At 72.9% G+C, this 57,346-nt stretch carries 46 protein-coding genes, 1 pseudogene and 1 riboswitch (2 of these 48 cut by a window edge); of the genes and pseudogenes, 25 read left to right on the top strand and 22 right to left on the bottom strand.

Annotation, left to right across the window (positions count from 1 at the left end):
- Both ACWGKT_RS01735 and ACWGKT_RS01730 read left to right on the top strand, forming a co-directional pair.
- Positions 1-644 carry the 3' portion of a class I SAM-dependent DNA methyltransferase gene (locus ACWGKT_RS01735; RefSeq protein ID WP_356140908.1) on the top strand. The gene continues 70 nt to the left of window position 1, outside the view, so 644 of the gene's 714 nt are visible here — the last part of the coding sequence; its start codon lies off the left edge, out of view; the stop codon is at positions 642-644.
- Positions 645-772: 128 nt separating this feature from the next.
- Positions 773-2,395: a SpoIIE family protein phosphatase gene (locus tag ACWGKT_RS01730; RefSeq protein ID WP_453272094.1), complete on the top strand. Its 1,623-nt coding sequence runs from the start codon at positions 773-775 to the stop codon at positions 2,393-2,395.
- A gap of 22 nt (positions 2,396-2,417) precedes the next feature.
- Here the strand turns inward: ACWGKT_RS01730 and ACWGKT_RS01725 are convergent, their stop codons facing one another.
- The 3 genes from ACWGKT_RS01725 to ACWGKT_RS01715 form a co-directional block, all read right to left on the bottom strand.
- Positions 2,418-2,603 (bottom strand): hypothetical protein, encoded by a 186-nt coding sequence (locus ACWGKT_RS01725; protein WP_356140906.1) that lies wholly within the window; start codon positions 2,601-2,603, stop codon positions 2,418-2,420.
- A 107-nt stretch (positions 2,604-2,710) separates the two neighbouring features.
- A complete protein-coding gene (locus tag ACWGKT_RS01720; protein ID WP_453272020.1) occupies positions 2,711-3,406 on the bottom strand; it encodes a L,D-transpeptidase family protein in 696 nt (231 codons plus the stop codon).
- A gap of 98 nt (positions 3,407-3,504) precedes the next feature.
- Complete coding sequence (locus ACWGKT_RS01715; protein WP_453272019.1) at positions 3,505-4,887, bottom strand: aminotransferase-like domain-containing protein; 1,383 nt, start codon at positions 4,885-4,887, stop codon at positions 3,505-3,507.
- Positions 4,888-4,949: 62 nt separating this feature from the next.
- Here ACWGKT_RS01715 and ACWGKT_RS01710 point away from each other — a divergent pair, with 62 nt between their 5' ends.
- Entirely contained in the window at positions 4,950-6,344 is a 1,395-nt protein-coding gene (locus tag ACWGKT_RS01710; RefSeq protein WP_453272018.1) for a pyridoxal phosphate-dependent decarboxylase family protein, read from the top strand.
- 28 nt (positions 6,345-6,372) lie between these two features.
- Positions 6,373-6,900 (top strand): hypothetical protein, encoded by a 528-nt coding sequence (locus ACWGKT_RS01705; RefSeq protein ID WP_356140901.1) that lies wholly within the window; start codon positions 6,373-6,375, stop codon positions 6,898-6,900.
- Between the two features lies 1 nt (position 6,901).
- On the opposite strand, the gene ACWGKT_RS01700 is transcribed toward ACWGKT_RS01705, so the two are convergent.
- The 3 genes from ACWGKT_RS01700 to ACWGKT_RS01690 all read right to left on the bottom strand — a co-directional run bounded on the left by ACWGKT_RS01700 (position 6,902) and on the right by ACWGKT_RS01690 (position 9,690).
- Positions 6,902-7,816, bottom strand: coding sequence for an SDR family oxidoreductase (locus tag ACWGKT_RS01700; RefSeq protein ID WP_453272017.1), 915 nt, complete (start codon positions 7,814-7,816; stop codon positions 6,902-6,904).
- A 156-nt stretch (positions 7,817-7,972) separates the two neighbouring features.
- Positions 7,973-8,602 carry an MBL fold metallo-hydrolase gene (locus ACWGKT_RS01695; protein WP_356140897.1) on the bottom strand — a complete coding sequence of 210 codons (630 nt, stop codon included), beginning with the start codon at positions 8,600-8,602 and terminating at the stop codon, positions 7,973-7,975.
- Positions 8,602-9,690 (bottom strand): S-(hydroxymethyl)mycothiol dehydrogenase, encoded by a 1,089-nt coding sequence (locus ACWGKT_RS01690; RefSeq protein WP_235453045.1) that lies wholly within the window; start codon positions 9,688-9,690, stop codon positions 8,602-8,604. Before ACWGKT_RS01690 ends, ACWGKT_RS01695 begins: the two co-directional genes overlap by 1 nt.
- Positions 9,691-9,895: 205 nt before the next feature.
- Between ACWGKT_RS01690 and ACWGKT_RS01685 the strand changes: the two genes are divergently transcribed.
- Together ACWGKT_RS01685 and ACWGKT_RS01680 are read left to right on the top strand one after the other, a co-directional pair.
- A complete protein-coding gene (locus ACWGKT_RS01685) occupies positions 9,896-11,611 on the top strand; it encodes an MBL fold metallo-hydrolase (RefSeq protein ID WP_453272016.1) in 1,716 nt (571 codons plus the stop codon).
- Complete coding sequence (locus ACWGKT_RS01680; protein WP_453272015.1) at positions 11,608-12,357, top strand: sulfite exporter TauE/SafE family protein; 750 nt, start codon at positions 11,608-11,610, stop codon at positions 12,355-12,357. The genes ACWGKT_RS01685 and ACWGKT_RS01680 overlap by 4 nt, the downstream gene beginning before the upstream one ends.
- 6 nt (positions 12,358-12,363) lie before the next feature.
- Here ACWGKT_RS01680 and ACWGKT_RS01675 read toward each other — a convergent pair whose 3' ends face one another.
- Entirely contained in the window at positions 12,364-12,651 is a 288-nt protein-coding gene (locus tag ACWGKT_RS01675; protein WP_356140891.1) for a metal-sensitive transcriptional regulator, read from the bottom strand.
- 94 nt (positions 12,652-12,745) lie between these two features.
- Here ACWGKT_RS01675 and ACWGKT_RS01670 point away from each other — a divergent pair, with 94 nt between their 5' ends.
- Entirely contained in the window at positions 12,746-13,327 is a 582-nt protein-coding gene (locus ACWGKT_RS01670) for a rhodanese-like domain-containing protein (RefSeq protein ID WP_453272014.1), read from the top strand.
- Positions 13,328-13,432: 105 nt separating this feature from the next.
- Positions 13,433-15,208 (top strand): ABC transporter ATP-binding protein, encoded by a 1,776-nt coding sequence (locus ACWGKT_RS01665; RefSeq protein WP_453272013.1) that lies wholly within the window; start codon positions 13,433-13,435, stop codon positions 15,206-15,208.
- Between the two features lie 107 nt (positions 15,209-15,315).
- On the opposite strand, the gene ACWGKT_RS01660 is transcribed toward ACWGKT_RS01665, so the two are convergent.
- Positions 15,316-15,618, bottom strand: coding sequence for a hypothetical protein (locus tag ACWGKT_RS01660; RefSeq protein WP_453272012.1), 303 nt, complete (start codon positions 15,616-15,618; stop codon positions 15,316-15,318).
- 172 nt (positions 15,619-15,790) lie between these two features.
- Between ACWGKT_RS01660 and ACWGKT_RS01655 the strand changes: the two genes are divergently transcribed.
- Positions 15,791-16,156, top strand: coding sequence for a nuclear transport factor 2 family protein (locus ACWGKT_RS01655; protein WP_235453052.1), 366 nt, complete (start codon positions 15,791-15,793; stop codon positions 16,154-16,156).
- Positions 16,157-16,180: 24 nt separating this feature from the next.
- Here ACWGKT_RS01655 and ACWGKT_RS01650 read toward each other — a convergent pair whose 3' ends face one another.
- Entirely contained in the window at positions 16,181-16,729 is a 549-nt protein-coding gene (locus tag ACWGKT_RS01650) for a MarR family winged helix-turn-helix transcriptional regulator (protein ID WP_453272011.1), read from the bottom strand.
- A 60-nt stretch (positions 16,730-16,789) separates the two neighbouring features.
- Between ACWGKT_RS01650 and ACWGKT_RS01645 the strand changes: the two genes are divergently transcribed.
- A complete protein-coding gene (locus tag ACWGKT_RS01645; RefSeq protein ID WP_453272010.1) occupies positions 16,790-17,647 on the top strand; it encodes a hypothetical protein in 858 nt (285 codons plus the stop codon).
- A 27-nt stretch (positions 17,648-17,674) separates the two neighbouring features.
- Positions 17,675-17,757: riboswitch (ZMP/ZTP riboswitch) on the top strand.
- Positions 17,758-17,824: 67 nt separating this feature from the next.
- Here the strand turns inward: ACWGKT_RS01645 and ACWGKT_RS01640 are convergent.
- Positions 17,825-18,847, bottom strand: a complete 1,023-nt coding sequence (locus ACWGKT_RS01640; RefSeq protein ID WP_453272009.1) for a CU044_5270 family protein — start codon at positions 18,845-18,847, stop codon at positions 17,825-17,827.
- A gap of 397 nt (positions 18,848-19,244) precedes the next feature.
- Positions 19,245-19,757 (bottom strand): annotated as a pseudogene (locus tag ACWGKT_RS01635) (RNA polymerase sigma factor); the annotation flags it as partial.
- 106 nt (positions 19,758-19,863) lie between these two features.
- Between ACWGKT_RS01635 and ctaD the strand changes: the two are divergent.
- Both ctaD and ACWGKT_RS01625 read left to right on the top strand, forming a co-directional pair.
- On the top strand, positions 19,864-21,507 hold the full coding sequence (gene ctaD, locus ACWGKT_RS01630; RefSeq protein WP_453272008.1) for an aa3-type cytochrome oxidase subunit I: 1,644 nt from the start codon (positions 19,864-19,866) through the stop codon (positions 21,505-21,507).
- 5 nt (positions 21,508-21,512) lie between these two features.
- Complete coding sequence (locus ACWGKT_RS01625; RefSeq protein ID WP_453272007.1) at positions 21,513-22,055, top strand: hypothetical protein; 543 nt, start codon at positions 21,513-21,515, stop codon at positions 22,053-22,055.
- Between the two features lie 30 nt (positions 22,056-22,085).
- Here ACWGKT_RS01625 and ACWGKT_RS01620 read toward each other — a convergent pair whose 3' ends face one another.
- Entirely contained in the window at positions 22,086-22,745 is a 660-nt protein-coding gene (locus ACWGKT_RS01620) for a TetR/AcrR family transcriptional regulator (protein WP_356147838.1), read from the bottom strand.
- A gap of 162 nt (positions 22,746-22,907) precedes the next feature.
- Here ACWGKT_RS01620 and ACWGKT_RS01615 point away from each other — a divergent pair, with 162 nt between their 5' ends.
- Complete coding sequence (locus ACWGKT_RS01615; RefSeq protein ID WP_453272006.1) at positions 22,908-24,158, top strand: YncE family protein; 1,251 nt, start codon at positions 22,908-22,910, stop codon at positions 24,156-24,158.
- A gap of 59 nt (positions 24,159-24,217) precedes the next feature.
- Here the strand turns inward: ACWGKT_RS01615 and ACWGKT_RS01610 are convergent, their stop codons facing one another.
- On the bottom strand, positions 24,218-26,089 hold the full coding sequence (locus ACWGKT_RS01610) for a cellulase family glycosylhydrolase (protein ID WP_453272005.1): 1,872 nt from the start codon (positions 26,087-26,089) through the stop codon (positions 24,218-24,220).
- Positions 26,090-26,178: 89 nt separating this feature from the next.
- Entirely contained in the window at positions 26,179-28,149 is a 1,971-nt protein-coding gene (locus ACWGKT_RS01605) for a translation factor GTPase family protein (protein WP_356147845.1), read from the bottom strand.
- A gap of 272 nt (positions 28,150-28,421) precedes the next feature.
- Here ACWGKT_RS01605 and ACWGKT_RS01600 point away from each other — a divergent pair, with 272 nt between their 5' ends.
- From ACWGKT_RS01600 to ACWGKT_RS01570, 7 genes are read left to right on the top strand one after another with little or no spacing between them, the layout of a single operon-like run.
- On the top strand, positions 28,422-28,916 hold the full coding sequence (locus tag ACWGKT_RS01600; protein WP_453272004.1) for a (2Fe-2S)-binding protein: 495 nt from the start codon (positions 28,422-28,424) through the stop codon (positions 28,914-28,916).
- On the top strand, positions 28,913-31,294 hold the full coding sequence (locus tag ACWGKT_RS01595) for a xanthine dehydrogenase family protein molybdopterin-binding subunit (RefSeq protein WP_453272003.1): 2,382 nt from the start codon (positions 28,913-28,915) through the stop codon (positions 31,292-31,294). Before ACWGKT_RS01600 ends, ACWGKT_RS01595 begins: the two co-directional genes overlap by 4 nt.
- Positions 31,291-32,145, top strand: a complete 855-nt coding sequence (locus ACWGKT_RS01590) for an FAD binding domain-containing protein (protein ID WP_453272002.1) — start codon at positions 31,291-31,293, stop codon at positions 32,143-32,145. Before ACWGKT_RS01595 ends, ACWGKT_RS01590 begins: the two co-directional genes overlap by 4 nt.
- Positions 32,146-32,160: 15 nt before the next feature.
- Positions 32,161-33,045, top strand: a complete 885-nt coding sequence (locus tag ACWGKT_RS01585) for an AAA family ATPase (protein ID WP_453272001.1) — start codon at positions 32,161-32,163, stop codon at positions 33,043-33,045.
- 5 nt (positions 33,046-33,050) lie between these two features.
- A complete protein-coding gene (locus ACWGKT_RS01580; RefSeq protein WP_453272093.1) occupies positions 33,051-34,331 on the top strand; it encodes a vWA domain-containing protein in 1,281 nt (426 codons plus the stop codon).
- Positions 34,324-35,430, top strand: coding sequence for an XdhC family protein (locus tag ACWGKT_RS01575; protein WP_235453067.1), 1,107 nt, complete (start codon positions 34,324-34,326; stop codon positions 35,428-35,430). Before ACWGKT_RS01580 ends, ACWGKT_RS01575 begins: the two co-directional genes overlap by 8 nt.
- 16 nt (positions 35,431-35,446) lie before the next feature.
- Positions 35,447-36,097: an SRPBCC family protein gene (locus tag ACWGKT_RS01570; RefSeq protein WP_356147862.1), complete on the top strand. Its 651-nt coding sequence runs from the start codon at positions 35,447-35,449 to the stop codon at positions 36,095-36,097.
- A gap of 53 nt (positions 36,098-36,150) precedes the next feature.
- Here ACWGKT_RS01570 and ACWGKT_RS01565 read toward each other — a convergent pair whose 3' ends face one another.
- From ACWGKT_RS01565 to ACWGKT_RS01545, 5 genes are all read right to left on the bottom strand, one after another.
- Positions 36,151-36,738, bottom strand: coding sequence for a GNAT family N-acetyltransferase (locus ACWGKT_RS01565; protein ID WP_453272000.1), 588 nt, complete (start codon positions 36,736-36,738; stop codon positions 36,151-36,153).
- A gap of 24 nt (positions 36,739-36,762) precedes the next feature.
- The gene (locus ACWGKT_RS01560; RefSeq protein WP_453271999.1) at positions 36,763-37,263 is read right to left on the bottom strand and encodes a metallophosphoesterase family protein; all 501 of its coding nucleotides are present in this window, start codon (positions 37,261-37,263) and stop codon (positions 36,763-36,765) included.
- A 107-nt stretch (positions 37,264-37,370) separates the two neighbouring features.
- The gene (locus ACWGKT_RS01555; protein ID WP_453271998.1) at positions 37,371-45,152 is read right to left on the bottom strand and encodes a MupA/Atu3671 family FMN-dependent luciferase-like monooxygenase; all 7,782 of its coding nucleotides are present in this window, start codon (positions 45,150-45,152) and stop codon (positions 37,371-37,373) included.
- On the bottom strand, positions 45,149-48,424 hold the full coding sequence (locus ACWGKT_RS01550) for a type I polyketide synthase (RefSeq protein WP_453271997.1): 3,276 nt from the start codon (positions 48,422-48,424) through the stop codon (positions 45,149-45,151). The genes ACWGKT_RS01555 and ACWGKT_RS01550 overlap by 4 nt, the downstream gene beginning before the upstream one ends.
- On the bottom strand, positions 48,421-49,710 hold the full coding sequence (locus tag ACWGKT_RS01545; RefSeq protein WP_453271996.1) for an MFS transporter: 1,290 nt from the start codon (positions 49,708-49,710) through the stop codon (positions 48,421-48,423). Before ACWGKT_RS01545 ends, ACWGKT_RS01550 begins: the two co-directional genes overlap by 4 nt.
- Positions 49,711-49,988: 278 nt before the next feature.
- On the opposite strand from ACWGKT_RS01545, the gene ACWGKT_RS01540 reads away from it, so the two are divergent.
- From ACWGKT_RS01540 to rfbC, 5 genes are all read left to right on the top strand, one after another.
- Positions 49,989-50,435 carry a MarR family winged helix-turn-helix transcriptional regulator gene (locus ACWGKT_RS01540; protein ID WP_356147877.1) on the top strand — a complete coding sequence of 149 codons (447 nt, stop codon included), beginning with the start codon at positions 49,989-49,991 and terminating at the stop codon, positions 50,433-50,435.
- Positions 50,432-51,853, top strand: coding sequence for an MFS transporter (locus tag ACWGKT_RS01535; RefSeq protein ID WP_453271995.1), 1,422 nt, complete (start codon positions 50,432-50,434; stop codon positions 51,851-51,853). The genes ACWGKT_RS01540 and ACWGKT_RS01535 overlap by 4 nt, the downstream gene beginning before the upstream one ends.
- 60 nt (positions 51,854-51,913) lie before the next feature.
- The gene (locus ACWGKT_RS01530; protein WP_235453076.1) at positions 51,914-52,498 is read left to right on the top strand and encodes a hydrolase; all 585 of its coding nucleotides are present in this window, start codon (positions 51,914-51,916) and stop codon (positions 52,496-52,498) included.
- Positions 52,499-52,642: 144 nt separating this feature from the next.
- Positions 52,643-54,601, top strand: coding sequence for a glycosyltransferase family 2 protein (locus ACWGKT_RS01525; RefSeq protein WP_453271994.1), 1,959 nt, complete (start codon positions 52,643-52,645; stop codon positions 54,599-54,601).
- A 4-nt stretch (positions 54,602-54,605) separates the two neighbouring features.
- Positions 54,606-55,205: a dTDP-4-dehydrorhamnose 3,5-epimerase gene (gene rfbC / locus ACWGKT_RS01520; RefSeq protein ID WP_453271993.1), complete on the top strand. Its 600-nt coding sequence runs from the start codon at positions 54,606-54,608 to the stop codon at positions 55,203-55,205.
- Positions 55,206-55,247: 42 nt separating this feature from the next.
- Here rfbC and ACWGKT_RS01515 read toward each other — a convergent pair whose 3' ends face one another.
- The 3 genes in view from ACWGKT_RS01515 to rfbB are tightly spaced (each overlapping or abutting the next) and all read right to left on the bottom strand, a layout consistent with a single transcriptional unit that may run on beyond the window.
- The gene (locus ACWGKT_RS01515; RefSeq protein ID WP_356147886.1) at positions 55,248-56,051 is read right to left on the bottom strand and encodes a class I SAM-dependent methyltransferase; all 804 of its coding nucleotides are present in this window, start codon (positions 56,049-56,051) and stop codon (positions 55,248-55,250) included.
- Entirely contained in the window at positions 56,048-56,968 is a 921-nt protein-coding gene (gene rfbD / locus ACWGKT_RS01510) for a dTDP-4-dehydrorhamnose reductase (protein ID WP_453271992.1), read from the bottom strand. The genes ACWGKT_RS01515 and rfbD overlap by 4 nt, the downstream gene beginning before the upstream one ends.
- Positions 56,965-57,346, bottom strand: the 3' portion of a protein-coding gene (gene rfbB, locus ACWGKT_RS01505; RefSeq protein WP_453271991.1) for a dTDP-glucose 4,6-dehydratase. Its footprint extends 599 nt past the window's final position; 382 of the gene's 981 nt are visible here — the last part of the coding sequence; its start codon lies off the right edge, out of view; the stop codon is at positions 56,965-56,967. Before rfbB ends, rfbD begins: the two co-directional genes overlap by 4 nt.

Here is a 57,346-nt window from a genome sequence, read left to right as displayed (position 1 = left end):
TCGACCGCACCGGTCAGGCCGAGGCGTTCGACGTCATCGGCGACCGGTACGACGAGGCCTTCCCGCACAAGGACGGGCAGATCGCCGCCACCGAGTGGCTCGTGAAGTCGCTGCCGGCCGGATCCCGCGTGCTCGACCTGGGCTGCGGCACCGGGCTGCCGACCTCGCGCCAGCTGGCGCAGGCGGGCTTCCAGGTCGTCGGCGTCGATCTGTCGGGCGGGATGCTGGCGCTGGCCCGGGAGAACGTCCCCGGGGCCGAGTTCCACCAGATGGACATCGCCGACCTGCGTCCGGGCGGCCCCCGCGACCTCGGCCGCTTCGACGCGGTCACGGCGTTCTTCTCCCTGCTCATGCTGCCGCGCGCGGAGATCCCCCTGGCCCTGGACACCATCGCGCACCTGCTGACGCCCGGTGGCCTCTTCGCGCTGTCGATGGTGGAGGCCGACGTGGACGACTTCGGGATCCCGTTCATCGGCAGCACCATCCGGGTCTCCGGCTATCTGCGCGAGGACCTGTGCGCGGTGGTCGAGGCGGGCGGCTTCGAGATCGTCGACGAGTCCTCGTACACCTACGCGCCGGCGAGCCTGGACGTGCAGCCGGAGGAGCAGATCTTCCTGCGCTGCAGACGGAGGCGCGACACGTGACACGGCACCTCGGAGCCCCTGACGGACCCGTCGGGCATCCGTGGAGCGACGGGCCGCGGGACGCCCCCGGGCCGCAGACCGACCGGCTCCGCTACCTCGACGCGGCCACACGGCGCATCGGCCGCGGCATGGGCCTCGACGAGACACTGCGGGAGCTGCGCCGGGCGGCCGTGCCGGACTTCGCCGACCGGATCGTCGTCCACCTCTGCGACCCCCTGCCGGTGGGCGACGAGCTCCCGCCCGGCCCGGTCGTCCTGCGCCCGCACGACACGGACCCGCCCCCACCCGGGCGCCCGGCCGACGGCGCTCCCGGACCACCGGCCGCCTCGGGCGCGCGGCCGGCCCTCGCCGGGCCGCTCGCCGAGTTGCTGCGGGACGGGCGGCCGGTGTTCGGCGGCGCACCCGGGGCCGGGGCCGCGGTGGCCCAGCTGCTGGGGGCGGCGGGTGCCGTCGGCACGGTGCCGCCCGGACAACGGCTGATCGTCGTCCCGCTGGTCGGCCGCCGCCAGGTCATGGGCAGTGCCGTCCTGATCCGCGGCCCCGACCGGCCGCCGTTCACCGGCGACGACCTGCTCGTCGCCTCCCAGCTCGCCACGCACACCGCCCTGGGCATGGACAAGGCGCTGCTGTACGGACGCGAGGCCTCCGTCGCGGACGCCCTGCAGCGCACGATGCTCCCGGCGGCGCTGCCCGAGCCGACCGGGGTGCGGCTGGCCAACCGCTATCTGGCCGCCTCGCGGACCGCCCGGGTCGGCGGTGACTGGTACGACGCGATCCAGCTGGCCGGCAACCGTGTGGCGCTGGTCATCGGCGACGTGATGGGCCACTCCGTGACCTCGGCCGCGATCATGGGCCAGCTGCGCACCATCGTGGAGACCCTCGCCGCGCTCGACCTGCCCCCGGACGAGGTCCTGCACCACCTCGACGAGCAGGCGGAACGGCTCGGCGGCCGGCACCTGGCGACCTGTCTGTACGCCCTGTACGACCCGGTCCTGCACCGGCTCCTGGTGGCCAACGCCGGCCACCCGCCCCCGCTGCTCCTGCACCCGGACGGCGACGCGGAGATCCTGCGGATCCCGCCCGGGGTCCCGATCGGCGTCGGCGGCGGCGATTTCGAGTCCACCGAGCTGCCCGCGCCCGCCGGAGCGACCCTGCTGCTGTACACCGACGGTCTCGTCGAGTCCCGGGGTGCGGACGTGCTGACGGGGGTGGAGGATCTGCGAGCCCGGCTGCACACCGCGATGAGCGGCTCCGGCCCACCCCCGCTGGAGGCGCTGTGCGACACGGCGCTCGGCGACCGCGGATCGGGACACCGGGAGGACGACATCGCGCTGCTCGCGGCCCGGCTCGTGGGCATCGAGCCGGAGACGGTCGCCTACTGGTACCTGGCCCCGCATCCGCAGACCGCCGGGCAGGCCCGTCGGCTGACCCGCAGGACCCTGCGGCGCTGGGCGCTGGACGAGCTGCTGGAGACGACGGAGCTGCTGGTGGGCGAGGTGGTGGCGAACGCCGTACGGTTCGCGACCCGGCCGATCACGCTGCGGCTCGTGCGCACGGACGTGCTGCGCTGCGAGGTGGGCGACGACTCGCCGATGGTGCCGAGGATGCGGCACGCGCGGCCGAGCGACGAGGGCGGCCGGGGACTGTTCCTGGTCGACACGCTCACGCTCCGCTGGGGAGCGACGCGGCTGAGCACCGGCAAGGTGGTCTGGTTCGAGCAGCCGCTGCCCGGGACGCTCGCGGAGCGTTGAGCGCCCGGGGAGAAGGCGGCGCTCAGGCCGCCTTCGAGGACTGCGGGGCCGCTGCGGCCCACTCCAGGACGAGCCGCTGGTACTCCTCGCGCTGCTCGACGCTCAGTGTCCCGCCCGACCGGAGCCACAGGGCCCGGATCTCGTCGTTGACCTCCGCGGCCGATCGCTCGGGTACGGCTTCAACAGTGGTGGACATGCTGTGAAGCATATGCCGATCGTCGTGAAGACGACGTGAGTAAGTAGGAGCGATACGGACATCTCGGACCGTGTTGCTCATCACGTCAATAGGGCGCGGAGGGCAGGGGAGTTCGCGGCTCAGGTACCCGGCTTGCGGCCGTACACGAAGACGTCGTCGCCGGTCTTCAGGAGCGACCAGTACTTCTTGGCGTCCTTGGTCGTCATGTTGACGCAGCCGTGCGAGCCCGGCGGGTTCCACATGCTGAGGTTGACCGAGTGGAAGGCCTGGCCGCCGTCGAAGAACTGGCTGTAGGGCATGGGCACGTGATACACGTTCGACACGTGGTCGATGTCGCGCCAGTAGATCTTCTTCAGGCCGGTGCGGGTCTCGAACCCGTTGCGGCCCGTGCGGACCGGCACCGGCCCGTAGACGAGCCTGTCGCCGTCCTGGATCCAGCTCAGCTGGAGGGTGAGGTTCACACAGGCGATCCGGCCCTTGTTCACCGGGCACTTGCCGGCCTTGTTCGGGTTGTTCCCGACGGCCTTCTGCTTGTTCATGAGATCCATCACGCCCCAGGTGACGGGTCCCGCGTAGCCGATGGCCGGCGTGATGCCGTGCTTGTTCTGGAAGGCCTGGATGGCCCTGCAGTCGGCGCTGGACTGCCTGCCGTCGACCGGGCGGCCGAGGAACTTCTCGACCTGCTTCTGGTACGGCCCGGCCTGTGTGGTGCAACTCGCGGCCTGGGCCGGGGTGGCGGTGAGCGCGAGCCCGAGCGGTGCCACCAGGCCCGTGATGCCGAGCGCGATCGCGCCTCGTCTGCGTATGTCCCCCATCGCGGGTGTCTCCCTCTCGCGGTTCTGACGGTCTGCGACAACTAGACAGGTCCGTGAGGGAGTCGGTTGTAGGTGCGGTCGAGGCTGTGACGAAACGGTTAACTTCCGGACTCGCGCAGGATATCCACCGCCCTGGTGAGCACCTCCGGTGTCGCGGTGAACGGCAGGCGCAGGTGGTGGGTCAGGGTCGTGCGGTCGGCGGCGAAGAGCGGGCCCGGGGTCACCGCGAGGCCGCGTCGGGCGGCCTCGGCCGCGAGCCCGGTGGCCGTCGTGCGGTCGCCGAGGCGCACCCAGAGCGACAGGCCCCCGTCCGGGACGGTGTACGTCCACCCGGTCCCGGCGAGCAGCGCGGCCAGGTGGTCGCGCTGGACGCGCAGCCGCTCCCGGCGGTCGGCGAGCAGCGCCTCAAGGGCGTCGCCGTACAGCTCGGCCGCGATCAGCTGCTCCAACGGCGGCGGGGAGAGCTGCCCTTGCAGGGGGTTGCGCCGCAACTGTCGTACGAGATCCTCGCTCGCCCGGATCCAGCCGACCCTCAGCCCGCTCCACAGGGTCTTGCTCGCCGAGCCGATCCGGATCACCCGCGGGCCGGACAGCGGGGGTTCGGCGCCGGGGTGGGGCCTGAGGTCGAGGTCGCGCATCGTCTCGTCGACGAGGAGCGTCACCCCGTGCCGGTCGGCGAGTTCGGCGGTCCGCCGACGCGCGGCCGCGTCCATGTGCGCGCCCGTCGGGTTGTGGAAGTCCGGGATGAGATAGGCGAGTTGGGGACGTCGGCGGCGTACGGCCGCCTCGAAGCGCTCGATGTCCCAGCCGGTGCGCGTGGTGACGGGTACGGACAGCAGCCGGGCCCGGCGGGCGTGCAGGAGGGCGAGGGCGCCGGGGTAGGTCGGGCTCTCCACCGCGACCGGTGCCCGGCGGTCGGTGTGCAGGTGGTCCAGGAGCAGGGTGAGCGCGGCCTGTGCGCCGGAGGTGACGAGGATCTGCTCGGGGCGGGTCGCGAGGCCCTCCCGGGTGCAGCGGTCGGCGAGGAGTTCGCGCAGGCGGGGCAGTCCCGCCGTGGCGACACCGGAGTCGACGAGCAGGGGCGCGCTGCGTTCGGCGGCGCGGGCCAGGGCGGCGAGGTAGGCCTCGTGCGGCGCGGCCGTGACGGCGAGGGTCAGGTCGAGGTCGGCGTCGCCCGCCCCGCCGCGGTCCAGGGACCAGGGGGTGGTGCGTTCGGTGAGGCGGGCGGGCAGGCGCACGACGCTGCCGCTGCCGTGCCGGGTGTGCAGCCAGCCGTCGTCGCGCAGCAGGGCCAGCGCGGTCACCACGGTCCCGCGGCTGATCCGCAGGGCGCGGGCGAGTTCCCGTTCGGACGGCAGCCCGGTGCCGGCCGGGAGCCGGCCGTCGACCACCGCCTCCCGGACGGCCGCGGCCAGGGACCGGGCCAGCGGGCCCTCCTGGGTGCGCCAGTCGCCGAGCGCGGCGACGAATCCGGTTTCCATTGGTCCAGTTTCCCTCAAGTGGACCAGGCGTTCCACGGTCCCGCCGCCGTACGCTGCGGCTCATGCACCGCACACTCGCCGACGATCTCGCCCGGCTTCCCGAACTCCTGCAGTCCGCCCGTGACTTCGCCGCCGGTGAGCTGACCGGCCTGGCCGCCCGCCCGGTCGCCCGGCCCGGCGGGGATCCCGGCCGCGCTCCCCTCCCGGTGGAGGGCGCGGGCGCCGACGCTGCCCTCACGCGGTTCGCGCAGCGGTGGGCGCCGGGGTTCTCCGGCTCGGCCGGTCCGCGCTACCTCGGCTTCGTCACCGGCGGAGCCACACCGGCGTCGATCACCGGGGACTGGCTGACGTCCGCGTACGACCAGAACCTGTCCGGCGCCGCGGGCTCCTCGGCGGCGGCGCTGGAACGGGAGACGCTGGCCTGGCTGCGCGAGCTGTTCGGGCTGGGCGCCGAGCACAGCGGGGCGTTCGTCACCGGGGCGACCGTCTCCAACACCGTGGGGCTCGCCATCGCTCGTGAGTGGCTGGGCGAGCGGCTGGGCGTGGACGTCTCGCGGGCGGGCGCCGCCGCGCTCGGGCCCGTCGACGTGCTGTCCGGCAGCCCGCACTCCAGCGTGCCCAAGGCCCTGTCCGTGCTCGGCATCGGCCGGGACCGGCTGCGCCGGGTGCCGCTGCTGCCGGGCAACCGCGAGGCCGTCGACGTGGCCGCGCTGGACGCTGCGCTGGCCGGGCTGGACGGCCGGCCAGCGATCGTCGTGGCGAACGCGGGCACGGTGAACACCGTCGACTTCGACGATCTGCGGGCGATCGCGGCGCTGAAGGAGCGGTACGACTTCTGGCTGCACGTGGACGCCGCGTTCGGCGCCTTCGCCGCCCTCTCCCCCGCGCACGCGCACCTGGTGGCGGGGCTCGATCTGGCCGACTCGATCTGCGTCGACCTGCACAAGTGGCTCAACGTGCCCTACGACGCGGCCGTCCAGTTCACCCGGCGCCAAGACCTGCAGGTCGCGGTGTTCCACAACGCGTCGCCGTACCTCGGCCTGCCCGGCGGGGAACCCGACTTCCTGCACCTGACCCCGGAGAACTCCCGTCGGCTGCGCGCCCTGCCGGCCTGGTTCTCCCTCGTCGCGTACGGCCGGGACGGGCATCGCGAGATCGTCGAGCGCGATGTCGCCCTGGCCCGGGGCCTCGGCGAGGGCATCGCCGCCCTGCCGGCCCTGCGGCTGCTGGCCCCGGTCCGCCTCAACGTCGTCTGTTTCACGCTCGCCGAGGAGCCCACGCGGGAACGGGTGGACGCCGTGGCCGGGGCCGTCGCCGCCTCCGGCGAGGCCTTCCTGACGCCGACGGTGTACGACGGCGTGCCCGCGCTGCGGGCGGCCTTCAGCAACTGGCGTACCACCGAGGCCGACACGCGGCGGGTCCTCTACGCGCTCGCGGCGGCGTCGGCGGCTTTGTGACCGTCAACAGGGCCGATAGCGTGCGGTCATGTCCGCGTTCATACAGCAACTGCCCGCCCTCATCGGTGTCGTGATCGGCGCGCTCGGGTCGTATCTGGCGGTCCTGCGCAGTGATCAGGCCAGGGACCGGCGGGAGCGGATGGCGCGCTGGGAGGAGCGGCGGCTCACGGTGTACGCGGACTACGCGCGGACGCTGAAGAAGTCGGTCACGCTGGCCTACCGGGTCGCCGCGCACCTCGGCAACGATCCGCACCCGCACCCGCTCACGCCCGAGCAGGCGGAGCCGCTGCTGGCCGAGGCCACCGTCGCCCGGGATCCCTCCGGGGAGGCGCTGCTGCTGCTCGGCAGCCCGCGGGTGGTGGAGAAGGCGCGGGTGTGGGTCGTGACGCTGATGGACATGGAACGGTTCCTGCGCGACGGGCGGCGGGATCCGCAGGCCTGGCAGGCCCTGCTGGAGCGCCAGCGCGCCGGACGCGAGGGCTATTACGCGGCCGTACGCGAGGACCTGGCGCTGCCTCCCGGGCACTCGGCGCGCTGGCCGCTGCCGTCGGCGTGAGTCAGCGGTAGCCGGTGACGTCCGCCGGTTTGCCCGCGTCCTGCACCTCGACCAGGTAGCGCCAGGCGTCCGGGCGGCTGCCGTCCAGGTCCGTGAAGCCGTACACCTGGGCCAGTTGGCCGCTGGACAGGGAACGGCCGTTGAAGCGGGCCACGTCCGGGTCGGCGGCCAGGGCGGCGACGGCGCGGCCGACGTAGTGCGGGGTCTCGGAGATGGCGAAGTGCGGTTCGCGGGCGAGCGCGTCGTGCCAGTTGTCCTCGCGCACCCCGTAGGCGTCGAGCATGAGCTCCGAGCGCAGCCAGCCGGGGGTGAGAGCTACGGCGGTGGCGCCGCGCGGGCCGAGTTCGTGGCCGAGGGCGAAGGCCATGCGCAGGACGGAGGCCTTGGCGAGGTCGTAGAAGAGGTTCACCCGGTAGGTGTCGCGGTTGTAGTCGGCGGTTCCGTCGGTGACCTCGACGACCAGGCCGCCGGGGTGTCGCAGGAGCAGCGGCAGGGCGTGGTGGCTGGTGATCGCGTGGGTCTCGACCGCGAGCCGGAGCAGCCGGAGCCCGTTGTCCAGGTCGTGCTCCCAGACGGGGGTGTCCCACTGGAAGAGCTTCTCGCCGCCCCAGATGTCGTTGACCAGGACGTCCAGGCGGCCCTGTTCGTCCGCGATACGGTCCACGAGGGCCCGTACCTCGGACGCCCGGAGGTGGTCCACGGGTACGGCGACGCCCTGGCCGCCGGCCGCGGTGACGAGGTCGGCGGTGTCCTCGACGGTCTCTGGGCGGTCGTATTCCGAGCGGCGGGCGCGGGTGCTGCGCCCGGTGACGTAGACGGTGGCGCCGGCCGCGCCGAGCTCCACCGCGATCCCGCGTCCCGCTCCGCGCGTCGCCCCGGCGACCAGCGCGATCCTGCCCTCCAGCGGCCCTGACATGTCCGACCTCCCGTACTGCTGCGACTGCTGTCGCCGTCCACAGTGACGGGAAAGCCGGACATCTTCTGTCACCTTTACCGGCGGGGTCCGACGCCCGGGTCTCCGCCGACCCTTCCGGCTCTCCCGCCCCCTTCCGGCTCTTCCGGCTGTTCCGGCTCAGTGGCCGCGAGTGATCCACTCCTGAAGGTGGGGTGCCTCGTCGCCGATCGTGGTCGGGTCGCCGTGGCCGGTGAGCACCTTCGTCTCGGGCGGGAGGGTGAGCAGGCGGTCGCGGATGGAGTCGATGATCGTCGGGAAGTGGGAGTAGGAGCGGCCGGTGGCACCGGGGCCGCCCTTGAAGAGGGTGTCGCCGGTGAAGACGGCGCCGAGGCCCGGGTCGTGCAGGCAGACCGCGCCGGGCGAGTGACCGGGCGTGTGCAGCACGGTCAGGTCGAGGCCGGGCGCCTCGATGACCTGGCCGTCGGCCAGATGGGCGTCGGGCTCCCGGTCCGGGTGGGTCATCTTCCACAACGGCAGGTCGGCGGGGTGCAGCCAGATCGTGGCGCCGGTGAGGTCCGCGAGGGCGGGCGCGGCGTCGATGTGGTCGTTGTGGGCGTGGGTGCACACGATCGCGGTGAGCCGGCGGTCGTCGACGGCCTCGACGATGGCCTGCGCGTCGTGCGCGGCGTCGATGACGATGACCTCGCGCTCGTCGCCGACGATCCACACGTTGTTGTCGACCTCCCAGCTGCCGCCGTCGAGCGTGAACCGCCCGGAGGTGACGAGGCGTTCGATGCGCGTGGTCATCAGAGCACCACCACCGAACGCAGGACGTCGCCCTGGTGCATCCGCTCGAACGCCTTCTCCACCTCGTCGAGCGCGATGGTCTCGGTCACGAACGCCCCCAGGTCCAGGCGTCCTTGCAGGTGCAGGTCGATCAGCATGGGGAAGTCGCGGGACGGCAGGCAGTCGCCGTACCAGGAGGACTTCAGGGCACCGCCGCGGCCGAAGACGTCGAGGAGCGGGAGTTCGAGCTTCATCTCGGGGGTGGGCACGCCGACCAGGACGACCGTGCCGGCGAGGTCGCGGGCGTAGAAGGCCTGCCGGTAGGTCTCCGGGCGGCCGACGGCCTCGATGACGACGTCGGCGCCGAAGCCGCCGGTCAGCTCGCGGACGGCCTCGATCGGGTCCGTCTCCTTGGAGTTGACGGTGTGGGTGGCGCCCAGGGTGCGCGCCGTCTCCAGCTTCCGCTCGTCGATGTCGACGGCGATGATCTTCGCCGCGCCGGCGAGGTTCGCCCCGGCGACGGCCGCGCCGCCGACGCCGCCGCAGCCGATGACGGCGACCGTGTCGCCGCGCCCGACGCCGCCCGTGTTGATCGCGGCGCCGATACCGGCCATCACACCGCAGCCGAGCAGGCCGGCCACGGCGGGCGAGACGGCCGGATCGACCTTGGTGCACTGTCCGGCGGCGACCAGGGTCTTGTCGGCGAAGGCGCCGATGCCCAGGGCCGGGGCGAGTTCCTGCCCGGTCGAGGCCAGGGTCATCCGCTGCTTGGCGTTGTGGGTGTCGAAGCAGTACCAGGGACGCCCGCGCAGACAGGCGCGGCACTGACCGCACACCGCACGCCAGTTGAGGATCACGAAGTCCCCGGGCGCCACATCGGTGACCCCCGCGCCGACCGACTCCACCACGCCGGACGCCTCGTGGCCGAGCAGGAAGGGGAACTCGTCGGTGATGCCACCCTGTTTGTAGTGCAGGTCGGTATGGCAGACGCCGCTGGCCTGGACGCGGACGACGGCCTCACCCGGTCCGGGATCGGGTACGACGATCGTCTCGATCCGCACCGGCTGGTCCTTCCCCGGTGCGATCACGCCACGTACTTCCTGCGCCATGGCCTGGCCCCTTCCGCCGTTGTACCTGTCCTTCGACCCTACGCGTAACCGATCGGTAACGGCACGGAGCGCGACGGTCCCCGTGGATCTTTCAGGCCACATCCGTCACATACCCCCGGGGGTACCTCTGCTACGGTGGCCATATACCCCCGGGGGTAATTGAGACCCCGGGGAGCGGACAAGAACCGAGGAAAGGAGTGCGGTCGTGTACTTCGTCGACACCATCGAGGTGCCGGGTCTGGGCAACCGCGGCTATCTGGCGGGCGGGGCGCACGGCGCCGTGGCCGTCGATCCGCCCCGCGACATCGACCGGGTGATCGCGGCCGCGGCGCGGCGCGGGGTGCCCCTCACCCACGTCGTCGAGACGCACGTGCACAACGACTACGTCTCCGGCGGCCTGGAGCTCGCGCGGATCACCGGTGCCGCCTACGTCGTGCCCGCCGGGGCGCACGTGGCGTACGAGCGGGTGCCGGTCGCGGACGGGGACCGGCTGGAGATCGGGGACGGGCTGGCGCTGCGCGCCCTGGCCACCCCCGGGCACACCCCGCACCACACCTCCTACGTCCTGGAGGACACCGGCCGGGCGGTGGCCGTGTTCACCGGCGGCTCGCTGCTGATCGGCACGGTCGGACGGCCCGACCTGGTGGAACCGCGGCTGACCGGTGAGCTGGCGCGGGCGCAGTACGACTCCGCGCACCGGCTGGCCGCCGAGCTCCCGGACGAGACCGCGGTGCTGCCCACGCACGGCTTCGGCAGCTTCTGCTCCGCCGGACAGGCTGAGGGCGAGGCGACGACGATCGGCCGGGAGCGCACGGCCAACGCGGCGCTGCTCCAGGACCCGGACACCTTCGTCGCCGAGCTGCTGGCCGGGCTCGACGACATCCCGGCGTACTACGCGCGCATGGGCCCCGCCAACGCCGAGGGCCCGGCCCCGGTGGACCTCACCCCGCCGCGCCGGGCGGACGCCGAGGAGATCGCGGCGCGGCTGGCCGCCGGGGAGTGGGTGGTGGACCTGCGCAACCGGGTCGCGTTCGCCGAGGGGCATGTCGCCGGGTCGGTCAACTTCGAGGCGGAGGGGCAGCTCGCCACGTATCTGGCCTGGCTGCTGCCGTGGGGCAGGCCGGTGACGCTGCTCGCCGAGTCGGCCGGGCAACTCGCCGCCGCCCAGCGGGAGCTGATCCGGGTGGGTGTCGACCGGCCCGCCGCTGCCGCCACCGGCGCGCCCGATCAGTGGCTGCGTCCGGGCGAGCGACCGCACTCCTTCCCGCGCGGCACGTTCGCCGACCTCGCCGGGCAGGCCCCGGAGGGGGTCGTGGTCCTGGACGTGCGGCGGGACTCCGAACGGGAGGACGGGCACCTGAGGGGTTCACTGCACATACCGCTCCACCGGCTGCGCGAGCGGCTGACGGAGATACCGGACGGCACGGTGTGGGTGCACTGCGCCGGTGGCATGCGGGCCGCGATCGCCGCCTCACTGCTGGACGCCGCGGGCCGTACCGTGGTCGCCGTCGACGACGGGTTCGCCGCCGCCCGCGAGGCCGGGCTGCCCATGGCCCGGGTCACCGTGGCCGAGGCCCGGGAGCGCGCGGAAGCGGACGCCGTACTGCTCGACGTCCGCGAGGACGACGAATGGGAGGCCGGACATGCCCCCGGCGCCGTGCACGCCCCGCTCTCCGCACTGACCGCCGGAGCCCCGCTGCCGCCGGCCGCCCGCAACCGTCCCCTCGTCGCCGTCTGCCGCTCCGGCAAGCGCTCCCGTTCGGCGACGGCCCTGCTCACCGCGCGCGGAGCGGACGCGGTGGACGTCGTGGGAGGCATGCGGGCCTGGATCGCGGCGGGCCTGCCCGTGGTGCACGACGAGGCCGCAGCGCCCGCCCCGACGACCACGGACACCGCGCACGACGACAGCTCCGCCGCGTGAGCGGGCTGTTGCTCGCGCTGGGTGCCGGGGCCGTCAGTGGGCTGGCGCTCGGGGCGCTCGGGGGCGGGGGCAGTGTGCTCGCCGTGCCCGCGTTGATCTATCTGCTGGGCTTCACACCGGCCGCGGCCACCACCGCCGCCCTGGTCGTCGTCGCCGTCACCTCGGGCACCGCGCTGACGGCGCACGCCCGCGAGGGCACCGTGCGGTGGCGGGCCGGGCTGGTGTTCGCGGCGGCGGGGCTGGTCCCGGCGGCGGTCGGCGGGGCGGTCTCCCGGCAGCTGCCGTCCGCGCTGCTCACCGGGGCGTTCGCCGCGCTCGCCGCCGTCGCCGCGGTGCGCATGCTGCGCCCGTCCGCCGCCGTGCGGGACGAAACGGTGTCCCCGCGGGCCTCCCGGATCGCCGGGGCGGGGGCCGGACTGGGCGCGGTGACCGGGGTGCTGGGCGTCGGGGGCGGCTTCCTCGCCGTACCGGCCCTGGTGAACGTCGTCGGCCTGCGCATGCGCGCCGCGGTCGGGACGAGCCTGCTGGTCATCACCCTCAACTCGGTCGCCGCCCTGGCGGCGCGCGCGGGGTCGGCGATGGTCGTCGACTGGTCCGCCGTCGGCCCGTTCGCAGCGGCCGCGGTGCTCGGCGCCTGGGACGGCAAGCGGCTCGCGGGCCGGCTGTCCTCGGACTCACTCCAGCGGATCTTCGCCTGCGCGCTCCTCGCGGTGGCCGCGTTCATGCTGGTCGACGCGGTCCGCTGACCGGGGTCAGGCCAGTGACAGGAACAGCTTCTCCAGCCGGGCCTTCATCTGCTCCGTCGTCTCGCCGTCCGCCGCGTTCCGCTCGGGATCGGTCAGGCATTGCTGCAGCCCGGTCGCGATGATCGCGAAACCGGCCCGGTCCAGGGCGCGCGAGGCCGCGGCGAGCTGCGTGACGACGTCCTCGCAGTCGCGTCCTTCCTCGATCATCTTGATCACCCCGGAGATCTGCCCCTGCGCCCGGCGCAGCCGGTTCAGCACCGACTTGAGCTCATCACCTTCGAACTGCAGTTCCACAGCCACTCCTCCACCCGTATACCCTCAGGGGTATTTTACCCCGCCCCTGAGGTCTCCCCGTTCCCCCCTGCCTCATGGAAGGGTCGCACTCACCATGACCACTCCCCCGACTCTCGACCCCGGCCAGGCCCGGGACCGCCTGACCGAGCTGACCGTCGTCGACGTCCGGACCCCGGGCGAGTACGCCTCCGGGCATCTGCCCGGCGCGCTGAACGTCCCGCTCGACCAGATCCGGCGCGCCCTGCCCGCCCTGCGCGCGGCACACGGCGAGCTGCTCCTGGTGTGCGCCTCGGGCGCCCGCGCGGAGAACGCCCGCGGGATCCTCGCCGAGCACGGCATCGCGGCCGGCACGCTGACCGGTGGCACGACCGGCTGGGCCGCACACGGTCACGAGCTGCACCGCCCGGCGCCCGGAGCACGCACCACGTGGTCCATGGAGCGCCAGGTCCGGTTCACCGCCGGCACCGTGGTGCTCACCGGCCTAGGTCTCGGACAGCCGCACCCGGCCTGGCTGCTGCTGTCGGCCGGGATCGCGGGCGGACTCGTCTTCTCCGCACTCACCAACACCTGCGGCATGGCCGCCCTGCTGGCGAAACTGCCGCACAACCGGCCCCGCCCGGCCGACCTCGACGCGACCCTGGCGCGACTGGCCCAAGGCCCGTCCGCCCACGAGTAGTCCACGGGCCGTTCCGCCGGCAGATCCACCGGCAGATCCACCGGCCGGGTGCCGAAGGCCCCGACGTAATCTGGGTGTTCCGCCCGACTCCGGACAAGGAGCACCGTGAGCAACGCAGCGTCGGAAGCGACGGAAGCGACGGACCGGAGCGAGCCGCCCGCGTGGCGGCTCCTCCTCGGATACGTACGACCCCACCGCTGGGCCCTGGTGGCGGGCGCGCTGCTCTCGCTGGTCACCGGGGCCACCGGCCTGCTGCTGCCGCTGGTGGCGCGGGGACTCATCGACGACCTGGCCCACGACCGGTCCATCGCCGGTCCGCTGCTCACCATGGCGAGCCTGGTCGTCGCCAACGCGGCGGTGGGCGCGGTGGGTTCGTACGTGCTGCGGCGGACCGCGGAGTCGGTGGTGCTCGGCGCGCGGCGGGCTCTGTCGTCGTATCTGCTGCGGCTGCGGATCCCGGCGGTGGACCGCACCGAGCCGGGCGACCTGATGGCGCGGATCACCTCGGACACCACGCTGCTGCGCGAGGTCACCACGGAGTCGCTGGTGGCCCTCGGCACGGGCGGGCTCACCCTCGTCGCCACGGTGGTGCTGATGGGCGTGGTCGATCCGGTGCTGCTCGGGGTCACGCTGGCGGTGATCGCGGCGGCGGGCACGGTGCTCGGCGCGATCGTGCCGGGCATCAACCGGGCGAGCCGGCAGGCGCAGGACGCGGTCGGCGTGATGGGTGCCTCGCTGGAGCGGGTCCTCGGCGCGCTGCGCACGGTGAAGGCGTCGGGCGCCGAGCACCGGGAGGAGCTGAACCTGCACGCGGCCGCCGAGGAGTCGTGGCGGCAGAGCGTGCGCGCCGCCAAGTGGTCGGCGGCCGCGGGCAACACGGCCGGGCTGGCGATGCAGATCGCCTTCATCACCGTCCTCGCGGTCGGGGGGGCACGGGTGGCGACCGGCGCCATCGACATCGGCACGCTGGTGGCGTTCCTGTTGTACGTCTTCTACCTGATGTCGCCGATCCAGCAGGTAGTCGGGGCGATCACGCAGTACCAGACGGGCGCCGGTGCGCTGGCCCGTATCCAGGAGGCCCTGCGGCTGCCCGGCGAACCGGCCGCCGAGCCCGCCCCGTTGCCGGCCGCCGACGCCGAACCCGCGGCGCTGGCCTTCACCGACGTCCGCTTCCGGTACGCCGACGACCTGCCGTACGTGCACCACGGGGTCAGCTTCGCGATACCGGCCCGCGGCATGACGGCGTTCGTCGGCCCGTCCGGCGCGGGCAAGACGACGGTCTTCTCGCTCATCGAGCGGTTCTACGACCCCGAGTCCGGCGAGATCACGCTGGACGGCGTGGGGCTCGGGGACTGGGAGCTGCCCCGGCTGCGCTCGGTCATCGGGTACGTGGAGCAGGACGCCCCGGTGCTGTCGGGCTCACTGCGCGACAATCTGCTGCTGGGCAATCCGGAGGCGGACGAGGACACCGTGACGCGGGTGGTGAAGACGACCCGGCTGGACGGTCTGGTGGCGCGGCTGCCGCAGGGGCTGGACACGCTGGTCGGACACCGCGGGACCAAGCTGTCGGGCGGCGAACGCCAGCGGGTCGCCATCGCCCGGGCCCTGCTGCGCCGCCCGCGGCTGCTGCTCCTGGACGAGGCCACCTCGCAACTGGACGCCGTGAACGAGGCGGCCCTGCGCGACACGGTCGCGGACGTCGCCCGGTCGACCACGGTGCTCGTGGTCGCGCACCGGCTGTCCACGGTGACGATGGCCGACCGGATCGTCGTCATGGAGGCGGGCCGGGTGCGCGCGGTGGGCACGCACCGGGAACTGGTGGCCTGTGACCCGCTGTACGCGGAGCTGGCCGCGACCCAGTTCCTGGCGACGGCGGACTGAGACGCGCACGGGCATCCGGGGTACGGGAAGTACGACGCATAGGCGCGTACGGGTCCTGAACACGACTGAGGGCTGCCCGTCCCCGGACAGCCCTCGCGCGGGTTTCGCTAGCCGACGGCGGGCAGCAGACCGGTCACCGGTGCGACCAGGTCGGTTACCTGGTGCAGCTCGTTGAGCCGGTTCAGATCGTTGACGCGGTTCAAGCCGCTCAGCTGCTGGGAGACGCTCGGGAGCTCGTCCCGGTGCTCGGCGGGAATCTCGCTCGCGGCGAGCGAGTCGAGCACGGCCATCGGGTTGATCTTCCCGGTGTCCGATGCGGCCGCCGGAGCCGCGTTCGCCAGCGGTGCGGCGAGGCCCGTGACACCCGCGGCGAGACCGACGGCGGCGACGATACGTCGTGTTGAGATCATGCCTACAGCAACGCTCCTGGCCGTCGCGCGGACACGGCCGCCGGGCCCGGCTCACCCGACAGGCTCAGCGGCCGGGCTGCGCTTGCCGAGGCGGCCGGGGCGGAGCACGCTCGTAGATGAGGTCCTCACGGTCTGCTCCCCTTCGGGCCGCGGGCCCTCGATGGAGGTCACCATGGGTACCGCGACAGGCTCCACCTTCGACGCCGAGACCCTGCGCCGGGGCATAGAAGGGAACACCGGCAACACCCTTCTGGCGCTCTACGCGGACGACGCGGAGATCCGCATCATCGACCGCAACACCCAGCCCAGCAACCCCAAGATCCTGCACGGCAGGCCCGCGATCGCGGAGATGCTCGACGACATCTACAGCCGCGACATGACCCACAAGCTGGAGCAGTGCATCGTGCAGGGCGACCACGCCGCCTACAGCGAGTCCTGCGAGTACGAGGACGGCGTCCGGGTCGTAGCCGAGTCGATGATCACGCTGCGCGACGGAAAGATCGCCGAACAGATCATGATCCAGGCATGGGACGAATAGGAAGCAGGGTCGCCAGGGTCCAGGTCACCTCCCGGCTGACCTGGACCTTCTCGGCCCGGGCCGTGCTGGGGCAGGCGCGTCGGGGTCGGCCTCGGCAGCCACGACCAGTGTCCGCAGCAGGTCGGCTAGCGTCCGCCGCTCTTCTTCGGTCAATGCTGCGAGCAAGGCGATCTCAGCCTCTTCCTCCTTCGCCGCGTGCGCTTCGAACGCGGCATGCCCGGCGGCGGTGAGCCGCACCCGTACCCGTCTGCGGTCGCCCGTCTCATGAGTACGGGTGATCAGCCCGGCCTCCTCGATCGGGCCGAGCCGCGCCGACAGCGCCCCACGGGTCAGCCCGAGCAGGTCGGCCAGTTGCGAGGGGCTCGACTCGTACGGCGGTCCGGTCCTGCGCAGCGTCATCAGCACCTTGAACTGCCGGCGCCTGAGGCCGTCGAGGTCCAGGGTGTCCCGGCGCGTCTGCGCGGTGTGCCGGGCCAGGATCGCGAGCCGGGCGATGATCGCCTCCTTCACCGGGTCCAGCCAGTCCAGTTCGCGGGTCCAGACGGCGACGTGCCGGTCGACCGAGTCCTCCATCGTCTGCCTCTCGCAGTGGTTTTCTTGTGGATGATTTTATCGCCAACTACCTTGCCGCACATGACTTCCACGTCGAACCCCACCCCCACCACCGCCATTCCCCTCGACCAACTCCTCGCCTGTGTGGGCGAGTTGCGAACCGCCGGACGCTGGGAGCGGGCCTTGCGTCTGCTGGCCGCGGCCGCCGACGGCACGCCCGCCGCCCGGGCGCCCCTGGCCCGTGCCGCCGCCGAAGTCGCCCTGGAACAGGACTGGTTCGCCGGGACGGACAGCGCCGGGGCGCGCATCACGGACGCCGAGAAGGAGTTCCCCGACGGCGACTGGGACGTGGCCTTCCTGCGGCTGCGGCACACCTACGCCGGGCTGCTCGTCGTCGACGGCACGCTGCGTTTCGGTCCCCGGGGCAAGGACCCGCAGGCCCTCGCCGCGCTCCGCGACCGGGCGCGGGAGCTCCGGGAAGATGCCCCGGACGCGGTGCGCCGCGGCTGGGCGGCGATGTACCTCGGGCTCATCACGGACAATCACTTCGCCGACCGCGAGGCCGCCCCGGCCCACTACGCGGCCGCCCTGGCGGCCGGCGAGGACGGCCGCGACGACCTGCTGGCCCGCGAGGCGCTGCGGCACCTGGGCGGCCACGACCACGACGCCGGCGACCACGAAGCGGCCGGGGAGCGCTGGCGCCGGGCCACCGCCCTGGGTGCCCGCGCGGGCACGGTGCCCGGCACGCTCTCCCAGCAGTTGCTGCTGGCGGTGCTGGCCCGCGACACGGGCGACGAGGCCGGCGCCCGAGCACTGGCGACGGAGATCGCCCGCTGGGCGCGGGCCATCGGCGCCGACCGGCTGTGCGCGCAGGCGACCGGCTTCCTGGCCGGGGTGGACCCGACGGCGGGTCCCGAGGACCCCGAGGCCGGCGACTGAGCCTCGTACGGCCTCTCGGCAAGGCTCTGCGCGGGCCGTGGCCGACGCTGAGGTGGCGCACCACCGGGGAGCGGTCCGCACAGTCGATGCCGTGTGCCCGGGCGACGAGGGTCGACCGGCTCAGGAGTGGATCACGCCCCAGGCCCGGCTCATGGACGGCACCGGCTCGGCGTGTGATCAGCGCATCCAGGCCCGGTATTCCATGACGGCGCCGGCCCGCACTCCGAACTCGGGGACGGCCTTGGTGAACGTGTCCTCGATGCCGAGGACGACGCCGGTGCGCGGCTCCAGGACCAGCATGTGCCGGACGCGTCCGGTGTCGTACACGTACGCATGGCCGGGGCGGCCAAGGCGGTCGGTCACGTCGCCGGCCGGCCGCAGCCCCTCGGCCCGCGCGAACAGCCGGACGAGCGCCGCCGATTCGCGGGCGCCGAGGGTCCAGTGGTCGAGGAGTTCCCCGACGGCGTCGAAGAGTTCCTCGGTGCTCAGCGGAGCCGTGCCGCGGTCGACCTGGGGACGGGCGACCTCGGTGAGGTAGGCCCGCAGGCCCGCCGCGGTGTGGGGCGGGGTCCCTTCGGGCGGGGCGTCGTTCCACATCGGCGGGTAGGTGGTCCGGCTGATCACATGGCCGTCCGCCACCTCGTGCGGGTCGTCGCCCTCGTCGGTGAGGACCGGGCGGCCCGGCCTGTTCGGGTCGGTCGCCACGACCAGTTCGGTGTGGGTGGCGTCCGCCCGCCAGCGCACCACCCGCTCCTCGGGAAGCATGACGGGCTGTTCGTCGTCGCTCATGCTGAGACTCCAGGTCTGCATGTGCGTGCCCTTGCGCAGGCCCGGTGAGCCGTCGGCCGCGGCCGCGTCGGCCAGGGCGACCAAGTCCTTCAGGGGTACCGGCTTCGAGCGGGCGTGGACGGTCAGCGGGCGCGGCGCCGCGACGGCCCGCTGGGTGCTCGGACCGCCGAGCACGGCGTTGACGGCGATCACGAGCACGACGACGGTGGCGGCGAGACCCCAGACGAACCGGGCGCGCGGGGTCCGGCCGGGCAGCGCCGGGAGCAGCCGGACACGGCGCCGCGGGCGGTCCTCGTCCAGCAGCCGCCGCAGCCCTTCCTCGGCACGCGGGTCCAGCGGCCCGTCGCCGAGACCGGGGCTGTCGGCCGGCACCGGGTTGGCGCGGCGCAGGAGTTCGAGTTCGTCAGCCATGTCCGTGGTCCTCGCACAGGGTCGCTTCGGCGGAGGCGGCCTCCGGGGCGGGGCGGCCGTCGATCGGTCCCCTCACGGCGGGGCGGCCGTCGGTCGGCGACTTCACGGCAGGTCGGCCGTCGATCGGCGGCGTCACGGCAGGCCCGCCATCGACCGACGCCGTCGAGGCAGACCGGCCATCGACAGGCGCCGTCACAACAGGCCCCCCCTCGACCGACGCCACCACAGCGGGCCGACCATCGACCGACGACGTCACAACAGACCCGCCATCGACCGGCGACGTCACCCCAGGCCCACCCTCGACCGACGCCACCACAGCGGGCCGACCATCGACCGACGACGTCACAACAGACCCGCCATCGACCGGCGACGTCACCCCAGGCCGACCGTCGATCGATGCCACCCCGGCAGGCCGTATCCGGTCGATCTCGGCCTTCAGCCGGCGCCGGGCCCGGTGCAGGCGCATGGCCGCCGCACGGCTGCCGCAGCCGAGGGCGACCGCGATCTCGTCGACGCCGAGTTCCTCCCAGGCCGTCAGGCGCAGTACCTCCTGGTCCGCCGGAGCGAGCCGGTCGAGCGCGTCGTGCACCCAGGCGCCGGGGATCTCGGCGTCGGGGCTGTCCACGATGTGCCGGCCGTGCGCGGTGTCGTCGTTGCCCAGCCGGTCCACCAGCCGGCGCCGGCGTCCGTAGCCGCGTACCGCGTTCGACAGGCAGTTGCGTGCCACGCCGTACAACCAGGGCAGGGGCGAGGACGGCAGGTCGGCCCGGCGCCGCCAGGCGACCGTGAACACCTCCGCCACCACTTCCTCCACCTCGCCGGTCCGCCCGTCCAGTCGCCGCGCGACATAGCGGCTGACCGCCCAGTAGTGCTCGCGATAGGCAGCGGCGAAGATCTCGTCGTTGCTCATGCTTCGTTCGTGTCCGGCACTTGCCGGATCGTCACACCCCCTGCCCGTGATTCTTGTCCCGTCGTCCGAGTGTGACGTGCGGGCCCGCCGTGGACACAGGCGGGGCGTGAAGAGCATCAACCGCAGGGGCGTCGCCCCCAGGATCATCAAGTGGCTGACCACCACGGACCACAAGACGATCGGCACGCTGTATCTGGTCACCGCGTTCGGATTCTTCTGCGTCGGCGGCGTTCTGGCGCTGTTCATGCGCGCCGAACTGGCCCGTCCGGGCCTGCAGATCATGTCGAACGAGCAGTTCAACCAGGCGTTCACCATGCATGGCACGATCATGCTGCTGATGTTCGCGACGCCGCTGTTCGCCGGCTTCGCGAACTGGATCATGCCGCTGCAGATCGGCGCGCCCGACGTCGCCTTCCCCCGGCTGAACATGCTGGCCTACTGGCTCTACCTACTGGGCTCGCTCATCGCGGTCGGTGGTTTTCTCACGCCGGAGGGCGCGGCCGACTTCGGCTGGTTCGCCTACGCTCCACTGTCGGACGCGATCCGCACCCCCGGAGTCGGGGCCGACATGTGGATCATGGGTCTGGCCTTGTCCGGATTCGGCAGCATCCTCGGCGCGGTCAACTTCATCACCACGATCATCTGCCTGCGTGCCCCGGGCATGACCATGTTCCGGATGCCGATCTTCGTGTGGAACGTGCTGCTGACCGCGTTGCTGGTCCTGCTGGCGTTCCCGGTCCTCGCGGCCGCGCTGTTCGCCCTGGAGGCGGACCGCAAGTTCGGCGCCCACATCTTCGACGCGGCCAACGGCGGAGCACTGCTGTGGCAGCACCTCTTCTGGTTCTTCGGACACCCTGAGGTCTACATCATCGCCCTGCCGTTTTTCGGCATCATCAGTGAGATCATCCCGGTCTTCAGCCGCAAGCCGATGTTCGGCTACATGGGTCTGGTCGCGGCGACCATCTCGATCGCCGGTCTGTCCGTGACCGTGTGGGCCCACCACATGTACGTCACCGGCGGGGTCCTGCTGCCCTTCTTCTCCTTCATGACCTTCCTGATCGCGGTCCCGACCGGTGTGAAGTTCTTCAACTGGATCGGCACCATGTGGAAGGGCTCCCTGTCCTTCGAGACCCCGATGCTGTGGGTCATGGGCTTCCTCGTCACGTTCGTCTTCGGCGGCCTGACCGGTGTCATGCTCGCCTCGCCGCCCATCGACTTCAGCATCTCCGACTCGTACTTCGTGGTGGCCCACTTCCACTACGTCGTCTTCGGCACCGTCGTGTTCGCCATGTTCGCCGGATTCCACTTCTGGTGGCCGAAGTTCACCGGCAAGATGCTCGACGAGCGCCTCGGCAAGATCACCTTCTGGACGCTGTTCATCGGCTTCCACGGCACGTTCCTCGTGCAGCACTGGCTGGGCGCGAACGGGATGCAGCGCCGGATTCCCGACTATCTGGCGGTCGAGGGCCTCACCACGCTCAACACGGTCTCGACGATCTTCTCGTTCCTGCTCGGGTCGTCCCTGCTCCCCTTCTTCTACAACGTCTGGAAGACCGCAAAGTACGGCGAGACGGTCGAGGTCGACGACCCGTGGGGCTACGGCCGCTCGCTGGAGTGGGCCACCTCCTGCCCGCCGCCGCGCCACAACTTCCACTCCCTGCCCCGCATCCGCAGCGAGTCCCCGGCGTTCGACCTGCACCACCCGGAGATCGAAGGCCCGCTGCCGGAGCGGGAGCTGACCGCCCGGTGACCGCCATGGGCGACCGTCCGCACGACGTGCGCGCATTCGTGAACGAGATCGAGGGCCATCTGCTCCTCGCGGCCGCCCGCGAGGAGGGCCGCACGGCCGCCACGCGGTTCACCGCCCGACTCGGCTGGCTGACGGACACCCAATGCGACGAGGTGGAGCGGGAGTTCGAGACGGAGTACCTGTCGCTGGCCCGCGCCTCCTGGCAGCGCACGGCCGAGCGCGCCGAGGAGCTGCGCCGCGAGTACGAGGGTAGGTACCGCGCCCTGCGACAGCGGCTGCTCGCCGGCGTCGCGCTGGGGTGCGCCCTGCTGGCGTCGGCGGGCCTGCTGCTGTACTCGTTGAGCCTGACACCGGGGGGCCAGTGCCTGGCCCGGCCGGTACATGCCGTGCCGTGCCGGGTCGCCCGGATCCCGTCGGCCCCCCAGGTCGGCGGGCTCCCGGCGACCCGGGGTCGGGTGCCGGTCCACTTCTGGTGGTCCAATTCTGGTGGTCCAACGCGTGTGACGGGTGCACCAGGCGTGAACCCGGCCCACACGCGGGGCCGTTGATGGCGGCGACACCCCGGGCAGGGCGAGCGCTCAGCCTTCCGGTGACCACCCGTCCGGACGCAGGATCCCCAGCAGTTGCCGGACCAGTTCGTCGACCACCTCGTCCAGGCTCGCGTCCACCCACCCCGCACTCCAGTCGTGCAGCAGGCCGTTGACGCTGCCGATGAACGCCGCCGCGGCGATCCGGTAGTCACGGGGGGCCGCCTCGCCGCGCGTGGCGGCCGCGTCGGCCTCGGCGCAGATCAGCTCGACCCAGCGGGCGCGACGGGCGAGGCGCTGTTCCTCCAGACGCGGGCTGACGCCGATGATCTCGACGAAGGTGATGCGGACGCGGCGCGGGTCGGCGGTGACGTTCCCGGCGTAGGCGCGGAAGATCACGGCGGTGCGTTCGGCGAGCGGCAGGCCGTCCGCGCCGGTGAGGGCCGCCAGTACGGCCTGCTCAGCCCAGTCGTTGACCTGGAGGTGCAGGGCCGCGAGGACGTCCTCCAGGGTGCGGAACTCCTCGTAGAACTGGCGGGTGGACAGGCCCGCGGCCTCGCTGAGGGACGCGACGGTGCTGGCGCGGAAGCCCGGAGTGTCGCCGAAGAGCCCGAGCGCCGCGTCCAAGAAGCGCCGGCGCCGTTCCTCCTGGCGCTCCAGCGCGGACTTGCCGGCATAACGGCCGGTCGGCGCCCTGAGCCTGCCCGCCACGGTCTCCTCCCGTCCTCAACTCGCCCACCCAGGACCAATTTTGTCGTGTACGCGGTCTTGTGGAGAAGGCCCCCCCACCTTACTTTTCAGTAAGTTAACTCTGAATGCGCACGTGTTCAGATTCCTCACCTCCCACACCCCACCCCTGAGGAGAGAGCAGTCATGCCTGCCTTCAGACCCAGGCACCTTTGCTCCGTGGCCGCCGCCCTCGCCCTGACCGTCGCCGCCCCCGCGACCGCCGCCCGTGCCGCTACCGACGCCGTCGGTCTGCGCGAGGTGATGTTCGTCGGCAACAACTGGGACGGCACCGCCGACGTCATCAAGTCCTCCGGCGACTTCGCGAAGGTGGGCCGGATCAACGTCATCCCGGACAAGGACGCCCGGATGGCGGCGATCAACGCCGACCCGATCAGGTGGATCTACTTCATGGCCATCCGCAACGGCGTCGGCGAGGGCCACGACCAGTTCGTGGACGACATGTACTCCACGCCGGACGGCAGGTCGGTGGTGGTCTCCCGGCCGAGCTTCGCCGACGTCGTCTCGATCGACCTCGCCAGTGGGAAGATCAACTGGCGTTTCCCGGTGGCCGGTTACCGCTCCGACCACATGGCGGTCTCCCCCGACGGCACCCGGGTCGCGGTGTCCGCCTCGACCGCGAACACCGTGCACGTGCTGGACATCGACACGGGCAAGCAGGTCGGCTCGTTCGCGACCGGGGACAAGCCGCACGAGAACATCTTCACCAAGGACGGCAAGTACATCTGGAACATGGCCATCGGGGACGTCAACACCGCCCTCGACGACCCGATCTGGGACTGGACGAAGGGCGACCGGCACATCACGGTCGTGGACGCGACCACGTACAAGCAGGTCAAGGTCATCGACATGCGGGACCGGCTGAACGCCTTCGGCCTCAAGGACTTCTCCGACGCGGTCCGTCCCGCCGTCTTGTCCCCCGACGAGTCGAAGCTCTACTTCCAGGTGTCGTTCTTCAACGGCTTCCTGGAGTACGACGTCGCCACCGACAAGATCACCCGGATGAAGACCCTGCCGAAGAACCCGGCGACCAGCGAGGACCGCACCACCTGGGTCAACGACTCGCGTCACCACGGGATTTCGATGAACCCGGCGGGCACGAAGCTGTGCGTCGCCGGGACGATGGACGACTACGCCACCGTCGTCGACCGCGCCACCCTCCAGGAGGGTCCGCTGGTCACCGCCTCCAAGCCCTACTGGGCCACGGTCAGCGGTGACGGCAAGGACTGCATCATCTCCGAGAGCGGCGCCGACCAGGTCACCGCCATCGACTTCGCGACCGGGCGGAAAGTCGCGTCCGTCGCGGTCGGCGACCACCCGCAACGCGTCCGGCTGGGGCACGTGCAGGAGGACTGGACCGGCCCGTCCTCGGGCTGAGAGTCCGTCGAGCCGGTGCGTCGGCCTCCGGGATACGTCCCGAAGGCCGACGCGCGGTGTCAGAAGCGCGCCGCCGCCCAGGCGGTGAGCTCGGACCGCGCCGCGCCCAGCAGGTCGGCCGACGGCGCGGTCGCCCCGTTGGTAACCAGCGCGTAGTGCAGGGTGCCGGAGTCCGCGTCCGTGAGCAGCAGGCGGCGGCTGCCCGTGCCGCCCGGCTCCGGGGCCACGCCGACCGGGGTCGAGGCCGTGTACGGCGGGGGCGCGTAGGCCGTGCCGAGGTCGGAGACGACCGTGGTCGCGACGGTCGGGAAGGACGCCGGCAGATGCAGTTCGGTGGGGGCCGTACCGCTGCCCGAGCGCCACACCATGAGGCCGTACTGGCCGGAGCCGACCAGACGCGACACGTTCGGCAGGGTGCGGGGCACCGGGTTCCAGGTCAGCGTGGTGGAGCCGTCCCGGGAGCGGTCCTCGTAGGTGAAGGCGGCCGTGGCGCCGGAGGTGGCGGCGGGGTAGATCCGGTCGAGCAGGCGGGCGTCCTGCCGGAGCGTAGCCGTGCCCGAGTCGTCGAGCCGCACGGCGGACAGGTCCTCGTCGTTCCAGGCGTCGCCGGAGGTGAGCACCTTGTCGGGGTTGTCGTTCATCAGCTCGTGGTGGCGGCCGTTGTAGAGGTCCCACTGCCACTGCGAGCCGGACAGGACCGGGCCGGAGGCCGCCGGGTTCGACCACCAACTCGCCCCGGGGAGACGCGAGTCGAGGGCCTGGTACATGGCCTTCAGGACGGTCGGCGCCTTGTCCGCGACCGTGCCGGACAGTGGGTGCCCGTACTCGCTGACCACGGCCGCGGTCCCGGCCGCCGCGGCGCGGTCGCGGATCGCGGCGAAGTCGGTGGCGTACTGGCCGTCGTTCGCCTTGCCCCACATGAGGATGCCGGAGATGGCCTTCTGGTCGTAGAAGTGGGTGTTGAAGACATAGCGCGAACCGAGCGTCCCCGCCTCGAGCAGCCCGCCCTCCTGCTTCTGGGAGGCGATGTTGGCGTTCCAGAACAGGTTCGGCTCGACGAGAGCGGGCTTGGCCTGCCAGCCCGCCGCGTCCATGCGGGCCCGGAACCGCTGGTAGAAGGGCCACAGCAGGTCCCGCTCCCAGGTACGGGAGGTCTGGCCGGACTCATAGGTGCCGGCGTACGGCTCGTTGTAGGGGTCGAAGCCGACGACGCCGACGAACTCGCCGTCCGTCAGGTGCTGGGTGAGGTAGGCCATCGTCGACTGCGCCGTGGCGAGGAAGGCGTCCTGGAGACCGTAGGTGTTGTGCCAGAAGTCGTACTGCGCCTTCGTCACGGCCGCGTTCTGGGTGATGTTCTGACCCCAGAAGAAGCAGATCCCGCAGGACTCCTTGGGGTAACTCCCCGCGTCCACGGCCCACTTGGGTGCTCCGTCGCCGGTGTACCAGCTTCCCGTGCGGAAGAGGTGGCGGGAGTAGAGGTCCTGGTGGAAGTCGGGGTAGACGCGGATGCCGGCGTCGAGGAAGGCCCGCAGCTGCTCGGTGGCGGCGGCCAGGTAGGCCGTGTCCACCTGGCCGCGCACGGGCTCGGCCTCGGCCCAGGAGAGCAGGAAGCGGACCGCGTTGCCGCCGCCGAGGGCGCGCAGCGCGGCCGCCGACCTGCGCGCGTCGGCGACCGAGGCGAAGGGCAGGCCGCCGTTCTCGGCCAGCTTGGTCTCGCCGGAGACGTTGTAGCCGCGCAGCACGACCTCGCGGCCCTGGCCGTCGACGAAGCGGCCGTCGTGGACCGTGAGGGGGGTGCCGTCGAACCAGAGGGAGTCGGACGGTGTGGCGGCGGTGGCGGGCGAGGTGCCCGCCACCGTCAGGAATCCGCTGAGGACGACGGTGACAACGAAGACGACGATCAGACGCGCCCGCATGTTCGGCATGTCCATTACATTCCGGCGGGATCAGGGCACCGTCAATCCTTCTGACTCGTGAGTAAGTTGAGTCTCGGTCACCGCTCGGCCCTCACCCCCGGCCCTCACCCGCCGACTCTCTTCGTCACGTTCAACAGGTACTCCTTGCGGTTCAGCGGGTTGTGGTCGGTGCGCGGCCGCTGAGGGACCGCGCCCCGGCTGACCGGCGCGTAGTGGTCGAAGGCGCTCTCCAGCTCGCCCTCGCCCCGGGTCAGCCCCGGCAGCCGCTGCTCCAGCTCGTGCACCCGGGCGGCCGGCACCGCACCCTCCAGCACACCTGCCCGGCCGTGCGTGGCGGTGGTCTGCGGCACCGCTCCCAGCCGGGCCAGCACCGGCAGCAGGGCGCCCAGCGTGTCCGCCGGGGCCTGAAGACGGAAGCGGTGCATCGGCTCGTACACCCGGGTGCCCGCCCGGCGCAGCGCCTCGACCAGGACCAGCGGGGTCAGTCCGCGGAAGTCCGCCCCGGTGCTCGACATGCTCTTGTCGAAGCCCTGGTGGGCGTGGCTCTGCCGGGGCGAGTAGCCGGAGTGGGTCATGGTGACCGTGCAGTCGGTGACCTGCCAGCCGTGCAGCCCCTGGGCGAGCGTCTCACGCACGGTGTCCTCGACGGCCTTGAAGAAGGCGTACGGCATGGATCCCAGCTCCACCTCCAGCCGGAAGTCCGTCCCCGAGCCGACCGGCGCCGCCTCGACACGCAGGCCGACCGTCGCCAGGAACGGGTTGGCGTCCTTCTTGTTGAACTCGACGGCCGCCCCCGTCCCGACCGGGCGCTCCACGCAGATGGTCGTCGTCTCGCGGAAACCGACGTCGAGGCCGTACTCGTCGGCGAGGGTGGCCTGGACGACCTCCTTCTGCACCTCGCCGTAGAGGGAGACGGATGTCTCCCGCCGCACCTCGTCGTGACGTACGTCGATGAGCGGGTCCTGTTCGGCCAGTTGGGTGAGCGCGACGTGCAGCGACCGTCGGTCCACGCCCGGCCCGGGGACGACGACCGTCTCCAGGGTCGGCGGCGCGAAGTGGTGCTCGTACACCGTCCGGGGTGCGCCGATCGCGTCACCGATCCGGACGCCGCCCAGGCCCCACAGCCTGCCGATCCGGCCCGCGGGGACCTCGTCCTCCCGGGCGTCCGTGCCGTGGTCGAAGACGCTGACCGCGGTGACCTTGCCCTCCTCGCGGCCGTCACCGAAGGGGATCCGGTCGCGGGCGCGGAGGGTGCCGGAGAAGACGCGCGCGTAGGCGATCTTCTCCCCCGCCGGGCCCCGCTCGACCTTGAACACCGTGGCGGACAGCGGCCCCGCGGGGTCGCCGTCGGCGACGGGCAGCAGTTCCTCGATGCCCGTGACGAGCTCGGGCACGCCGGCGCCGGTGACGGCGGAGCCGAAGTACACCGGATGGACCAGCGCCTGCCGGGTGCGGGTGACGAGGGCGGCGCGCAGGAGGTCGTACGAGACGGTGTCCTCGACGTACGCGGCGAGCAGCTCCTCGTCGTGCTCGGCGAGGACGTCGAGGGCGGCCCGGCCGAGCCCGGGGACGAAGCGGGCGTCGCGGGTGCCGAGCCGGGCCGCGGCGCCCATCGGCACCATCGACCGCGTCAGGCGCCGGGCCAGCGCGTCGAGGACCGCCTCGTCGCGCGCGCCGCGCCGGTCGATCTTGTTGACGAAGACCAGCGTCGGGATGCGCAGCCGGCGCAGGGTCCGCATCAGGACCCGGGTCTGCGCCTGGACGCCCTCGACGGCCGAGACGACCAGGACCGCGCCGTCGAGCACGCCGAGGACCCGCTCCACCTCGGCGATGAAGTCGGGGTGACCGGGGGTGTCGATCAGATTGACGGTGACGCCGTCGAGCGGGAACGAGACGACGGCGGACTTGATGGTGATGCCGCGCTGCCGCTCCAGCGCGAGGGTGTCGGTCCGGGTGTTCCCGTCGTCGACGCTGCCGAGCTCGTCGATGACTCCGGCCGTGTGCAGCAGCCGTTCGGTCAGGCTGGTCTTACCGGCGTCTACGTGCGCGAGGATTCCGAGATTGAGCAGATGCACTGAGCGCGATGTCCTTCGGCATGGGTGGGATTCCTTCCTGGGTGGACATGCACGCAGCTCGCATCGTCGGTCCTCTCGGTGTGCCGTCGGGTCGCCAGAAGTGCAGCAGGGCCGGGCTCCCGACGGCAATGCATTAACGCTCAACAAAACCCGGTCGCAGCACTCGCCGCCCCCAGGACCCGGCCATAGAGTGACCTACATCACGTTCGATGGCTGGATTGCTGCATTTCCCCGCCATCCCCTTACTCCTGCCCGCACGGTCTGGAGGGCACATGACCCACATCAAGGTGAACGTGGACGGCACGACGTACGAGGACGACGTGGAACCCCGGCTCCTCCTCGCCCACTACCTGCGCGACCGCCTCGGCCTCACCGGCACCCCGATCGGCTGCGACACCTCGAACTGCGGGGCGTGCACCGTCGACCTGGACGGGGCGACCGTCAAGAGCTGCTCGGTGCTGGCGGTACAGGCGGACGGGAGCGACGTGACCACCGTGCAGGGGCTGGCCCGGGACGGCGAATGGACGCCGCTCCAGCGCGCCTTCCACGAGCGGCACGGTCTGCAGTGCGGCTACTGCACCCCCGGGATGATCATGGCGGCGCGCGATCTGCTGCGCGAGAACCCGCATCCCACGTCCGGCGAGGTCCGGCAGGCCCTGGAGGGCAACCTCTGCCGCTGCACGGGCTACCAGAACATCGTCCGCGCGGTGCTCGCCGCCTCCGGCGAGACACTCGTGCAGGAGGTCGCCGAGGAGGTCACGGCATGACCGATCAGGCCGTCGAACGCGAGGTCGGACGCTCCCGGCTGCGCAAGGAGGACGCCCGGCTGATCACCGGACAGACCAACTGGACCGACAACATCCAGGTCGCCGGCCTGCTGCACCTGGCCATCCTGCGCAGTCCGATGGCCCACGCCCGCATCGAGCGGATCGACGTCTCCCCCGCCCTCGAACGCCCCGGTGTCGTGGCCGCGTTCAGCGGCGCCGACCTGGCCGAGGGACTGGGTTCGCTGCCCTGCGCCTGGCCGGTCACCGAGGACATCGTGCTGCCCGACCACCCGCCGGTCGCCGTCGACGAGGTCCGCTACGCCGGCGACCCGGTGGCGGTCGTCGTGGCCCGCGACCGGTACGCGGCCGCCGACGCGCTGGAGGCGATCGAGGTCGACTACGACCCGCTGCCCCCGGTCCTCGACCTGGAGGCCGCGCTCGCCGAGGACGCCCCGCTGGTCCACGCCGACAAGGGCACCAACCGCTGCTACACCTGGCCGCTGGCCACCGGCGAGAGCTTCGAGTCGGTCCGGCAGCGCGCCGAGGTGATCGTCAAGCGCCGCTACCACCAGCAGCGGCTCATCCCGAACGCCATGGAACCGCGCGCGGTCGTCGTCACCCCGCTGGCCGCCTCCGGCGAGTACACGGTGTACTCCTCGACCCAGATCCCGCACATCCTGCGGATCATGCTCTCGGTGGTCACCGGGGTCCCCGAGCACAAGCTCCGGGTGATCGCCCCGGACGTGGGCGGCGGCTTCGGCTCCAAGCTCCAGGTCTACGGCGAGGAGGCGCTCGCGCTCGCCGTCGCGCGCCGGATCGGCCGGCCCGTCAAGTGGACCGAGTCCCGCTCCGAGGGCTATCTCGCGACCCATCACGGCCGCGGCATGATCCAGGACGTCGAGGTCGCCGCCACCCGCGAGGGCAAGCTCCTCGGCCTGAAGGTGGACCTGATCGCCGACATGGGCGCCTACCTGATGCTCGTCACCCCGGGCATCCCGATCCTCGGCGCCTTCATGTACCCGGCGATCTACAAGATGGACGCCTACGACTTCACCTGCACCGGCGTCTTCACCACCCGTACCCCCACCGACGCCTACCGCGGCGCCGGACGCCCCGAGGCGACGTTCGCCATCGAGCGGATCATGGACGAGCTGGCCGGGGAACTCGGCCTGGATCCGGTCGAGGTGCGGCGCCGCAACTGGATCCGGCACGAGGAGTTCCCGTACACCTCGGTCGCCGGACTGACCTACGACACCGGCAACTACGAGGCGGCCACCGAGAAGGCCCTCGCCCTGTTCGGGTACGACGACCTGCGCGCCGAACAGCACAAGCGAGGCGAGCGCGGCGACCCCGTACGCCTCGGCATCGGCGTGTCGACGTACACGGAGATGTGCGGCCTGGCGCCGAGCCGGGTGCTGCGCGACCTGCGGTACGCGGCCGGCGGCTGGGAGGCGGCGAGCATCCGCATGCTGCCCACCGGCAAGGTCGAGGTCGTCACCGGCACCAGCCCGCACGGCCAGAGCCATGTGACCTGCTGGAGCCAGATCGCGGCCGACGTGCTCGGCGTGCCCTTCGAGGACGTCGAGGTGGTGCACGGCGACACCTTGGCGGCCCCGCAGGGCATGGACACCTACGGCTCCCGGTCGCTGGTGGTCGGCGGGTCGGCCGTGCACCGGGCCGCGGAGAAGGTGGTGGAGAAGGCCCGCAAGGTCGCCGCGCACCTGCTGGAGGCCAGCGAGCAGGACCTGGAGTTCACCGGCGGCGTGTTCTCCGTGAAGGGCTCCCCGGAGGCGCGCAAGTCGATCCAGGAGGTCGCCTTCGAGACGTTCTCCTCGCACGACCTGCCCGACGGCATGGAACCCACCATCAACGCCGAGCACCTGGTCGACCCGGAGAACTTCTCCTACCCCCACGGCACCCATCTGTGCGCGGTCGAGGTCGACACCGAGACCGGGCGGACGAGTATCCGCTCGTACGTCTGCGTCGACGACGTCGGCCGGGTCGTCAACCCGATGATCGTCGAGGGGCAGGTGCACGGCGGGCTCGCCCAGGGCATCGCGCAGGCGCTGTACGAGGAGGCCGTGTACGACGACGAGGGCAACCTCGTCTCCGGCACCATGGCCGACTACCTCGTGCCGTCCGCCGCCGACCTGCCGGACTTCGTGACCGACCGGACGGAGACGCCCGCGGCCTCGAACGCCCTCGGGGTCAAGGGAGTCGGCGAGGCGGGGACCATCGCGTCGACGCCCGCCGTGGTCAACGCCGTCGTGGACGCGCTCCGGCCACTGGGCGTGCACGACGTACGGATGCCGTGCACACCGGAACGGGTGTGGCGGGCCGTTCGGTCGGCCACGGCCGGAGAGGAGGCCTCGGCATGATTCCTCCCGCATTCGACTACGCACGTCCCGAGAGCGTCGAGGAGGCGGTGCGCACGCTCGCCCAGGCGGGCGAGGAGGCGAAGGTACTGGCCGGCGGGCAGAGCCTGCTGCCGCTGCTGCGCCTGCGGCTGGCCTTCCCGGAACTCGTCGTGGACGTCGGCCGGATCCCGGAGCTGCGCGGGGTCCGCGAGGACGGCGACTGGCTCGTCATCGGCGCGATGACCACGCACCACGACGTGATCCGCGACCCGCTGGTGCGCCGGCACGCCGGTCTGCTGGCCCAGGCCACGGCCACCGTCGCCGATCCGGCCGTACGGCACCGGGGCACCCTCGGCGGCTCGCTCGCGCACGCCGACCCGGCCGGCGACCTGCCCGCGGTGGTGCTGGCGCTGGACGCCGAACTGGTCGCCGCCGGACCGGACGGACGGCGCACGATCCCGGCCCGGGAGTTCTTCCTGGACTACCTCCAGTCGGCGCTCTCGCCCGACGAACTCCTGGTGGAGGTGCGCGTGCCGAAGACGGACGGCTGGAGCTTCCACTACGAGAAGTTCCACCGGGTCGCCCAGGCCTGGGCGATCGTCGGGGTCGCGGCGCTGGTGCGGCGCGAGAACGGGCAGATCGCCGAGGCGCGCGTCGGACTGACCAACATGGGCGCGACCCCGCTGCGCGCGGCGGCGGCCGAACAGGCGCTCACCGGCGCCGGGGACCCGCAGGCCGTGGCCCGGGCCGCCGAGGCGGCGGCCGAGGGCACCCGGCCCTCGCAGGACGTGTCGGCCTCGCCCGAGTACCGGGGACACCTCGCACGGGTGCTGACCCGGCGGGCGGTGCTGACCGCCACCGGAATGGGGTGAGCGCCGATCACCCGGATGGACGACCCGGAGCAGGTGCGCGCCCGCCTGGAGGCGACGGGCTATCTCGTCGACGAAGGGCTGGCCGTCACCTGCTTCCTGGCCCTGCGGCTGCACCGGCCGCTCTTCTGCGAGGGCGACGCGGGCGTGGGCAAGACCGCGCTCGCCTCCGCCCTCGCCGAGGCGCTCGACGCGCCGCTGATCCGGTTGCAGTGCCATGAGGGCATCGACGCCTCGCAGGCCCTGTACGACTGGGACTTCCCGCGTCAACTGCTGCATCTGAGGGCCGCCGAGGCGGCCGGGGTCAGGGACGCCGACCGGCTGGAGAGCGAGCTGTACGACCAACGCTTCCTCATCGCCCGGCCGCTGCTGCGGGCGCTGCAGACGCAGCCGTCGGTGCTGCTGGTCGACGAGATCGACCGTGCCGACGACGAGTTCGAGGCGTTCCTGCTGGAGCTGCTGTCCGAGTACTCCGTCACGATCCCGGAGCTCGGCACGCTGCGGGCCGAGCGGCCGCCGGTGGTCGTGCTCACCTCGAACCGGACCCGGGAGGTGCACGACGCGCTGAAGCGGCGCTGCCTGTACCACTGGTTCGACCATCCCGGGTTCGCCCGCGAACTGGCCATCGTGCGGCGCCGGCTGCCCGAGGTGTCGGCCCGGCTGGCCGAGCAGGTCACCGCGCTGGTGCAGACGCTGCGGAGCGCGGACCTGCTCAAGCCGCCCGGTGTGGCGGAGACGATCGACTGGGCCCAGGCTCTGGACGCGCTGGGGGCGAACGAGGTGGACGCCGAACTGGCCGTCGCGACGCTCGGCTCGGTCCTGAAGTACCGCGAGGACACCGAGCGCGCCCGGGGCCTCGACCTCGCCACGGTCCTGGCGTCCCGGGAGCGTGACGCGCCGTGACCGGAATGGACACGGCGGGACACGGGCCGGGCGGAACGCCGCGGGCGGGATCCGGGGTGGGCGGGCCGACGGGCGCGGTGCGCGAGGCGGGCGGCTCGGCGGCCGTCGTGCGCGAGGCGGGTGAGGGTTTGGGAGCGGACGCCGTGCTGCTCGGGTTCGTGCGTGCGGTGCGGGCCGCGGGGGTCGATGCGAGCGCCGAGCGGGTGTACGCGTTCCTGCGGGCCGTGGCGGTGCTGCGGCCGGGATTGCGGGCCGACGTGTACTGGGCCGGGCGGGCGACGCTGTGCGGTGGACACGACGATCTGGAGCGGTACGAGCGGGTGTTCGCCGCGTACTTCGGCGCCCACGACGAGCCCGCCCGGCCGGCGGTGCGCGCCACGCCCGCGCCCCGGCCCCGGCTCGTCCTGCGGGACGCGCCGCCAGGCCCCCGCGCTCCCGGCGGCGGCGAGCCCTCCGGCCCGCCCACCGCCACCCTCGCCAGCTCCGCCGAGGTGCTGCGCCACCGCGACGTGGCCGAGCTGAGCGCCGCCGAACGCGCCCAGCTCAACCGGCTGCTCGCCGCGTTCGCGCTGCACGGCCGGACCCGGCGCTCGGCCCGGCGGCGGCCCGCCCGGCGCGGGGACGTCGATCCGCGCCGCACGGTCCGCGCGCTGCTGCGACGCGGCGGGGAGCCGGCCCGGCCGCACCGGCACGCGCGCGTGGAGCGGCCCCGCCGGGTCGTCCTGCTCGTCGACGTGAGCGGCTCGATGGCGCCGTACGCCGACGCGCTGCTGCGGTTCGCGCACGCGGCGGTCCGCGGCGGCCGCACGGAGGTGTTCACCATCGGCACCCGGCTGACCCGGGTGACCCGCGAACTCTCGCACCGCGACCCCGACCTGGCGATGGCGGCCCTGGCGGCGGCCGTGCCCGACTGGCGCGGCGGCACCCGGCTGGGCGAACTGCTGCGCGAGTTCCTCAACCGCTGGGGACAGCGCGGCCTGGCCCGCGGCGCGGTCGTCGTCCTGCTGTCGGACGGCTGGGAGCGTGGCGATCCGGAGCTGCTCGCGGCGCAGATGCGACGCTTGCACGGGCTGGCGCACCGGGTGGTCTGGGCCAACCCGCGCAAGGCGCGCCCCGGCTACGCGCCCCTGGCCGCCGGGATGGCGGCGGCGCTGCCCAGCGTGGACGACTTCGTCGAGGGGCACAGCCTGCTGGCGCTGGAGCGGCTCGCCCAGGTGGTGCGCGGGACGGCGGAATCCGGCACGACGGTGCCCGGGGCCCGTCGGAGAGGAGTGGATCGTGCGTGACATTCTGCCGGCGCTGGAGCGCTGGTACGCGGCCCGGATCCCGTTCGGCCTCGCCACGGTCGTCGCGGTCAGCCGCAGCGCGCCACGCGGCCCCGGGGCCGCGATGGCGGTGGGCCCCGAGGACGAGGTCGTGGGGAGCGTATCCGGGGGCTGTGTGGAGGGGGCGGTGTTCGAGCTCGCGCAGGAGGTCGTGGCGAGCGGCGAGCCACGGCTGGAGACCTTCGGGTACAGCGACGAGGACGCGTTCGCGGTCGGGCTGACCTGCGGCGGCGAGATCACCCTGCTGGTACGGCCCGTGACGCCCGCGTCGGACCCGGCGTTCAGCGAGGTCGCGGCGTCGGTCGCCGCGGGTGAGCCGGTGACCGTGGCCACGGTGGTGGACGGGCCGGCGCCGCGCGGGGCCACGCTGGCCGTGTGGCCACGGACGGTCACCGGCACGCTGGGCGCGACCGGGCTCGACGCGGCGGTCACCGCCGACGCGCGCGGCGAACTCGCCCTCGGCGCCACGGGGCTGAGGCACTACGGGCCGCACGGGGAGCGGCGCGAGGACGCCGTCACCGTGTTCCTGCAGTCCTTCGCGCCCCCGCCGCGCATGCTGGTCTTCGGCGCGATCGACTACGCGGCAGCCGTGGCCCGCATCGGCGACTTCCTCGGCTACCGGGTCACCGTGTGCGACGCCCGCCCGGTCTTCGCCACGCCCAAGCGCTTCCCGGCGGCCGTGGAGGTCGTCGTCGACTGGCCGCACCGCTATCTGAGCGGCACGGACACCGACGAGCGCACGGTGATCTGCGTCCTGACCCACGACCCGAAGTTCGACGTGCCGCTGCTTCAGGAGGCGCTGCGCCGGCCGGCCGCCTACATCGGGGCGATGGGCAGCCGGCGCACCCACGACGAACGCCGCAAACGCCTGGCCGACGCCGGGCTCACGGAGGCCGAACTGTCCCGGCTGCGCTCCCCGCTGGGCCTGGACCTCGGGGCCCGTACGCCCGAGGAGGTCGCCGTGTCCGTCGCCGCCGAGATCGTCGCGCTGCGGTGGGGCGGCAGCGGCGTGCCCCTGACCGCGACCGCCGGGGCCATCCACCCGCCGGGTGCCGTCTGAGTACGAGGAGGAAGTCATGGAGCTGCACCACGAGTTCACCGTCCCCGTCCCGGTCGACGACGCCTGGCACGCGCTCCTCGACATCGAGCGCGTGGCGCCGTGTCTGCCGGGGGCGTCGGTGGAGGAGTACGACGGCAAGACCGTGACCGGTTCGGTGAAGGTCAAGGTCGGCCCGGTCACCGTGACCTACCGGGGTACCGCGGTCTTCGAGGAGCAGGACGGGACGGCGCACCGGATGGTGCTGGTGGCGAGCGGTCGCGAGACCCGGGGCCAGGGCACGGCCCGGGCCACGGTCACCGGCGAGCTGAGCGAGCGCGACGGCGGTACGGCGGTGTCCGTACGGACCGATCTGACCGTGACCGGGCGTCCCGCGCAGTTCGGGCGCGGTGTGCTGGCGGAGGTGGGCGACCGGCTGGTGGGCCAGTTCGCGGCGTGCCTGGCCGAGCGGCTGAGCGAGCGGGAGCAGGCCACGGAGGGGACGACGGAACCGTACGCCGTTGCCGGGCCGGAGACGGAACCCGAGCCGCTCGACCTCTTCCGGACCGCCGGGGTGCCGGTCGCCAAGCGGGCGGCGGGCGTACTGGCGGCGGTGGCCGTGGCGGCCGTGGTCGTCGAGGGCGTACGACGCCGGAGGCGCTCCCACCGCCCGGCGACGCGCCGCCGCTGACCGAGCCCTTGACGCCCCGGTCGTCGAAGGCCCGTCAGGACGGCCGGTGGCGATCAGACGTCGCCCCGGACGAGGGCGTGCAGGTGCTGGTCGTGCCGGCCGTCGGCGTGCTGGAGGGCCGCGCGCATGGTGCCCTCGAAGGAGTAACCGGCCTTCTCGGCCACCCGGCAGGACGCGGGGTTGGCCACCGAGTGGCACAGCCGCAGCCGGTGCAGGCCGAGGTCGTCCAGGGCCCAGCGGCTCAGGCGCCGTGTCGCCTCGACGACGATGCCGCCGCCCCGGGCGGCCGGCAGCACCCAGTAGACGATCTCGGCGCTGCCGTCGGCGAGGTCGACGTCGTTCCACCCGATGAGGCCCAGCGCCCGCGCGCCGGGCGGGGCGATGGCCCAGACCGCGCCCGTCTCGGCCCGCCAGCGTCCGTGCATGCGCGCGATCCTGCGGTGCGCGTCGGCACGGTCCTCGACGGTGAAGAGGTTCCACCGGCGGATGTCGGGATCCTGTCCGGCGGCCATGAGGGCGTCCGCGTCGTCGGCGTGCCAGGGTCTCAGTTCCAGGCCGTCCGACAGCGGGAGTACGGGCTGGTCGGCGCCTGCCATGCGACCCGCGGGGACGGCGGGCGGTATGCCTGAGCTGGAGATCATCTCGGCATGCTGCCACAGCCTTCGCTACGGCCGCGGCAGCCGGTGCGTCGTCACGTCCGTGAGCGCGCCGTCGGCGACGGTCGCGGTCATGAAGGTGCAGTGGGGCTGGCGCCTGCGGTCGGTCGGCGAGCCGGGGTTGAGCAGGCGCAGGCCGGTGGGGGCGGTGGTGTCCCAGGGGATGTGGCTGTGCCCGAAGACCAGGACGTCCAGGTCGGGGAAGCGGGCGGCGCAGCGGGCCTCGCGGCCCTGGGCGGTGCCGGTCTCGTGGACGACGCCGAAGCGCAGGCCGCCGAGTTCGGCGTACGCCACCTCGGGGAGCCGGGCGCGCAGCTCCGGTCCGTCGTTGTTGCCGTACACCCCGATCAGCCGTCGGCTGCGGCTCTCCAGCAGGTCGAGGGTGGCGGTGTCGACCCAGTCGCCGGCGTGGAACACCACGTCGGCGTGCGGGAGTTCGGCGAGCAGCGGGTCGGGGAGCCGCTTGGCCCGCAGGGGCACATGGGTGTCCGACATGAGGAGCAGACGCACGCGGCCAGCCTACGGCGGGGCGACGCCGGCCGCGGGGCGGCGACGCGGCGCCGGACACCGCGACGGCCCACCGGAACATCCGGCGGGCCGTGACGGGGCGCGGTGGGTCAGTCCCGCAGGGCGGTGCGGACCTCGTGCGCCAGCAGTTCGACGTACCGCTCGGCCCAGCGCTCGATCGTCTCGCGGTCCCACAGGTCGGTCGAGTACTCGATGTACCCGGCGAAGACGTCACCCGTGGGCACCAGGCCGAGGCCGAACTCCCCGCGCGCGGCGGGAATGGCGAGGTCCTCGATGCCGACATCCAGACCCGGCAGTTCGATGTCGGCCTGCACCGAGCTCTGGAAGTGGTAGCCGACGGGGATGCGGTCGGGCATGTCGCCGCCCTCCTCCCGCAGCATCGCGGCGAGTTCCCACATCGGCATGATGTGGTCGATGCCCCCGACCGCCGAGCGGCTGACCCGGTCGACCAGGGCGCCGAAGTCCGCGGCCCCACCGACCCGGACCCGCAGCGGGTACGAGGACGCCGTGCAGGCCACCAGCGACTCGAACTCACGCCGCTGCCGGTTCGCGTAGGGCACGTTGAGCAGGACGTCCGGCCGCCCGGACAGCCCGCACAGCAGCTTCCCCACGGCCGCCGCGGTCACGGCGTAGGCCGTCGTGCCGCGCCGCTTGGCGAACCGCTCGACCTCCCCTCGCACATCCGCGGGGACGGTGAACAGCACCACGTCCCCCTGGCCGCTCAGCTCCTCGGGACGGGGTCGGTCGAGCGGTGTCTCCAGGCGGAACGGCGCCCCGGCCAGCTCACGGCCCCAGTACGCCGCCTTCTTCCGCCGCTCCGCCTGCGACGGGGCGTTCTCCCGCTGCCAGTGGACGTACTCGGTGGGCTGCGGTGCCGGCTCCCGCAGCGCGTGGGGCGTGCCGGTCACGGCCGCCGCGTAGAGCGCCGCGAAGTCGTGCAGCAGGACGCTGACCGCCCAGCCGTCGCAGGTGGAGTGGTGCAGGACGAACAGCAGCACCCACTCCGACGCGCCGGTGCGCAGCAGCCGGAAGACCGGTTCCACCGTCTCGGCGAGGTCGTACGGGGTCTGCGCCACCTCGGTGACGACGCGCTCCGCCTCCTGCGGGCGGCCGGTGAAGTCCTCGACGGGCAGGTCGACCGGCCGGGCCGGCAGCACCTCCTGCCACCACTCGTCGTCCGCTCCGGCGAACCGGGTGCGCAGCGCCTCGTGGCGTGCCACGAGCCCGGAGAGCGCGGTGCGCAGGGCGGTGACGTCCAGGTCGCCGGTGAGGGCGATCCGCATGGCCACGTTGAACACCTGCGGGACCCGGTGGTGGCTGTGACCGGTGATGAACCCCTTCTGCTGGAGCGTGACCGGCGCCCGGCGGACCTCCTCGCCGTGCGGCCCGTCCTCCGGGCCGGCGAGGTGGTCGGCCATGGCCCGCAGGGTGGACTCCTCGTAGAAGAGGGTCATCGGGTAGTCGGCGCCGAAGGCCTCGCGGACCCGGTTGATCAGCCGGATCGCGGTGATCGAGTGTCCGCCCAGTGCGAAGAAGTCGGCGTCGGCGCCGATGGTGTCCGCCGGTACGCCGAACTCGTCCGCCCACAGCTCCCGCAGCCGGGACTCGGTGGCGGCCCTCCCCGCACCACGCGGAGCGTCACCGCGAGGAACGTCGCCGCGTGGCGCGCCGTCGTGCGGCGCGCCGGCCTCCGTGCGGGCGGCCCGGGCGAGGGGTGGCGCGGTGACGTGCTCCGGGTCCGGCAGCGCGGTGCGGTCCACCTTGCCCGTTCCGGACAGGGGCAGCGCGTGCAGCACCGCCCAGGCCCGCGGGACGAGGTACTCCGGCAGCCGCGCGATGAGTTCGCGGGCCAGCCGGTCCACGAAGGTCTGTCTGTCAGCCGCGCCGTCCCCGAGGGGTTCGGCCGGCACGACATGGGCGACGAGACGTGCCTCGCCCCGGGCGTCGCGACGCCCCAGCACGATCGCCTCGCGCACCCCGGGCAGGGCCGACAGCGCCCGGGTCACCTCCTCCGGTTCGACCCTGAAGCCCCGGATCTTGACCTGGTCGTCGGTGCGGCCGACGAACTCCAGGCTGCCCGTGCCGGTCCAGCGCACCAGGTCGCCGGTGCGGTACAGCCGTTCGGCCGCGCCGCCCGCGAGCGGCATGCGCTGGAACCGCTCCCCGGTCGAACCGGGCCGGCGCAGATAGCCGTCGGACAGGCCCGGACCGCCGACGTACAACTCGCCCGTGGCGCCGACGGGCACCGGCGCGCCGTCCTCGTCGAGGACGTGGAGCCGGACGTTGTCGACGGGGCGGCCGATCGGGATCGGCGCCGCGCCGGTGCCCGGTTCGGCGGCCGGCACCGTGTGCGCGGTGCACAGCACGGTCACCTCCGTGGGCCCGTACACATTGACCAGCTCGTACGGCGTGCCGGGCCGCGGGTGCGTGCGCAGCACGTCGCCGCCCACGACCAGGTGGCGCAGCGACGGCTGGTCGGCCACCGGCAGGTCCACGACGGCCTCGCCGAGGGCCGTGGGCAGGATCGAGAAGGCGACGCGCTTGTTCGTGTACCAGCGGGCGAGCGTCAGGGCGTCACGTCGTACCGCGTCGTCCGGTACGACCACGCAGGCGCCGGCGGTGAGCGCGGGCCACAGCTCCAGCACGGAGGCGTCGAAGCCCGGGCTGCACACGAGGGCGCTGCGGTCGTCGGCGGTGAACGAGAACCGCCGGTGGTGCCATTGGCACACGTCGACGACGGCCCGGTGCGGCACGACGACGCCCTTCGGGGTGCCGGTGCTGCCGGAGGTGTAGATGACGTAGCAGGGCGACTCGGGGTCCGCCGCGTCGCCCGGCGCGGGCGCGGCGTCGGGCAGGGCGGCGAGGTCCAGCACGGTCGTGCCGTCGGGCAGGGCGGGCAGGTCCGCCGGCGCACCGACGGTGACCAGGGCCCGGGCGCCGCTCTCCACGATCACGGCCTCCGCGCGCGGCCGGCCCAGGAAGGGGTCGAGCGGCACGTACGGGTGCCCCGCCTTGAGGACCCCGTACAGGGCGACGACGAGGTCCGGGGAGCGGGGCAGCCAGACCGCGACCGGGCTGCCGGGGGTGGTGCCGCGGGCGCGCAGGGCTCGCGCCAGGCGTTCGGCGCGCTCCTCCAGTTCGCGGTACGTCAGTGAGGTACCGGCACCTTCCACGGCGGGGCGGTCCGGGTCGGCCGCCGCGCGCCGGGCCACCAGCTCGGCGACGGTGACCGGCTCGACGGGACGGCTCGGGCCCTGCCGCCAGTCGGCCGGCACGGCGGTGCCGGCCGCCACCGGCGCGGCGGGCTCGGACAGCTCGACGGGCTCGACCGGCTCGGCCGAGGCGGCCAGTTCGGACAGCGGCGTCTTCGGGTCGCGCACGGCCGCCCGCAGCAGGTCCCGGAAGGTCGCGAAGAACCGGTCGATCGTGTCGGCGTCGAACAGGTCGGTGCTGTACTCCAGTTGGCAGCGGATGCCGGCGGGCAGGTCCGTGAAGTAGACGCTCAGGTCGGTGAGGGACTTCTCGGGCCCGAAGTCGAGCGGGGTGGCCCGGACCCCTGGCAGGTCGAAGCGGAACGCCTCGCCCTTCTCGTACTCGGCGATCACCTGGAACACCGGCGTGTGCGCGGTCGTCCGGCGCGGGGCGAGGTCGTGGACCACCGTCTCGAACGGGACGTCGGCGTGGTCGTAGGCGTCGAGGGCGACGGAGCGGACGCGGGCCAGCAGCGCGCCGAAGTCCGGGTCGCCGGACAGGTCGAGGCGCAGCGCGAGCGTGTTGAGGTAGAAGCCGATCACGTCGGCGGCGTCCGACGGCCGGTGCGAGGCGGGCGTGCCGATGACGAGGTCGTCCTGGCCGGTGGTGCGGTGCAGCGCGGCCGCGTACCCGGCGAGGAGCGTCATGAACAGGGTGCTGCGCTGTCGGCGGCTCAACTCCCTGAGCCGGTCGGAGAGTTCTCCGTCGAGGGTGTGGAAAACGGCCCGGCCGCGGGAGGTCATCGTCGCGGGCCGGGGGCGGTCGTGCGGCAGGGCCGGCACGGGCAGGTCGCCCTTGAGGGCCTCGCGCCAGTACGCCAGGTCGGCGGCGACCTTCGGGCTGTCCTGGGCGGCGAGTTGGTCGCGGACGTGGTCGACGTAGGTGCGGGTGAGGGCGGGGAGGTCCGGGGTGGTGCCCTCGCGTTCGGCCCGGTAGAGCGCGGACAGGTCGCGGGAGAGGATCGTGGCGGACTCCGCGTCCGAGACGATGTGGTGCATCGACAGGACGAGTACGTGCCGTTCGTCGCCCTGCCGGACCAGCCGGGCGACCAGCAGCGGGCCGTCCGCCAGGTCGAAGCGACGCTCGCTCTCGCCCGTGAGGACCTCGCGCAGCGCGGCCTCCCCGTCCGCGCGGTCGATCACCGCGAAGTCGGGCTCGGCCGGGGGCAGCAGGAACTGCCGTGGTTCGCCCGCGACTTCACGGAACACCGTGCGCAGCCCGGCGTGCCGGGCGACCAGGGCGCGCAGCGCGGCGCGCAGGGCTTCCGGGTCCAGCGGGCCGTCGAGGCGGATCGCCTTGACCTCGTTGTAGCCGGTGTGGTCCGGGAACATGCGCCGCAGGAACCACAGCCGCTGCTGCCCCGGCGAGAGCGGGGCGCCGGGGTCGTCCGCCGGCCGCTCGGGCCGGGCCGTGCGCGTCGGCCGCCGCTCCTGATGATGGCGGCGCAGCCCGTCGACGTGGACCAGGCTCGCGCGCAGGGCGTCGGGCGCCACGCCGAAGTCGACCAGCGAGACGATCTCGTCCGCGCCCGCCGCCGTGACCGCCTCCACCACCGGGGAGACGGTGTCGACCGTGCCGATGAGAGCGCGCTGGTCGCAGTAGCGGTCGTAGGCGCGGCGGAACAGCGTGTCGAGGTCGTCCTCGCTGAGCCTCGACAGGTCGACGTTGTAGCCCAGGCTGTTGGTGACGCTGCCGAAGAGCGACAGGGACGCGCGCATGTAGCGGGCCAGCGGCTCGTACGCCTCGGCGCGTGCCGTCCGGTGGTCCGGTCCGAGATAGGTGTGCAGCAGTACGGCGACCCGGCCGGCGTCGGGGTCGAGACCGTGCTCGGCGCGGGTGCGGCGGTAGCGGGCGACGTTCTCCGCGAGCTGCTCCACGCTCTGCGCCATCAGGTTGGTGACCACGCCCAGGTCGTGGCGGGCGGCCAGTTCGTAGGAGGCGGGGTTGCCGACCACGGCCGTGTACATCGGCGGGGTGTCCTGCACGGGCCGGGGGAACAGCCGTACGTCGGCCTCGCCGTCGCCGCTCGCGCGGCGCAGCGTGTCCCCGTGCCACAGCCGCCGCACGTCCTCCAGCTGCTCGTACATCAGCTCCTTGTGCCGGCCGAAGCGGTCCGGGAAGAACACGAAGTCGTTGGCGTGCCAGCCGCTCGCGCAGCCGATGCCGATGCGGCCGCCGGAGAGGTTGTCGACCATCGACCACTCCTCCGCGACCCGGATCGGGTCGTGGAGCGGCAGCACGACCGACCCCGCGTTCAGCCGGATCCGCCGTGTCTCACGGGCGAGGGCGGAGGCGAGCACGGCCGGGTTCGGGAACAGCCCGCCGAAGGAGTGGAAGTGCCGCTCGGGCATCCACAGCGCGTGGAACCCGTGCGCGTCGGCGAACCGGGCGGTCTCCATGAGCAGTTCGTATCCCCCGGCGTGCCCGGGTTCGGTGTCCGGATAGTCACCGAAGAAGTAGACGCTGAAGTCGGGCGCCTTGCGGGGGGTTCGGGGCCGGACCGGGGCGGGGGCGGGCGATACCGATGCGAGGCCGGCCTCGGCCGGGGCCCGGGACGGCGCCTGGGCCGGGATCGGGGCGTCGGCGGAACGGGCCGGTGCATGTGCGCGGCTGGCCACCGTGTTCCAGGCCATCCGGGGTATGGGCGCGGGGGCGTCGACGGCGGGCACCGCCGACGGGGCGGACTCCGGCGCGGGGGGTCTCCCGGCCGGAGCGGGCGCGGGATCCGAAGCCTGTGCCGGCGCGTGAACCCCACTGGCCCCGGCGGAGGCGGGAACGGCAGCCCGCGCCGACGTGTCAGCCCCGTTGGCCTGGGCGGGCCCGGGAGTCGCGGCCTGGACCGGCGCGTGAACCCCATTCGTCCGCCCGGGCACGGGAGTCGCGCCCTGGACCGGCGTGTGAACCCCACTGGCCCCGGCGGAGGCGGGAACGGCAGCCCGCGCCGACGTGTCAGCCCCGTTGGCCTGGGCGGGCCCGGGAGTCGCGGCCTGGACCGGCGCGTGAACCCCGTTGGCCTGGGCGGGCCCGGGAGTCGCGGCCTGGGCCGGTGCGTGAGCCCCATTCGTGCGGGCGGGCCCGGGCGTCGCGGTGGGTCCGGTCGTCGGGAAGAAGCCGGAGCGGCGGAGTTCGCGGAGGCTGTCCTGGACGGCGTGCACGATGACCTCGATGTCCGCGTCCGTATGGGCGCTGGACAGGAAGAAGTTGCGCCACTCCCAGACGTGCACCCCGCGCAGGATCAGGTGGTGGTAGAGCAGCTCCATGTCGGCGCGGTGCTCGAAGCGGAACTGGGAGCCGAAGTGGCTGACCCGCAGCGGGAATTCCTCGTCCTCGAAGAACCGGTTGAGGGTGTCCGCCATGGCGTCGGTGCGGGCGTTGAGCCGCTGCTGCAGCCCGGGGCTGTTCTCCTTGAGGTGGGTCAGGACCGCCTTGGCCGCGACCATCGACACCGGATGCTGCAGGTACGTTCCGCCGAAGAACGTCGTGTCGGCGGGCGGATAGCTGTCGTCCCCGTACCGCCACAGCCCACCGTCGACCCCGTCCATGATGTCCGCGCGCCCGGCGATGGCGCCGACGGGGAAGCCACCGCCGAGCACCTTGCCGTACGTGGCGAGGTCGGGGGTGACGCCGTACAGCTCCTGCGCGCCGCGCGGCGCGGGACGGAACCCGGTGAGCATCTCGTCGAACATCAACACGATGCCGTGCCGACGGGTCACCTCGCGCAGTCCGCGCACGAACTCCGCGGGCCGCAGGGCGGGGTGGCGGCTCTGCACCGGCTCCACCACGACCGCGGCGACACGGTCGGCGAACAGCTCGATCGTCTCCAGGGCGCCCGGGTCGCCGTAGTCGAGCACCAGGAGGTCCCGGACGGCGCCGCGCGGGATCCCGCTGGAGACGGGCACCGTCACCCGGTCCTCGCCGGAGCCGGAGGAGCGGCCGAGGACGTTGTCGGCGTGGCCGTGATAGGCGCCGTGGAAGGTGACGATCAGGTCGCGGCCGGTGGCGGCGCGGGCGAGCCGGATCGCGCCGGAGTTCGCCTCGGTGCCCGAGCAGGCGAAGGCGACGCGCTCCAGGCCGGTGAGCTCGGCCAGCAGTTCGGCGGTCTCGCCGGTCTCGACGGCGCGCGGGCCGAGCTGGATGCCCCGGGACAGGTGCTCGCGGACCGCCTCGGTGACGAACGCGGGCTCGTGGCCGAACAGGAGGACGCCGAACCCCATGGTGATGTCGACGTACTGATTGCCGTCCACGTCCTCCAGCCGGGCACCGAAGGCCCGGCGGCCGGCGAGCGGGTAGAGCATCTCCTTGGTGCTGCTGCGGAATCCGACCACCGCGCGGCTGTCGGCCAGCACCGAACGGTGGCGGGCCGCGATCTCCTTCGAGCGGCGGGTCCGGGCGGTGTACCGGCGTACGAGGTCCTTCAGATGCGCTTCCTGCGCGGACCGGCCGGACGCGTCGCGAACCATGCCCGAACCGCGGGACACGGTGACGCGGGGGCCGTGCGTGCGCGGGGGCTCCTCCGGGACCGGGGCGGGGGCCTGCTGCCCCATCTGCCGGGCGATCCGCGAGGAGAGGTCGGCCATCGCGGCCAGATCCTGGTCGATCGAGGCGGAGACGCCGGTCACTTGGCGGCCTTCCCATTGAGGGCGGGAGCCGCGTCCCGCGGGGTGAGCAGCTGGGTGAGCTCGAAGAGCTGGGACATCATCTGCAGCTGTATCTGCGAGAGCTGCTTGATCTGACGGGATATGTCGTCCAGTTCGGCGCGGGTGACGAACTCCGAGGGCACGGCGGGCTCTTGCGGCGGCACGGCGGCGGAAGCGGGAGCAGGAGCGGGAGGGAGATCGGAAGCGGGAGTGGGAGCCGCAGCCGGGGCCGGGGTTTCCACCACCGCGGCAGCCGCGGGCGTCTCTGGCTCGGCCGACGTCCCACCGCCCCTGCGCTCCACGATCAGCTCCGACAGCAGCCGCGGTGTCGCCGCCTCCTCGAAGAGCTCGCGCATCGTCACCTTGACCTGGTACGTCTCCTCCAGTTCCCGCAGCACGCTGATCATCAGCAGCGAGTCCGCTCCGAGGTCGAAGAAGAGGCTGTCCGCGGCGACCGCGCCGGGCTCGTGGCCCAGTGTGCGGGCGATCACCTCGGTGACGTGGCGCAGTACCTGTTCGGCGGCAGCCGCTTCCGATGTCATGTCCAGTCCTTCCTCAGGGGTGTGCGCCGGTCTGAGCACGGTGGGTGCCGGGCCGGTCCAGTAGGTCTTGTGCTGAAAGCGGTAGCCGGGCAGCGGGATCCGCCTGCCGCCGGTGCCCTCGGCGAGCGCGTGCCAGTCGACGCCCGCTCCCACGCGGTAGAGCTCCGCGGCCGCGTCCCACAGGGGTTCGAGCCCGGCGCCGGCCCGCAGGCTGGGCATCGCCGGAACATGGGGCAGGGTCTGCCGGGCCAGGCCGCTCAGCGCGGCGCCGGGGCCGATCTCGACCAGGGCCGAGGCGCCCGCGGCCGCGACCGCGCCCAACGCCCGGTCGAACAGCACCGGTTCACGCGTCTGTCGGACGAGATAGTCGGCGTCCGGGGTCCAGCCGGGGGCCCGGGTCCGGCCGTCCAGGCCGGCGACGAAGGGCAGGGTGACGGGACGCAGGGTCACCTCGGCGGCGAGGGCGCGCAGTTCGCTAAGGACGGGGTCCATCAGCGCGGTGTGGAAGGCATGTGCGACGGGTAACCGCCGTGCCTTGACGCCCCGTTCGTCCAGCAGGGTCTCCAGCCGGTCCACCACGCCGCTCGGCCCGGCGAGCACATGGCTCCGCGGGCCGTTGATCACGGCCAGTTCCAGCCCCGGGACCTCGGCCGCCAGGGACAGCGTGGTGGGGTGGTCGGCCAGGACCGCGAGCATGCCTCCGGGGTCGCAGTGCCGTTCCATGAGGCGGCCGCGCTCGGCTGTGAGGCGCAGACCGTCCTCCGGTGCCAGGGCCCCGGCGGCGACCAGCGCCGCGTACTCCCCCACGCTGTGTCCGGCGACGGCGGCCGGTTCGACTCCGGCCTGCCGCCACAGCCGTAAGAGCGCGATCTGCAGGGCGTAGAGCGCGGGCTGGGCGGTGTCCGTGGGCCACACGGGCGCGAGTTCGCCGCCGGGTTCGGTGAGCAGCGGGGCGAGCAGCGAGCCGCCGTACAGGTCGGCGTACCGGCGTTCGCAGTCGTCCAGGACCTCGCGGACGGCGAGGAAGCGTTCGTAGAGCGGTTTCGCCATGCCCGGGTAGGCGCTGCCCTGGCCGGTGAACAGGAATCCGACGCGCGGGCCGCCGTCGCCGGGGACCGACCCGGACCGTACGGCGGCGGGGCCCGGAGTGGCGTCGAGCCAGCGGTCCAGGCCGTCGGCGAGCGCGGACGGCGTGTCGCCCCGGGCCGCCAGCCGGTGCCGCCCGTGCAGCCGTCCGGCGGTGGAGGCCACCAGGTCCGCCATGTCGGTGTCGGGCTGTCGGCGCAGATGGTCGCGGAAGGCTCGGGCGTTGGCGGCGAGCGCCGCCTCGGTGCGGCCGGACAGGACCAGCACGCCGGGCGGGCGGCGGCGCGGTCCGCGCGGCGCGGGGGCGGGCGGCTCCTCCACGATGACGTGGACGTTCGTGCCGCCGACGCCCAGCGAGGTCACGCCCGCCCGGCGCGGGGTGTCACCGGCCGGCCAGGGACGGGCGGTCCTGGGGATGTAGAAGGGGCTGCCGGCCAGGTCCAGGGCGGGGTTGGGGCGGGAGAAGTTCGCCAGCGGCGGGATGGTCCCGTGCTTGACCACGAGCAGCGCCTTGATGAGGCTCGCCAGCCCCGAACAGACGTCCAGATGGCCGATGTTGGCCTTGGTCGAGCCGAGCGCGCAGTACTCGGTGCGCTCGGTGTCCCGGCGGAAGGCGGCCGTGGCGCCCGCGAACTCGATCGGGTCGCCCTTCAGCGTGCCGGTCCCGTGCGTCTCCAGGTAGCCGATGCTGTCGGCGCGCACGCCCGCGCGGTCCAGGGCCCGTTCCACGGCCCGCCGCTGCCCGGCGGCGCTGGGGGCGGTGTACGTCGTCTTGTCGGCGCCGTCGTTGGTGACGCCCCAGCCCCTGATGACGCCGTGGATGGTGTCGCCGTCGGCCATCGCCCGGGCGAGGGGCTTGAGGACGACGGCGGCGACGCCGGTGCCGCCGACCGTGCCGTCCGCCTCCGCGTCGAACGCCCTGAGGTGTCCGCTCTTGGAGAGGATGGACCCCTTCACGTAGCGGTAGCCGAGCACCTGGGGCACGTGCACCGCGGTGGCCCCGGCGAGCGCGATGTCGCAGTCGTCCACGAGGACCGACTGCGCGGCCAGTTGGACGGCGGCCAGGGAACTGGAGCAGGCGGTCTGGACGCCCACGGCCGGGCCGGTCAGTCCGAGCCGGAACGCGGCCCGGGTGGCGGTGAAGTCGGTGTAGTTGCCGACCATGACCTGCATCCGGGAGACCCAGTCGTCCTCGACGGTGCCCTGGAGGGCGTTGTTGAGGAGGTAGTTCTCCATCGAGTAGAGGTGGTAGCCGGTGCTGGCGAAGACGCCGACGCGCAGGCCGCCGTGCTCGCGGCCGTAGCCGGAGTTCTCCAGCGCGTGGTGGGCGCATTCCAGGAACATCCGGTGCTGCGGGTCGGTGTACTCGGCCTCCCGCCCGCTGATGCCGAAGAACTCGGCGTCGAATCCGGCGATGTCCTCCAGCACCCCGCTGGCGCCGACGAAGTCGGGTGCCCGGTACTTGGCCTCCGGTACGCCGGCGGCGGCGAGTTCCTCCTCGGTGAACCGGGTCACGTGGTCCGTGCCGTCGCGGATGATCCGCCAGAACGCGTCCGGCCCGTCCGCCCCCGGGAAGCGGAACGCCCAGCCGATGACGGCGACCTGCGACTCCCGCGGCCGCGTCACGCGCCACCGCCTTCGGCCGCGCGGACATCGGCGCCCGTCACCGGCCGGTCCTCGGGGCCCGCCGGTACGGGAGTGGGCCGGGCCCGTCTCACCAGGACGGCGAGGAATCCGGCGCACAGCACGACGGCGATGCCGTGGAAGGCCGTCACCACGGTCAGCGGCGAGCTGAACTCCAGCACGGCCGAACTGACCACCATGCCGAGGCCGAAGCCGCCGTTCTCGAAGGAGGCCGACAACCCGAAGAGACGGCCCCGCTGTTCGTCGGGGGCCGCCTGCAGGCGGGTGACGTAGGCGACCTCCGTGAAGCCGTCCGCCATGCCCGCGACCAGCGCGGCGACGACGGCGAGCACGGTGGGCAGCTCGCAGAAGACGAGGATGAAGGCCACCGACATCACGATGGAGCCGACCGCGAAGGCCCGTTCGCCGAAACTGCGCCCCGCCTTGCCGGTGTACCGCCCGATGAGCTGCTGGGCGACGATGTTGCCGATGGCCCAGGTCGCCCAGAACTGACTGATGAACGTGGCCGGATGATGGGGATTCAGCTCACTCGAGTACACGGGCAGGGCCACGTTGTGCGACGAGGAGCCCAGGCCGTCGGCCGCCCGGATCGCGATCATCACGGCGAGCAGCGGTGCCGCCCGCAGCAGGGCCAGGGACGCCCAGCGCTCCTTGCCCGGCTCCTCGGCCCCGGCCTCGGCGCCGCTCTCGGCCTCCTTGGTCTCGGCGGCGGCCGCCCGGGTCCGGATCGGCAGCAGGAAGAGGACGGTCGCGGAGATCACGAAGGTGATCGCGTCGAGCGCGAACGCGGTCGAGTAGCCGAGTTGGGCGATCACCAGGCCGGAGGAGGCGAAACCGGCGATCATGGCCAGCGACCGTCCGGTCACCAGCAGTCCGTTCGCCTTGACCCGCAGGTCGGCGCCGACGATCTCCGGCACGCTGCTGCGCAGCGCGACCTGGGACAGGGTCGAGCACGCCCCGGTGGCGACCGCGAGCACATAGAGAAGCGGGATGCGCGCATGGTCGGGCAGCGGCAGCAGAATCAACAGGACGACCGCCTGGGTCAGGTCGGCACCCGCCATCAGACGTTTGCGATCGAATCGTGTGACGAGCCGGCCGCTGACGACTCCACCGGCGACACTGGTCAACAGACGCACGGCCATGAAAAGGCCCGCGGCCAGCGCACTGTCCGTCACCTGATAGACGAAGACATTCAGCGCCACCATGTTGAGGTAGCTGCCATATGCCGAGATCCCGTTGCCTATGACGAGCAAACGGAAAGGTCTCACCGTTCGAGGCCTCCTGACGTGCGGAAAAACACCGTGGTATTTGGCGTGAAAATGCCGCTGTACGAAATTGAGAAGCGCAGGTGAACAGATAATTTGGCGTCAAAATATCTTGACCGAGGCTAAGTGACCGTGACGCACGGTGTCCAGATCGACTAGAGGCCAACTGGAGCGAAATCCAGCCACGGAAATACAGGTCTCAGCTCGACAGCTTCGACTGACCAGGCCGGACTGGACAGCCTGGACTGGACAGCCTGGACTGATGGTCTTACGGTGAGGGCATGGACCACATCTCCGAGTCCGCCGCCCGCGCCGCCCGCGACCTGCGCGTGGTGTTCAGCCGGTTGCGGCGCCGCATACGCGAGATCGCGCGGGACGAGGACGAGGGCGTCCTGACCCCGTCCCAGGAATCGGCGCTCACCCTGGTCGGCAAGCACGGCGCGGCCACGGCCAGCGCGCTGGCGTCCGCCGAGGGGGTACGGCCGCAGTCGATGGCCGCCACCCTCGCCGCGCTCGACCAGCACGGCCTCATCCGCCGCGCCCCGGACCCCGACGACGGCCGGCGCCAGCTGGTCACCCTCACCGAGGCCGGCCGGGCCCGGGTCGAGGGCAACCGGCAGGCGCGCGAGGAATGGCTGGCACGCGCCTTCCAGGACCGGTACACCGAGGAGGAACGGCGGACGATCCTCGACGCGCTCACCCTGATGGAACGGCTGTCGCGGTCGTGATACCGAGGCTCACCGGACGCCTCCCCCGGGGCACCCGCCCCTCCCCCGCCGGGTTCGACCGCCGGCTGATCGCCCCGATGGTCCTCGGTTCCGTCCTGAACCCGGTCAACTCCTCGATGATCGCCGTGGCGTTGGTGCCGATCGGTGCGGCCTTCGGGGCGACTCCGGCCGAGACCGTCTGGCTGGTGTCGGCGCTCTACCTGGCCACCGCCGTCGGCCAGCCGGTGATCGGACGGCTCGTCGACATGTACGGGCCGCGCCGCCTGTACCTCATCACCACGGCCCTGGTCGGCGCGGCCGGGCTGCTGGGCGCGCTCGCCCCCTGCCTGGGCGCGCTCATCGCGGCCCGGGTGCTGCTGGGGTTCGGGACCTCGGCGGCGTATCCGGCGGCCATGCGGCTGACCCGCGCCGAGGCCGAACGCACCGGCCGGGACAGCCCGGCGGGCGTGCTGGCCGTGCTCGCCGTGGCCGCCCAGACCGTGGTCGTGATCGGCCCCTCGCTCGGCGGTCTGCTGATCGGCACCGGCGGCTGGCGCGCCGTCTTCGCGGTCAACGTGCCGCTCTCCGTGGCCTGTCTGGTCCTCGGCGCGCTCCGGCTGCCCCGGGCGGAGCACCTGCCCGGCGCCGAGCGCGAGGAGACGGCCGGCCCGCGCGGCGTCGACCTGCCCGGCATGCTGCTGTTCGCCGTCACGCTGGTCTCACTGATGCTGTTCCTGATGGACCCACGCCCGGCCCACTGGTACCTGCCGGCGCTGTCCGCCGCGGCGGCCTTCTGCTTCGCGGCACGGGAGCTGCGGCTGCCGGACCCCTTCGTCGACCTGCGGGTGCTGGGCGGGAACATCCCGCTGCTCGCCACTTACCTGCGCCAGTTCCTCGGCTACGCCACCGCCTACTGCTTCCTGTACGGCTACACGCAGTGGCTGGAGGAGGGCCGCGGCCTGAGCGCCGCCACGGCGGGGCTCGCGCTGCTGCCGCTGTCGGTCGCCGCGCTCACCGCCTCCGCGCTGACCGGGCGGCGCGAGGCGGTGCGCACCAAGCTGGTGGTCGGCGCCCTGGCGCAGCTGGCCGGGTGCGTCGCCCTGCTCCTGGTCGACGCCGGCAGCCCGGTCTGGGTGCTGCTCGCCCTCGGCGCCGTCCTCGGCGTGCCGCAGGGGCTGATCGGCCTGGCCTCACAGAACGCCCTGTACCGGCAGGCCGATCCCGCGCGCATCGCCTCCGCGGCCGGACTGCTGCGCACCTTCACCTACCTCGGCGCGCTGGGCGCCTCCGCCGCCACCGCGGCGTTCTTCCCGCACCGCGCCGACACGGCCGGGCTGCACGGCCTGGCCCTCTTCATGCTCGCCGGATCGGTACTGCTGCTGGCGACGACCCTCCCCGACCGTTCCCTGAACCGGCTCACCCCCCGAGCCACCTCCTGAACCGGCTCGGTCCCGAGCCGTTCCGCACCCCACGCATCCTCCGAAAGGCCTGAACTCCCGATGTCTCTCACGACCCTCGACCCGCGCACCGCCCTCGTCGCGATCGACCTCCAGCGCGGCATCGTCGGCATGCCGACCCAGCCGTACGCCGCCTCGGACGTGGTGGCCCGCACGGCCGAACTCGCCGACGCCTTCCGGTCCCACGGACTGCCCGTGGTCCTGGTCCGGGTGTCCTTCGCCGCCGACTGGGCCGACGCCGTACCCGGCCGCACCGAGCGCACGGCCCGCGGCCTGTCCTTCCCCGAGGGCTGGGACGTCGTCGTCGACGAACTGTCCGGCCACCCCGGCGACATCCACGTCACCAAGCACAACTGGAACGCCTTCCACGGCACCGACCTCGACGTCCAGCTGCGCCGCCGCGGCGTCAGCCAGATCGTCCTGACCGGCATCGCCACCAGCATCGGCGTCGAGTCCACCGCCCGCGCCGCGTACGAGCACGGCTACCACGTCACCCTCGCCACCGACGCCATGGCCGACAGCGACCCCGAGGCGCACCGCGGCAGTGTCGAACGCGTCTTCCCGCGGCTCGGCGAGTCGGGCACCACGGCCGAGATCCTGGAGCTGCTGGCCAAGACCCGCGTCTGAGCCCCGCTCCGCCCCCGGCTCCCGCCGACCCGGCCCCCTGCGCCGAAGGGCCCTCCGCCCGCGCAAGGGGGCGGGTTAACATTCGGCCACGCGCACCGTGTCACTCAGACAACGGCAAGCTACCGAAGGGGGCTTGGAAGCCGGATGCCGGTCAAAGTCAGCGTTGTCGTCCCCGTGTACAACCCCGGGCCCTACATCGAGGACTGTGTCGCCTCGATGCTGCGGCAGTCGCTGCCTCCCGACGAGTTCGAAGTGATCTTCGTCGACGACGGCTCCACCGACGAGACCCCGGCCAGACTGGACGCGCTGGCCGCCGAGCACCCTCACATCCACGTCGTCCACCAGCCGAACTCCGGCTGGTCGGGCAAGCCGCGGAACGTGGGGATCGACGCGTCCGTGGGCGAGTTCGTGATGTTCGTCGACAACGACGACCATCTCGGCGACGAGGCCCTCGAACGGATGTACGAGTACGGCGTGGCGAACAAGGCCGACGTGATCGTCGGCAAGATGGCGGGGAAGGGCCGCCCGGTCCCGGTGGAGCTGTTCCGCCGCAACCATCCGCACGCCAGCGTCGAGAACGCGCCGCTGATCGACAGCCTCACCCCGCACAAGATGGTCCGGCGCGCCTTCCTGGACCGCACCGGTCTGCGCTTCCCGGAGGGCCGGCGCCGCCTGGAGGACCACGTCTTCGTCACCGAGGCGTATCTGCGCGCGGACAACGTCTCGGTGCTCGGCGACTACGTCTGCTACTACCACGTCAAGCGGGACGACGCCGCCAACGCGGGCTTCCAGCGCTTCGAGCCGGTCGGCTACTTCAAGAACCTGCGCGAGGCCCTGGACGTCGTCGAGCGGTACACCGAACCGGGCCCGCTGCGCGACCGGCTGCTGCGCCGCTGGCTGCGCGTGGAGATGGTCGAGCGGATGAGCGGGCGGCGCCTGCTCGCGATGCCCGACGACTACCGCCGTGAGCTGTTCCGGGAGATGCGCGCGGTGATCCTGGAGCGCTTCGGCCCCGGCGTCGCGCCCGCGCTCCGTCCCGGCCAGCGCATCGTGGCCTCGCTGATCAGGGACGACCGTTACGACGACCTCGTCGCCTATGCGCAGTGGGAGATCGGGGTCTCCCCCAAGGGCGCGCCGAGCGGCGTCGAGTGGCGGGACGGGGCGCTGCGCATCACGTTCACCACCGAGTACACGTCCGGCGGGCAGCCGCTGACGTTCCCGGCCGACGGGCCGAAGACCCCCGCGGACAGCGCGCCCCGGGACATCGACGAGGCGGCGGCCTGGCTGGGCGCGGACGCCGTCGACGGGTTCGAGCAGGCGACCGCCGACCTGGTCCTGCGCGACCGCGCCAGCTCCGCCTCGTTCTTCCAGCCGGTCGAGCTCACCCGCGAGCGGGTCCCGGCCGGCGACGGGCGCGTGCGCCTGGTGCTGCACGGCACGGCCACCGTGGATCCCGGCACCGCGGCCGGCGGCTCCCCGCCGGCCGGCGGGCTGTGGGACGCGTACCTGCGCGTCGGCCTCGGCGGCTGGCACAAGGAATGCCGCCTGGGCCCGGCCCCGGCGCACGGCCGGGCCACACCGCCCGCCGGCGTGGTCGCGGGCCGTGTGGTGCTGCCGTACTGGACCAAGAACCACCACAACTTCTCGCTGGACGTCGACCGCGCGGGCAAGGCCCTCGGCCTGGGCCGTGTCACACCCGAGGACGCGGCCGTCTCCGCCGACCACCGGCTGAGCCTCGCCCTGCCGCTCTACGTCCCGGACCGCACCGATGTCCTGGTGCGGCTGACCGACACCGCGTCGGGCAGGTCCCTGCGGCAGTCCGGGACGCTGACCCCGGCCGACGGGGCCGGCTCGCTGCTGGAGGTGGGCGTGGAGCGGCACGGTACGAAGGGGGGACGGCTGGAGGTGTGTCTCGCCCCGGAGGCCGATACCCCGCGCTTCGTGGCGCTGCCGCTCGTCCTGCGCGTGACCCGGACCGGTGGCGTCCGGGTGGACCGGCCCGCCCCGCCCGGTCTGCTCCGGAGGCTGGTGCGCAAGGTCCGGCGGATGCTGGGCGCGGCCCCGCACAGGGCCACGTCCCACGGCACGACTCGGGGGGCGTGACGCGGTGCGCGCACTGGAGATCAAGGGCGCCTGGGTCCTGGAGCCCACCGTGTTCCCGGACGATAGAGGCAGCTTCCACGAGTGGTACCGGGGCGCGGAGTTCCGGGAGGCCACCGGGTACGACCTGGGCCTGGCCCAGGCCAACTGCTCGGTGTCCCGGCGGGGCGTCGTGCGCGGCGTGCACTTCGCCGACGTGCCGCCGGGTCAGGCCAAGTACGTCTCGTGCGTGCGCGGGGCCGTGCTGGACGTGGTGGTGGACGTCCGCGTCGGGTCGCCCACGTTCGGCCGCTGGGAGGCCGTGCGGCTGGACGACGAGACGCACCGCGCCGTGTTCCTCGCGGAGGGGCTCGGCCACGCCTTCATGGCGCTCACCGACGACGCCACGGTCGTGTACCTGTGCTCGACCGGGTACGCGCCGGGCCGTGAGCACGGGGTGCACCCGCTCGATCCCGGCCTGGGCATCGTCTGGCCGGAGGGGATCGAGCCGGTGCTGTCCGGGAAGGACGCCGAGGCGCCCTCGCTGGCCGAGGCGGAGCGGTCCGGTCTGCTTCCCGCGTACCCGGACTGCTCCGCCCACTACGAGCGGCTGCGCGCCGGCCGGTGAGGCCGCCGGCCACTCGGGCCGGCGGCTCGGGTGCTCAGCGGCTCAGCGGCCGGAGTCGAGCGGCTCCAGCGCGCGGCGCAGGGGCTCCCAGCCGCGGGACCGCTTGGTGCCGCGGTTGCGGGCCGCGACCAGCGCCTTCCAGAAGCCGGCGGCGATCAGCGTCTCCGGCTGCACGGCCGTGGTCCGTTCCAGGACCGACTCGGGCACCTTCTGCGGGTCGGGGACCTCGAACTCGGCGATGATCTCGTCGTACTTGTCCTGGAGGACCGTGTTCGACGGGTCGGCGCCGAAGACCAGCAGCTGGCCGGTCGGCGCGGTGTCGACCAGGACCGTCACCAGGTCGGGGCGGTGGCGGCGGAGGATCTCGACGAGCTTGTAGACGTCGCCGGTCCAGGCGTTGGTGTGCCGGTCGCGGGCCGCCTCGTCCACGTTGCGCGGCAGCATGTCGTCGAAGACGATCACGCTGGCCCAGTCCGAGTGCTTCTCGATGTTGATGAAGTCGCGCAGCGCGAACTCGAACAGGTGCATGCCGTCGATGAACGACAGGTCCAGGGTGGTGCGCCGCCAGTAGCCGAACGGGCTGCGGTTGCGGGCCAGTTGGCGCAGTGGATGGCGGCCGCCCCTGAGGTGCGCGAGCGGGTTGTCCCGGGCGAAGAAGTCGTCGCTGGTCGCCTTCGCCAGGTGCACGTCGCAGCGGATCTCCGAGACCACCTTGAACGCGGGGTCGATCGCGATGCTGGGCACCCGGGACAGCGTCAGACTGCGGCCGTCGTTGACGCCGATCTCCAGGTAGTTGCGGTTCGCGGTGACCTTGTGGAGCTCCCGCAGGAACTCGTGCCGTTTCACTGAGACATCTCCTTGCGGATGTGGGGCAGTGCTTCGTGCAGGGCGGACCGCCAGTGCCTCGGCGGTGCCAGACCGATCTCCCGCCACCGGCCGTGCGCGAGGACGCTGTAGGCGGGGCGCGGCGCGGGCCGCGAAAAGGCGTCGCTGCTGGTGGGGCGTACCCGGGCCGGGTCCGCGCCGACCTGGCGGAACACCTCCTGGGCCAGCTCGTACCAGCTGGCCTCGCCGGAACTGGTGGCGTGGAAGACTCCGTGCGCGCCCTCGTCGCGGCCCATTCGGGCGCCGAGGTCCGCGATCCGGGCTGCGACGTCGGCGCTCCAGGTCGGCTGGCCGCGCTGGTCGTCGACGACGTCCAGGGTGTCCCGGCGGGCTTCGAGTTCGAGCATCGTACGGACGAAGCTGCGGCCGTGGGCGCCGTACAGCCAGGCCGTGCGTACGATCGCGCCCGCGCCCGGGAGTTCGTCCAGCACCGCCCGTTCGCCGGCGAGTTTGGTGCGGCCGTAGGCGGTGCGCGGGGCCGGGGGATGGTCCTCGGAGTAGGGAGTGATGGGGGTCCCCCCTGCTCGAGCGGAGCCGAGAGCTTGGGGGAGGGCTTCGCCGGAGAAGACGTAGTCGGTGGAGACGTGGACGAGTCGCGCGCCGTGTGCCGCGCAGGCGCGGGCGAGCAGGCGGGGGCCGTCGCCGTTGACGGGCAGCGCGCGGGCCTCGTCGGTCTCGGCGTCGTCGACGGCGGTGTACGCGGCGCAGTTGACGACCAGGTCGGGGCGGTGGTCCGCGAACGCCCGGCGTATCGCCTCGGGTTCGGTGATGTCCAGGTCGGCGCGGCCCAGGGCCGTGACCTCCGCACCACGCCGCAGCAGCTCCTCGACGGTGTCCCGGCCGAGCATCCCGGCCGCGCCGGTGACCAGCCACCTCATCGCGCACCGGACCCGGAACGCCGCTTGAGCGGCTCCCACCAGGCGCGGTTGTCCCGGTACCAGGCGACGGTCTCGGCCAGCCCGGTGGCGAAGTCGCGGCGCGGGCGGTAGCCCAGTTCGTCGCGGATCTTGCTCCAGTCGACGGAGTAGCGCAGGTCGTGGCCCTTGCGGTCGGTGACGTACTCGACCCGGTCCCAGTCCGCGCCGCACGCGTCGAGGAGCAGTCCGGTCAGCTCCTTGTTGCTCAGTTCGGTGCCGCCGCCGATGTTGTACACCTCGCCGGGGCGGCCCTGCGTGCGGACGAGTTCCACACCGTGGCAGTGGTCGTCGACGTGCAGCCAGTCGCGGACGTTGCGCCCGTCGCCGTACAGCGGCACC

It is taken from the genome of Streptomyces sp. NPDC054794 (assembly GCF_053611585.1).
Note: the sequence above shows the minus strand (reverse complement) of the source record. Positions and strands in the feature narration are given on the sequence as shown.

Coding starts and splice junctions, on each gene's coding strand:
- ACWGKT_RS01660 (WP_453272012.1), bottom strand. CDS start 15,618: ATGATCTCAACACGACGTATCGTCGCCGCCGTCGGTCTCGCCGCGGGT.
- ACWGKT_RS01570 (WP_356147862.1), top strand. CDS start 35,447: ATGGAGCTGCACCACGAGTTCACCGTCCCCGTCCCGGTCGACGACGCC.
- ACWGKT_RS01565 (WP_453272000.1), bottom strand. CDS start 36,738: ATGATCTCCAGCTCAGGCATACCGCCCGCCGTCCCCGCGGGTCGCATG.
- ACWGKT_RS01525 (WP_453271994.1), top strand. CDS start 52,643: ATGCCGGTCAAAGTCAGCGTTGTCGTCCCCGTGTACAACCCCGGGCCC.
- ACWGKT_RS01590 (WP_453272002.1), top strand. CDS start 31,291: ATGATTCCTCCCGCATTCGACTACGCACGTCCCGAGAGCGTCGAGGAG.
- ACWGKT_RS01710 (WP_453272018.1), top strand. CDS start 4,950: ATGCACCGCACACTCGCCGACGATCTCGCCCGGCTTCCCGAACTCCTG.
- ACWGKT_RS01690 (WP_235453045.1), bottom strand. CDS start 9,690: ATGGCGCAGGAAGTACGTGGCGTGATCGCACCGGGGAAGGACCAGCCG.
- ACWGKT_RS01650 (WP_453272011.1), bottom strand. CDS start 16,729: ATGGAGGACTCGGTCGACCGGCACGTCGCCGTCTGGACCCGCGAACTG.
- ACWGKT_RS01705 (WP_356140901.1), top strand. CDS start 6,373: ATGTCCGCGTTCATACAGCAACTGCCCGCCCTCATCGGTGTCGTGATC.
- ACWGKT_RS01600 (WP_453272004.1), top strand. CDS start 28,422: ATGACCCACATCAAGGTGAACGTGGACGGCACGACGTACGAGGACGAC.
- ACWGKT_RS01670 (WP_453272014.1), top strand. CDS start 12,746: ATGACCACTCCCCCGACTCTCGACCCCGGCCAGGCCCGGGACCGCCTG.
- ACWGKT_RS01580 (WP_453272093.1), top strand. CDS start 33,051: ATGGACACGGCGGGACACGGGCCGGGCGGAACGCCGCGGGCGGGATCC.
- ACWGKT_RS01585 (WP_453272001.1), top strand. CDS start 32,161: ATGGACGACCCGGAGCAGGTGCGCGCCCGCCTGGAGGCGACGGGCTAT.
- ACWGKT_RS01700 (WP_453272017.1), bottom strand. CDS start 7,816: ATGTCAGGGCCGCTGGAGGGCAGGATCGCGCTGGTCGCCGGGGCGACG.
- ACWGKT_RS01530 (WP_235453076.1), top strand. CDS start 51,914: ATGTCTCTCACGACCCTCGACCCGCGCACCGCCCTCGTCGCGATCGAC.
- ACWGKT_RS01595 (WP_453272003.1), top strand. CDS start 28,913: ATGACCGATCAGGCCGTCGAACGCGAGGTCGGACGCTCCCGGCTGCGC.
- ACWGKT_RS01695 (WP_356140897.1), bottom strand. CDS start 8,602: ATGACCACGCGCATCGAACGCCTCGTCACCTCCGGGCGGTTCACGCTC.
- ACWGKT_RS01615 (WP_453272006.1), top strand. CDS start 22,908: ATGCCTGCCTTCAGACCCAGGCACCTTTGCTCCGTGGCCGCCGCCCTC.
- ACWGKT_RS01640 (WP_453272009.1), bottom strand. CDS start 18,847: ATGGCTGACGAACTCGAACTCCTGCGCCGCGCCAACCCGGTGCCGGCC.
- ACWGKT_RS01610 (WP_453272005.1), bottom strand. CDS start 26,089: ATGGACATGCCGAACATGCGGGCGCGTCTGATCGTCGTCTTCGTTGTC.
- ACWGKT_RS01725 (WP_356140906.1), bottom strand. CDS start 2,603: ATGCTTCACAGCATGTCCACCACTGTTGAAGCCGTACCCGAGCGATCG.
- ACWGKT_RS01540 (WP_356147877.1), top strand. CDS start 49,989: ATGGACCACATCTCCGAGTCCGCCGCCCGCGCCGCCCGCGACCTGCGC.
- ACWGKT_RS01645 (WP_453272010.1), top strand. CDS start 16,790: ATGACTTCCACGTCGAACCCCACCCCCACCACCGCCATTCCCCTCGAC.
- ACWGKT_RS01655 (WP_235453052.1), top strand. CDS start 15,791: ATGGGTACCGCGACAGGCTCCACCTTCGACGCCGAGACCCTGCGCCGG.
- rfbD (WP_453271992.1), bottom strand. CDS start 56,968: ATGAGGTGGCTGGTCACCGGCGCGGCCGGGATGCTCGGCCGGGACACC.
- ACWGKT_RS01625 (WP_453272007.1), top strand. CDS start 21,513: ATGGGCGACCGTCCGCACGACGTGCGCGCATTCGTGAACGAGATCGAG.
- ACWGKT_RS01730 (WP_453272094.1), top strand. CDS start 773: ATGGGCCTCGACGAGACACTGCGGGAGCTGCGCCGGGCGGCCGTGCCG.
- ACWGKT_RS01720 (WP_453272020.1), bottom strand. CDS start 3,406: ATGGGGGACATACGCAGACGAGGCGCGATCGCGCTCGGCATCACGGGC.
- ACWGKT_RS01715 (WP_453272019.1), bottom strand. CDS start 4,887: ATGGAAACCGGATTCGTCGCCGCGCTCGGCGACTGGCGCACCCAGGAG.